The sequence below is a fragment of the Flavobacterium sp. 1355 genome, assembly GCF_017833415.1.
GTDB lineage: Bacteria > Bacteroidota > Bacteroidia > Flavobacteriales > Flavobacteriaceae > Flavobacterium.
Map to the genome: position 1 here is coordinate 57,672 of NZ_JAFICC010000011.1, position 57,671 is coordinate 115,342.

Consider the following 57,671-nt stretch of genomic DNA (forward strand, 5'->3'; position numbering starts at 1 on the left):
TTAAAATAATATGGCGCATAAATAAGGTTTGGAAATAAAACAAACTTACAAATAAAAATGGTTGTTAATATGAATTTATGCTACTTATGAGGTTTAAAAACAATCAAAAGTTAAATTAAGAGAATCTTAATTGGTAGTCTTTTAAATTATCTTTAAATAAAGTAAGTTTGCGCTCAAATAAAAATTACAAATGAAAAACTTTAAAATGAAACCAGGACTAATTGCATTTATTGCACTAGGAATTGGATTTTTGACATTATCCTGGGGAATCGTTGGCCACGAACGAATTAACAAAGCTGCAGTTATGGCTTTGCCAAAACCTCTTCAGGTTTTCTTTTACAATCACATTGATTTTATTACTCAGGAAGCTTCTGTTCCAGATATTCGTAAATATGCTTTAAATTATAAAGACGAAAATCCAAGACATTATTTTGACATGGAAAACTTTGGGCCTGTTGACAGTTTACCACAGACAATGGAGGCAGCAAAGAAAAAATATGATGCTAAATTCCTGAATGATAACGGGATATTGCCTTGGTATATAGAAGACTTAATGGTTAAATTAACCAAAGCATTTAAGGATAAAAACAGAGCAGAAATTTTGTTTCTTGCTGCAGATTTAGGTCATTATATCGGTGATGCACACATGCCGTTGCATACTTCTGCAAATCATGACGGACAATTGAGTGATCAAAAAGGGATTCATTCTCTTTGGGAAAGCAGATTACCGGAGTTATTTGTTAAAAATTATAAATTAAATGTTCCGGAAGCGCAATATTACCAAGACGTTCATAAAGCAACCTGGGATATGATTCATGATACACACAGCTTAGCACAGCCCTTATTAGATATCGACAAAAAGCTAAGAACTTCAACTCCGGAAGGTGAAATATTTAAAAAAGATGCAGATGGAAAAATATTAAAAAGCAAATACAATACTTCTGTTTTTGCTGACCAATATGCTGAAAAATTGCACAAAGAACTAAACGGAATGGTAGAAAATCAAATGAGAAAAGCCATTACCGCAACTGCCAGTTTTTGGTATACAGCCTGGGTAAATGCCGGAAAACCAGACTTAAGCGATTTAGATTCATCGGCAGTGACACAAAGAAATTATCAGGCTTTGCAGGATGATCTAAAGCTATTTCAGCGAGGAGATTTGTTTGGAATGAAAAATCAAAACGATTAATTTTTGTTTCAGGTTTTAATGTTTCAGATTCATTCTAAAACTAACTAAAAAAGCCTCAAATTCGTTATGGATTTGAGGCTTTTTTTAGTTTATAATTTAATGAACTTTAGCGTACAATTTTTCTTTTTTTGTGTTTAAATCTTTAAACTGATATTCCTTCTCCTTCAATAAATACGATGCCGATTGATAAAAAGCAATAGTTTGATTGATCAAATCTGTTCTTTGGGATTTTAGCGGTTTCTCATCATAATAAATTTGGTAGGCGTGAGCACTATTTTCTTTTTTATTGAGGCTCAAATCAAATTGTTTCACCTGTTGTTTCGGCGATAAAATAGTTAAGACATTATCCTTTATTAATCCCAGATCCTGATACGTAGCAATAAAAGCGCGGGGTTTATAATCTGGTTTAAAAACATCCTCTCCAAAGAACTTACTTTGATAATCAAAATGAAGTAAACCAAAAAGCGTTGGCATAAGATCAATCTGTGACATTAATTTATTACATGTTTCTGGTTTCATTTCCGGACTGTAAATAAAAGCCGGAATTCGGTATTTGTCCAGAGGAAGTTCTGTTTTTCCTGCACTTGAGGCGCAATGATCTGCTACGATTACAAAAACAGTATTATGAAACCAGGGTTGTTTACTGGCCATTGCAAAGAATTTTCTTAGCGCATAATCAGTATATTTTACACCTCCGTCACGGGATTTGATGTCTCCGGGAATATCAATTTTATTGTTTGGATAAGTAAATGGCCTGTGGTTACTCACTGTCATAATATGATTAAAGAACGGCTTATTTTCTTTGGCTTCCTTGTTCATAATCTTAATTGCCTTATTATACATATCTTCATCACATACACCCCAAACATTAGAAAACGTAATTTCGTTTGGAGAAAAACTTGATTTATCAATAATTTCATAACCATTGCCAGAATAAAAATCCTGCATATTATCAAAAAAAGCATCACCGCCATACATGAATTTTACGTTGTACCCTTTTTGCTTAAAAACAGCCCCTGTAGAAAATTTATTTTTGTTGTCTTCACGTTTTACAACACTTTCGCCCGCTGTTGGAGGCAGACATAAAGTAACCGCTTCGAGACCGCGCACAGTGCGGTTTCCGGCTGCATATAAGTTAGTAAACTGTAAGCTTTTTTGAGAAAGGCTGTCAAGAAACGGTGTAATATTTTCTTGGTTTCCATACATTTTCATGAATTCTGCACTATAACTTTCAATCGTAATAAGCACTACATTTTTATGATTTTCTACTGAATCGCTTTGTATGTCTCGTGAAATGTTATCAGTCGAAATTGCCGGAAACTGTTGTTTTAAAATTGCAAAAGCTTTGTTATTCGGAAGTGTTTTGTAAAATTTAAAGTAATCTAATTTGTTGTTCTCAAAAGCCAGATAAAATCTGTATAAGCCATTAGACTGCAATTCATTAACAAAAATGTTTTTAGAATTTTCTGTTTTGGACAAGGCAGGAATTGCAAAAAAAGAAACCAATAATAATCCGATGTATAGTACTGATATTTTAACCTTTTCATTTAATGTCGGAATCTCATCAATATATGTTCTGGATTTTCTGACAATAAAATAAGTGACAACTCCGGTAATGGCAAACAGTGCCGAAAACAAGGGAATTACCGGGTAAGACTGCATAATGTTTCCGATGACTTCATTGGTGTAAATCAGATAGTTTACTGCAATAAAATTGTATTTTACTCCAAATTCATTCCAAAAGAAATATTCGCTCAAACCGTTTTGGAGAATCAATAAAACATAAAGGAAAATAACAAATGCAAATAACCAAAATCTGATTTTGTCCCTGTATTTTGGAAAGAAAAGCAGTGCAGAAAAAAGAATAGCCTTTATCCCGATAAAAATTAAAACGATTCGTGGCAAAGCGCCACCATATTCGTCAAAGATACTTTTACCTGAAACAACATATAAAAAGGCAGCTATCAAAACGCCTAAAATAATATATCCCGAAGGTTTATTGTATTTTGAGTTTGAAATAAATATTAAGTACAACCACAAAAATACGCTGGCAGCCACAAAGACAAAAAAGTCTGAAATGAGTCCTAAACTAAAGATTTTCAGGCTTTCGAGCACAGTAAATGAGCTTTGGGTTATAGGATGAAAAAGCAAGACAATTCTAAGCAGAAAGCTAACAATAAAGTAAAATACTCCAAGGTTGTAAAAAGGTGAAAATTTCTTGTAAAAAGTCATGGCATTATTTTTTTACAAAATTAATTTCAGCTCATTAAGTAAAGATGAAGTTTAGCTTTTGCCTTAATTAGAGTTAACTTAATGTTTGCTTAAGATTATGTAGCCTGTACGATTCAGATGACTTTTAAATATTTTTCCAATCTTAAAATTTTTATCTTTGAATAAAATATAATCTTAACTAACTGTAAATGCATATTTTAATAGTTGAAGACGAATTAGGGATCATTCAGTTTTTGCAGCAGGGGCTGAAGGAAGAAGGATATTTGGTAACTACAGCAAATGATGGTTCTAAAGGATTTGAACTAGTGCAAAACCAACAGTTTGATTTGATTTTACTCGATTGGATGCTGCCAAAAATTAATGGTTTGGATTTGTGTAAAGCTATTAGAGTAAAAGACAAAACAACTCCCATTATTTTTTTGACTGCAAGAGATACTATTCAGGAAACAATCGAAGGCTTAAAAGCAGGTGCCAATGATTATATCAAAAAACCATTTAGTTTTGAAGAATTAGTTGAGCGTATAAAGGTTCATTTTAGAAATCTAAAAGTACCTGAAACCCTTTCTCTTGGCACAATTACAATTGATTCGTCCAAACATATTGTCTTAAAAAACGAAGAAGAAGTTGCCCTGACACAAAGAGAATTTGAATTATTAAAATATTTAATTCAAAACAAAGGAAAAGTCTGTACCAGAAATCAGATATTAAGAGATGTCTGGGGAATTAATTTTGAATATGATACCGGTGTTATTGATGTTTTTATGAATGCTATAAGGAAAAAACTTAATCTGAAAATAGAAGAAGATTATATAAAAACAATTCGTGGAATAGGTTATATCGCTAATGATTTATAAATGATGCAGTTATCCTTAAAAAACAGAATTGCTTTAAACTACATTATCAACACAGGTTTATTGATTTTAGTGGTTTTTTCAGCTATCTATTTCTCCGTAAAATTTACTGTTTATAAGCATGTTGACGAAAATTTAATGATCGAAATTCAGGATCATTTAAAAGAAATCAGGGTCGAAAATAAAAAAGTAATTTTTATGGATGCCGAAGAATGGGAAGAACGAGAACATAATTCGGTTGATGTAAATCCCGTATTTGTTCAGTTTTTTGACCTGAATAAAAAAATAATTGAAAAATCACCAAATTTAAAAAACGAAACGCTTGTATTTCATAATGGTGTAGAACATTTTCAGCTATTTGATACAAAATTATTAGGCAATACAATCAGGCAGATTCAAGTTCCTCTTTATATAAAATCAAAGAAAGTAGGTTATTTAATTATTGCGATGTCACTTTCAGATTCTGCCAAAGTGCTAAAGAATCTTTTTGATACCTTATTAATAGCTTTTCCTATTATATTATTAATGCTGTTTTTTATTGCAAGATTTTTTGCAGGACGAAGTATAAGACCCATAAATGAAATAATTAACACCTCCAGGATTATCACAAAAGATAACCTGAAAACAAGAATCCTGCTCCCTAAAACACGTGATGAATTGTATGTGCTTTCATCCACCATAAACAATTTATTAGATCGTATTGAAGATGCTGTGGAACGGGAAAAACAGTTTACTTCTGATGCATCACATGAACTGCGGACACCGCTTACAGTTATTAAAGGAACACTTGAGGTTTTGATAAGAAAACCCCGTGATAATAAAGAGTATGAAGATAAAATAACGTATTGCATAAACGAAGTTGACCACTTAAATGTTTTGGTAGACCAGCTTCTTTTGATGGCCCGTTTTGAAAATCAAAAACTAAATATAAATAAAGAAAATGTTTATTTAAACGCAGTAATTTTAGACGTTCTAACTCTTAATTCAGAGAAAATAAATGCAGCAAAAATTGATGTCATTTTAGAAGCCAAAGAAGATTTTTATATTTATTCTGATAATTACCTGCTGGTCACCATTATTCGTAATATTGTATCAAATGCCATCAAATATTCAAATGAGAAAGGGAGAATCTTAATTCAGTTAAAAAAAGAAAAAGACATTATAAGCTGTACAATCTCAGATCAGGGAATCGGAATTGCAAAAGAAAATCTGGAATCAATTCTAAAACCATTTTTCAGGTCCGATTCTTCTCTTCATTCACAAATCAAAGGAACAGGTCTTGGACTGTCAATTGTAAAAAGAATGACAGAACTTCTTCATATTAAATTTAAAATTGATAGTGAAATAGGTGTAGGAACAACAGTTACTTTGACTTTTGATGAAAAATCTCAAACGTTTGAGTAAATTTAGAAAAACCAATAAAAACAGCACTGAATATTTTTTTTAACAATAAACTAGTGTTAAGTTAAAATAAAAATTGCTTTTCTGTTAATTTATCTATTATATTTGCAACCGAAACAAAGAATAAAAAATAACACAAATCATGATTTCTATTCAATTACACCATCATCATTTTCATTATTGCTCTCAGGCGATGTGTTAATGGTATGTTTGTAAATCATCATATTTTAAAACCCGTTTGAGTACATCAAGCGGGTTTTTTAATTCCAATTCTTTGTACTCAGACTATTAATCCAAAAAACTAAAAAAATGAGTACTTTAAAAATTGCAATTCAAAAATCAGGTCGTTTAAACGAAGAAAGCATTCAGATCCTTAAAGATTGCGGCATTTCTATCAACAACGGAATCGACCAGTTAAAAGCCGAAGCCTCAAACTTTCCCCTTGAAGTTTTATATTTAAGAAATTCAGATATCCCGCAATACTTAATTGACGGCGTTGTAGATTTAGCTATTGTAGGCGATAATTTGCTGGTAGAGAAAGGAAAAGAAATACAAGTAGTTCAGAAATTAGGATTCTCAAAATGCAAAGTTTCTGTAGCTGTTCCTAAAACTATGGAATACAATTCTATTCAGGATTTGGCAGGATTACGAATTGCAACCTCTTACCCAAATACTGTAAATGAATATTTTAATTCTTTTGGATTAACAGTTGATATTCACCAAATTTCAGGGTCTGTAGAAATCGCACCCAATATTGGTCTTGCAGATGCTATAGTCGACATTGTTTCCAGCGGCAGCACTTTATTCAAAAATAACCTGAAAGAAGTTGAAGTAATTTTAAAAAGTGAAGCAGTTTTGGCGGTTTCACCAAAAGTTTCCCCGGAAATTCAGAAACATATCGATACCTTAAAATTTAGAATTCAGGCTGTATTAAGAGCCAGAAATTCAAAATATATACTGATGAATGTTCCAAATGACAAGATCGATGCAGTTGGAAAAATCCTGCCTGTTTTAAGAAGCTTAACCGTTTTACCATTAGCTCAGGAAGGATGGAGCAGTGTTCATTCAGTAATAGACAAAGACACTTTCTGGGATGTTATAGACCAGCTGAAAGAAGTTGGGGCAGAAGGAATTTTAGTTTGTCCAATTGAGAAAATGGTACTGTAAGGGGAAATTTAATTTTTAAATTCCAAATTCCAATTCAAAAAAAGCTTCGACTTCGCTTAGCTTGACATTAAGATGATAACAGCTCAGCGTTTTTAAAGAATAATAAAAAACCTTGCGGTTTTGCGGTAGAAAAAAACACAAAGTTTGCGTTAAAAAAAATAAAGGCATGAATAAAATAGACAATCCAAAACAAGATACCTGGTCAGAAATATTAAAAAGACCAACCAAAACAATAGACGATATCGAAGTTACGGTTAAGGAAATCTTCAAAGAAGTACAGAAAAAAGGAGATGAAGCTGTTGCAAAATACACTTCAATCTTTGATGGAATTGCATTGGATAATTACGAAGTTTCTAATGAAGAAATTCAGGAAGCTATTGGTTTAATATCAAATGAATTGAAAGAAGCTATCAAGTTAGCAAAAAACAATATATACAAATTTCACACTGCCCAGAAAACAGAGCGCATTTCGATTGAAACTACCGAAGGCGTAAATTGCTGGCAGGAAAAAAGACCAATCCAAAAAATCGGATTGTATATTCCGGGCGGGACAGCACCATTATTTTCGACGGTTTTGATGCTGGCTGTTCCTGCGGAAATTGCAGGCTGCAAAGAAATTGTTTTATGCTCGCCACCAGATAAAAAAGGAAAAATTAATCCTGCTATTTTATATGCTGCCAATTTGTGCGGTGTGACTAAAATTTTAAAAGTAGGCGGAATTCAGGCAATTGCAGGAATGACTTTCGGGACACAATCAATTCCAAAAGTCTATAAGATTTTCGGACCGGGAAATCAATTTGTGACCGTAGCAAAACAATTGGCAACGCAACATGGCGTGGCAATAGATATGCCTGCAGGGCCTTCAGAATTATTAATTGTAGCCGATGATACTGCCGTTCCGGCTTTTGTAGCTTCAGATTTATTATCTCAGGCAGAACACGGAACAGACAGTCAGGTAATTTTGGTTTCGACTTCAAAAAAACTAATTGATGCTGTAGAAAAAGAGGTTCAGGAGCAAATCGAAGAGTTGCCGAGAAAAGAAATTGCTAAAAAAGCAATTGAAAATTCAAAACTTATCCTGGTCGAAAATGATCAGGTTGCTTTAGATTTAATTAATGATTATGGCCCGGAACACTTTATTATTTGTTCGGAATATGATGATTTTTATTGTAACGGAATCGTAAATGCCGGATCGGTTTTTATTGGGAATTATACACCGGAAAGCGCAGGAGATTATGCTTCTGGAACAAACCATACATTGCCAACAAACGGATATGCAAAGAATTACAGTGGCGTAAATCTGGATAGTTTTATGAAATCGATGACATTTCAAAAAATTTCTAAAACCGGAATTTTAAACATTGGAAAAGCGATTGAAGTTATGGCTGACGCCGAAGGTTTACAAGCACATAAAAATGCTGTTACTTTGAGATTACAATCATTGAAGTAATTCGGTTTTCCTGCAAGGTTTTCAAAACCTTGTAGGTATAGAATGTCAGACTTATAAAAAAAAAACATACCTACAAGGTTTTGGAGACCTTGCAGGAGTAAAACTAAAAACATGAGCACTTTTAATATAAACACGATAACACGTGAAAACGTAAAAACATTAAAACCATATTCGTCTGCCAGAGATGAGTTTGAAGATTTTGATACTGCCGAAATGATTTTTCTGGATGCCAATGAAAATCCTTTTCAAAACGGAGTAAATCGTTATCCGGATCCACAACAAAGTTCGGTTAAAGCAATTTTGGCAAAAAACAACAATGTAAAACCAAGTCAGATTTTATTGGGGAACGGAAGCGATGAAGTTCTGGATCTGCTTTTTAGAGCTTTTTGTGAGCCAAAAACAGATAATATTATTTCGCTGCCCCCAACATATGGAATGTACAGTGTTTTGGCAAATATAAATGCCGTAGAGAACAGAGAAATTTTACTTTCGACAGATTTTCAGCCACAGGTTGAGAAAATTTTAGACGCTGTTGATGACAATACAAAAATTATCTTTTTGTGTTCACCAAATAATCCGACAGGAAATTCTTTCTCGGATGAAAGTGTGGTGAAACTGCTTCAGAATTTTAATGGTCTGGTGGTGATAGACGAAGCCTATATTGACTTTTCGGACAAAGAAAGCTGGCTGGTGGAAATTGATACATATCCAAATTTGGTGATTACACAAACCCTTTCTAAAGCCTATGGCCTGGCCGGAATTCGTTTAGGAATTTGCTATGGTTCAGAAGCTGTAATTTCGGTTTTAAATAAAATTAAACCACCTTACAATGTAAATGAATTAACACAGCAAAGAGCAATTGAACGTTTAAGAGATTCGGATAAAATAAAAAAAGAAATTGCTTCAATTATTGAGCAAAGAGAAGAGTTACTTAAAGTATTACTTGAGATTAGTTTTGTAGAAAAAATTTATCCGACAGAAGCTAATTTTGTATTGGTAAAAGTAGACGATGCCAATAAAAGATACGATCAGTTAATTGAAAAAGGAATTGTAATTCGAAACAGAACAACACAGCCTTTATGCGAAAATTGCCTGCGTTTTACGATTGGAATTCCGGAGGAAAATGCAGTTTTGATTAAAGAATTGAAATTATTGAGCTAAGAATGATAAGCCACAGATTTCACAGATTAATATGATTTTTTTTTGTTTGTGTTTAATTTTTTTCACCACGAATTTCACGAATTTTCACTAATTTAATTTGTGATAATTAGTGAAATTCGTGGCAGAAAAATCTTTTAAATCTTTATAATCTGTGGCAAAACAAAAAATATATGAAAAAAGTACTTTTTATCGATCGTGACGGAACGATTGTTTTAGAACCGGAAAATTATCAATTAGACAGCTTAGATAAACTGGAGTTTTATCCGAAAGCATTTCAATATCTGGCTAAAATTGCCAATGAATTAGACTACGAACTGGCAATGGTAACCAACCAGGACGGATTAGGAACGGATAGTTTTCCTGAAGATACGTTTTGGCCGACACAAAATTTTATCCTGAAAGCATTTGAAAATGAAGGTGTTGTTTTTGATGAAATCTTTGTTGACAGAACGTTTCCCGAAGAAAATGCGTTAACCCGCAAACCCAGAACCGGAATGCTGACAAAATACCTGAACAACCCAGAGTATGATTTGGCAAATTCTTTTGTTTTGGGAGATCGTCTTACTGATGTGGAACTGGCTAAAAACCTTGGTGCAAAAGCCATTTTTATGAATGTAACCGATGGTATCGGAAGTAACGAGATTTCATCAAAGCGTGAAGAATTAGACGAAACAATTGTTTTGCAGTCAATGGATTGGAAAACAATTTATGAGTTTTTAAAATTAGAAGCGCGTTCTGCTTCGATTACACGCAAAACGAATGAAACTGATATTTATATCCATTTGAATTTAGACGGAACAGGAAAAAGCAAAATCGATACTGGAATCGCATTTTTTGACCATATGTTAGATCAAATCTCGCGTCATGGCCAAATGGATCTTGAAATCCTTGTAAAAGGTGATTTAGAAGTCGATGAACACCACACAATCGAAGATACTGCAATTGCTTTGGGAGAAGTTTTCGCGAAAGCCTTGGGAAATAAACTTGGAATCGAACGTTATGGGTTTTGTTTGCCTATGGATGATTGTCTGGCGCAGGCTGCAATTGATTTTGGAGGAAGAAACTGGCTGATCTGGGAAACAGAATTTAAACGCGAAATGGTTGGAAAAATGCCAACAGAAATGTTCTATCATTTCTTTAAATCCTTCACAGACGGTGCAAAAGCCAACTTAAATATCAAAGCAGAAGGAATCAACGAACATCATAAAATCGAAGCAATTTTTAAAGCTTTCGCGAAAGCGATAAAAGTAGCAGTAAAAAGAGACACAGAAAAAATGATTTTGCCTTCAACAAAAGGAATGCTATAAAAAGAGTTAGGAGTTATAAGTTAGGAGTTATAAGTTATTTTGATTTTCTGTTGAGCAACCTGAAACATGAAACATGAAACCTGAAACAAAAAAACAAGAATTATGGAACCTGAAAAATTTGCAAAAGCCTGGATAACATCCTGGAATTCTCATGATTTAGATGATATCATGAAGCATTATTCTGAAGATATTGAAATTACAACACCAATGATAAAGTTGGCGGCAGGAATTGAGAGTGGTTCACTTCAGGGAAAAGAACAGGTTAGGGCGTATTGGGAAAAAGCTTTACAGAAAATTCCGGATCTGCATTTTGAGTTAAAAGAAGTAACTTCAGGAGTTAATTCGGTTGCACTTTATTATAAATCAGTGATGAATAAAATGGCAATAGAAGTGATGTTTTTTAATGAAAATGGATTGGTAAACAAAATGATAGCTCATTATACAGATTTATAGAAATTGTTTCAGGTTTCATGTTTCAAGTTTCTGTAGAGCAACCTGAAACGTGAAACCTGAATCAAAACAAACAATATAAGAAATGAAAATAGTAATCATAAATTACGGAGCAGGAAATATTCAGAGCATTATGTTTGCTATTGAAAGATTGGGTTTTAAAGCTGTTTTGAGCGACAACCCGAACGAAATTAAATCGGCAGACAAAGTAATTTTTCCTGGTGTAGGCGAGGCGAGTTCTGCGATGGCAAAACTTCGTGAAAGCGGATTGGATTGGTTGATTCCTGAATTGAAACAGCCTGTTTTGGGAATTTGTCTGGGAATGCAGTTAATGTGCAATAAAACAGAAGAAGGAAATACAGAAGGTTTAGGAATTTTTGATGTTGATGTTGTGAAGTTTTCAAACCATGTAAAAGTGCCTCAAATGGGCTGGAATCAGATTTATGATTTAAAATCAGATTTGTTTAAAGGAATTTCAGAAAATGAATTCATGTATTTGGTTCATAGTTTTTACGCGCCAAATTGTTCTGAGGCCATAGCAACAACAAATTATGATGTTGAATATGCATCTGCCCTTCAAAAAAATAATTTTTACGGAACACAGTTTCACCCGGAAAAAAGCGGTGATATTGGGGAGAAAATTTTGGGAAATTTTTTGAAATTAAACTCTGAAGGATAAACTTCAAGAATAAATTCCAATTTTTAATCCCTAAGCTTCGGGACCAAATTCCAAATTTAAAGTCAAAAATAAATTTCAGTTTTCAGGATCTAAAACCTAAAATCTGAACTCTAAAATAATAAAACATGAGAATAATACCAGCCATAGATATCATTGATGGAAAATGCGTTCGTTTGTCCAAAGGTGATTATGATACCAAGATAATTTACAATGAAAATCCGCTCGAAGTGGCGAAATCTTTTGAAGCGCACGGAATCGAATATCTACATTTGGTAGATTTAGACGGTGCAAAATCGAGCAAAATTGTTAATTATAAAATATTAGAAAAAATTGCCACACAAACCAGCTTAAAAATTGATTTTGGAGGCGGATTAAAATCAGATGATGATTTGAAAATTGCTTTTGAAAGCGGTGCAAACCAAATTACAGGTGGAAGTATTGCGGTAAAGAACAGAGCTATTTTTGAAAAATGGATTTCTGAATATGGTTCTGAAAAAATTATTTTGGGCGCAGATGCAAAAGACGAAAAAATAGCGGTTTCTGGTTGGCTGGAAGAATCCAATGAAGATTTGATACCGTTTATTCAGGATTATCAAACTAAAGGAATCCAGTATGTTATCTGTACCGATATTGCCAAAGACGGGATGCTGGAAGGACCAAGTTTCGATTTGTACGGGAAAATTTTGGAAGAAGCAAATGGCGTAAAATTAATAGCCTCTGGCGGAATTTCAACTTTCGATGAATTACCCAAATTAGCTGAATTAGGCTGCGAAGGAACCATAATAGGAAAAGCGATTTATGAGGGCAGAATTACGCTAAAACAGTTAGAGAACTACATAATTAGTAAATGAGAATTAATTAGAAAATGTGCCAATTAGAAAATTAGATAATTATTTCAATACGCTTAAAATTATCTAATTGACTAATTATCTTATTCTCACATTAAAAAATTGGCACATTAAAAAATTGGCATATTAAAAGATTCTCACATTAAAAAATATATTATGATAACTTGTCATTTAAAATACGTTATAGATCCTTATCAGCTAGAAGCTTTTGAAGATTACGGAAAAAGATGGATTAAGATTGTAAATCGATTAGGAGGGCATCATCATGGTTATTTTATGCCATCTGAAGGAGCAAATAATATTGCTTATGCGTTGTTTTCTTTTCCGAGTTTAACAGCTTATGAAAATTACCGAAAGCAAATGTTTTCAAAAGATGATAAAGAGTGTGTAGAAGCTTTTAAACTTGCAGAAGACACAAGATGTATCATTAGTTACGAAAGAACTTTCCTGAGTCCTGTATTTGAGTAAAGTAAATTAGATAATGAGAAAAATTAGATAATCAGATAATTTATGCGTTGCGTAAAAATTATTTAATTATCTAATTCTCAAATTAACACATTAGATTAATGTTAGCAAAAAGAATCATTCCTTGTTTGGATATAAAAAACGGAAGAACCGTAAAAGGCGTTAACTTTGTTGACTTGCGTGATGCCGGAGATCCTGTAGAACTCGCTGAAATATATTCGGCTGAAGGAGCAGATGAATTGGTTTTTCTTGATATTTCGGCTACAGAAGAAAGACGTAAAACCTTAGTTAATATGGTGCGGAGTGTAGCGGAGAAAATTAATATTCCGTTTACGGTTGGCGGCGGAATTTCATCAATTGAAGATGTTGATATCCTGTTGAATAACGGAGCTGATAAAGTTTCGATCAATTCATCGGCAGTAAAAAATCCTCAGCTGATCAATGATCTGGCCCAGAAATTTGGAAGTCAGTGTGTAGTTGTAGCAATCGACGCCAAACAAATTGACGGACAATGGATTGTGCATTTGGTTGGCGGAAAAGTACCAACTGAACTGAATTTATTTGATTGGGCTGTAGAAGTTGCGGAACGCGGTGCGGGAGAAATCTTATTTACATCGATGGATAATGACGGAACAAAAAATGGCTTTGCAAATGAAGCTTTGGCAAAATTATCAACTTTAATCAATATTCCGATTATCGCTTCTGGCGGCGCGGGAAATATGCAACATTTTGTAGATTCGTTTAAAGAAGGAAAAGCAGATGCGGCTCTGGCTGCGAGTGTTTTTCATTTTAAAGAGATAGAAATCAAAGCTTTGAAAGAGGAATTGAGAAGAAATGATATTGAGGTGAGGATCTAAATTTCAATTTTTATCCCGAAGCTTCGGGATAAAAATCCAAAAAAATAAAATAAAATAAACATAGAGTATAGAATCTAAAATCTAAATTCTAAAAGCTGAATAAAATAAACACAGAGTATAGAATCTGAATTCTAAATCTAAATAAAATAAACATAAAGTATAGAATCTAAAATCTGAACTCTAAAATCTAAAATAATAGAAAAATCTAAAATAAAAATGAATATAGATATCAAAAGCTCACATGGCTTGATTCCGGCAATTATTCAGGATTCGGAAACTAAAAACGTTTTGATGTTGGGTTATATGAACGAAGAATCCATTCAAAAAACAATAGAAACCCAAAAAGTTACCTTTTTCAGCCGTTCAAAACAAAGACTTTGGACAAAAGGTGAGGAGAGTGGCAACTTTTTGAATCTGGTAAGTATTAAAAACGACTGCGATGGCGACACACTTTTAATTCAGGCAAAACCTGTCGGGCCTACGTGCCACACGGGCGCAGATACTTGCTGGCAGGAAGAAAATACAGACAATTATGGTTTTATTTCCCAATTAGAAAATACCATCAAAACCAGAAGAGAAAATGCTGATTCTGAGAAAAGTTATGTAGCGTCTTTATTTGAAAAAGGAATTAATAAAATTGCTCAAAAAGTAGGCGAAGAGGCAGTAGAAGTTGTTATTGAAGCAAAAGACGATAACGACGATTTGTTTCTTAGTGAAAGCGCTGATTTACTTTTTCACTATTTGATTTTATTACAGGCAAAAGGCTTTGAGTTAAATGATGTTGTGGAAGTATTAAAAAAGCGTCAGAAGTAGTTAAAAGAAACAAGAAACACAATTTATGTCAGACTGAGCGAAGTCGAAGTCCTGTCTGCTGAATCACTTTTTGGGACTTCGACTTCGCTCAGTCTGACAAATGAGTACGATTAAATATTTGGAAAAATAAAATCTGCCCAAATCTACATCTCATCTGCGTTCTATTATTACTCCACAAACTCAAAAACCGCAAATTCATCGGGATGGTGAAACCCGAATTTTAAACTTTTATAATCCTGTAAGGCAAGATATTCGGTTGTATTACCGTAATCAATTCTAAAAGTGTTTGCTTTCCATTTCGTGCCGGTTTTTGGTTTTACAAAATTGCCGTTTTCAACTTTTGCAAGACTTGAGAACGGTATTTTAATTTCGGTACAAAAGCCTTCCGGCGTAATTTTGCTTATAGCTTCTAGTCCGGCAATAGTAAAATTCATTGCAGTATTCCAGCCTCCACAGCCGGGAGAAATGCATTTCAAAAGCATATCATAGTTTGTTGAAAAAGCATTCACGCCAATTTCGACATAGTTTTTTCCGTCACCGTCCGGATCTATAAATATTTCGACCAAATCATCCGTTTCATAGATTTTAGAATCTTTCGGCTGCGATTTTCCAATTATCTTAGAATCCTCAGAACGATAAGCGATATAAAGGTTTTCATCATTCCACGAAAGTGAAACAAAGGTTCTTTGTGTTGCTTTATCTCCGGAATTATGAATAACAAACGGACCTGAAAATGGTGTTTTCCAGTCGCTTAAATCTCCATCAATTATTATTTTATCATTTATTTTATGAACAGGAAATGTCTGGGAATAACTATTTATTTCAGACAGGAATATCAAAATATATAAAAACGAGCTAAATTTCATAAACTGGAAAATTTTAGCTAAAATAAAAAACAATAGTGTATGTAAATACAAATTTTGTAACATAAATTAAAAATGTATACTAATATTATAACTAATTCAAAACTTAACTTATAACTAATGAAAAAATACTTTGGAAGTGTAATAATAGCTTTTTTAATTGGTTTTACTGCCAATTCTCAAGGACTTATGAATAAGTCCGAAACGGTTTTCACACATCAGGATACCTTACGCGGAAGCATTACAAAAGAAAGAGCCTGGTGGGATTTGAAATATTATCATCTTGATATTAAAGTAAATCCGGCAGATAGAACAATCAAAGGAACAAATACTGTTCGGTATACCGTTTTGACAGAAAGTAACAGCATGCAGATTGATTTGCAGGAGCCGATGAATATTTCTAAAGTAACCCAAAACGGTAAGGAACTAAAGTTTGAAAGAGATGGGAATGCTTTCTTTATTACTTTGACTGAAAATCAAAAAATTGGCGATACAAAAGAAATTGTAATTTCATTTGGCGGTGTTCCCAAGGAAGCCGTTCGCCCACCATGGGACGGAGGAATTACGTGGCAAAAAGACAAAAACGGTAAAGATTTTATCGCTTCATCCTGTCAGGGACTTGGAGCCAGCGTTTGGTGGCCGTGCAAAGATCATATGTATGATGAAGTAGAAAATATGTTAATCAGCGTAAACGTTCCCGGACATTTGACAGATGTTTCAAACGGAAGACTTCAAAGTGTCAAAAAAGAAAAAGACGGAACTAAAACCTTTAATTGGTATGTTTCAAACCCTATAAATAACTATGGGGTTAATATCAATATTGGAGACTACGTTAATTTCTCTGAAAAGTTTAAAGGAGAAAAAGGTGATTTGGACTGTAATTACTATGTTTTGCGAGATAATCTGGCTGTGGCAAAAGAACATTTTAAAGATGCACCAAAAATGCTAAAAGCGTTTGAAAGCTGGTTTGGACCTTATCCGTTTTACGAAGACAGTTACAAATTGGTTGAAGCTCCTTATTTGGGTATGGAACACCAAAGCAGCGTTACGTACGGAAATAACTTTAAAAAGGGATATGGAGGTAACGATATGAGCGGAACAGGTTGGGGCTTAAAATACGACTATATTATTATTCACGAGTCCGGTCATGAATGGTTTGCCAATAATATTACGTACAAAGACATTGCAGATATGTGGATTCACGAAAGTTTCACGACATATTCTGAGGCGCTTTTTGTGGAATATTATTATGGTAAGGAAGCTGCGAATGAATACATTAGAGGAATCAGAAAAGTGATTTCCAACAAAAAACCGATTATTGGGCATTATGATGTAAATAGTGAAGGATCTGGAGATATGTATCCAAAAGGGGCAAATATTATTCATACTATTCGTCAGGTTATAAATGATGATGCTAAATGGAAATCGATTTTGAGGGGCTTAAACAGTGCTTTTTACCACCAAACTGTTACAACAAAACAGATTGAAGATTATCTTAGTGAAAAATCAGGTATAGATTTGAGGCCTGTTTTTGATCAATATTTAAGAACTGCCCAGATTCCAACTTTTGAATATTATTTTAAAGATCAAAAATTAGTTTACCATTGGATAAATTGCGTTGAGAAATTTAATTTACCATTAAAAGTAAATTTAAATGGTGTTGAAACCTGGCTAAAACCTACAACAGACTGGCAGGCTGAGAATATAAATGCCGATAAACCAAATTTGACAGTAGACAAAAACTTTTATGTAACAGCATACAACATTACAGATTAATTGTAATGGTTTAAAAATCAAACCCGGTGACTTATTATTGAGTTTACCGGGTTTTGTTTTTTTTATATAGAAATCACAAAATTCTCAAAAAATTGACAGGATTGTTTACATTTGTTGCTAATCAAGTTTGTTTAAAGCACTATTTGTTTCTAATTTCTTAATAATGAAAAAAATACTAGGTGGCACTTTAATTGCCTTTTTAGTTGGTTTTACAGCCAATGCGCAGGGACTTCTTAATAAGTCTGAAACTATTTTTACACATCAGGATACTTTACGCGGAAGCATCACAAAAGAAAGAGCCTGGTGGGATTTGAAATATTATCATTTAGATATTAAAGTGAATCCGTCAGAAAAAACAATAACAGGTTCAAATACCGTACGTTATACTGTTTTGAAAGAGTATAACAAAATGCAGATCGATCTACAGGAACCTATGCAGATTACTAAGGTGACTCAGGATGGTAAAGAGCAGCAATTTGTTAGAAACGGCAATGCTTTTTTTATTGAATTAACCGCTGCACAAAAGGTTGGAGAAACAAAAGAAATCGTAATTTCTTTTGGAGGAAAACCAAAAGAAGCAGTAAGAGCCCCATGGGATGGTGGATTGAGCTGGAAAAAAGACAAAAACGGAAAAGATTTTGTGGCTTCGTCCTGTCAGGGACTGGGAGCAAGCGTTTGGTGGCCGTGCAAGGATCATATGTATGATGAAGTGGAGAATATGCTGATCAGCGTAAATGTTCCGGGAGACTTGACTGATGTTTCTAATGGAAGACTACAAAGTGTTAAAAAACAAAAAGACGGAACAAAGACCTTTAACTGGTATGTTTCTAATCCGATAAATAATTATGGTGTAAATATCAATATTGGCGATTACGTTAATTTTTCAGAGAAATTCAAAGGAGAAAAAGGTGACTTAGATTGTAATTATTATGTTTTAAGAGATAATCTTGCTTTGGCAAAAGAGCAGTTCAAAGACGCTCCAAAAATGCTGAAAGCTTTTGAAAATTGGTTTGGGCCATATCCTTTTTATGAAGACAGCTATAAACTGGTAGAAGTTCCTTATTTAGGGATGGAACACCAAAGTTCTGTAACGTACGGGAACCAATATAAAAATGGCTACTTAGGCCGTGATTTAAGCGGAACAGGCTGGGGATTAAAATTTGATTTTATTATTATTCATGAATCCGGGCACGAATGGTTTGCAAACAATATCACTTATAAAGATATTGCAGACATGTGGATTCATGAGAGTTTTACCAACTATTCTGAAAGTCTTTTTGTAGAATACTATTACGGTAAAGATGCCGGTGCAGAATATGTAAGAGGCTGTAGAAAAAACATTCATAATGATGCTACAATTATCGGAAATTATGATGTAAACAACGAAGGTTCTGGTGATATGTATCCAAAAGGAGCCAATATGCTTCATACAATTCGTCAGATTTTAAATGACGATGCAAAATGGAAATCTATTTTGAGAGGTTTAAACAGTACTTTTTACCACCAAACGGTTACAACAAAACAAATTGAGGATTATATGAGTGCTCAGGTTGGATTGAATTTGAGCAAAGTTTTTGATCAGTATTTGAGAACAACAAAAACCCCAACATTAGAATATTTCTTTAAAGACGGGCATTTGGGATATCGCTGGTCAAATTGTGTAGACAAATTTGATATGCCTGTAAAAGTCAAATTAAACGGTACTGATGTGGTCTTAAAACCAACACAAGACTGGAAAACAGAGAAAATAGCTACTGATAAACCAACTCTGGAAGTAAATAAAGATTTTTATGTCGCTTCTTTTAATATAACTGAATAAAGAATTTAAATTCTAAAAAATATAAATCCCAAATTCCAATTCCGAAGTTTCGGGTGGAGTTTGGGATTTTTTTTATCTAATAAACTCAAAGTCTGTCATCCTGACGAAGGAAGGATCACACAAGAAGCTCGACAAAGATTGAGAAATTACTTTTCGGAATTACTTGTGTGATCCTTCCTTCGTCAGGATGACAACAATTAACGATTATTCAGTTTTGCTTTCTCCTTCATGATATCAGCAATTTTTCTATTTTCAATTTTACTTTCCAGCCATGAAATAATATCCAGATAAAGAAAAGCTCTTTTTTCGTAGGTGTTATTCTCCAATTCTATAAAACGTTCCCGCATTTTGATGAATTCCTTTTTGATGTCTGTCGGATAAAAATTATTCAGGTTTCGTAAGAACTTAATAATTTCTTTTTGAACTTCATGCAGGTTGTTCATCTTAAGCAGGAACTTGTAGGTGTTTTTAAGATGATTTTCAAGATAATAATCTTTACCAAGCTCATAATGTGCAATTAAGGATAAAAGCCTTGCAAAACACATCAAATCCTCACGCATCGTTAAGTTCTTGTTATTGATTATTTTATCCAGGTATAGAATGCACTCATTGTATTTTTCGTTTCCAAAATAAATAGAAGCGATTTTATAATAAAACACCATTTCGTGATGTTCATCAAGATGCTCGTTGTGCAATTTTATTTTATCCAAAACCTCAGGAATCAAATATTCACTTTCGGCAAAAGTTCCTTCAAGAATATGAAGATTCAGTTTATTATTATAAACGTACAGAAATGATAGTGATGCAATGTTATCATTTACAGGAAACTTAGGATTTTCTATTGTTTCTTCTAAAAGCGTCAGGTATTTTTTGAAATTTGATTTATATTTCAGCATATAAAGCGATTCCAAAAAGTAATGATTTCCTTTTAAGAAAAACACAGGATTCAGGTAAATCATATTTGGATTGTCATAAAAAAGGGTAACCCATTTATACGCAAATTTGTAACTGGCCAGAAAATCCTGAACCAAAAAGCTACGCCAAAGGCTGGCATTGTAAAACCAGTATTTCTCACGAAAACCGAATTTGCTTTCATCTAACTTTGCAACGTGTCGGTTAAAGTAATCATCAATATATTTATATTCTTCATCACTTTTCACATAACCGGTTTTTAGCATTATTCCGTATAACTGTAACGACAGATTCGATAATTTGCTTGAAATAGTATTGCGGTAATTTAACTCTTTGGCCTGAACAACCAGTTCATCAGCACGGCCCTGAATACTTCGTGTTATATATTGTGATTCGATCAGTTTTTCGAATTCTACAATCTCATACGCCATGTATTTTTCATCATTCTCAAGTGCCTGCTGTTTGGTTTTGTCGAGAATCTTTAAACTCTGTTTATAGAGGCCTTTATTATAAAGTATAACTGCAAAATCTATTTGTTCTCGTAATTGATAACGAATATTCTGGCTTGGAATATTCAGTCGGATACTAACTAATATTTGCTTATACAAGTATGATTTTAAGTTAGATAGCTGTACTTTTTGTATTACGCCGCTTTTAAGAATCAGTTTTTCATCATAGTTTTCAGATTTATCGAGAATATTAAACAATTCAATAAACTTTGTGTTTGAACTCGTTTCCAAACGACTTGCAAAAATTTTAAACTGCCTTTTTTCAGATTTTGTAAGCGATTTTATCAGAACAAATAAGAAATCTTTTTGATGGTTAGCCATTGTAAAATATAATAATGTAACTTATTGGTTTTTAGTTATTTAATAGCGTATAAATTGTTTTATGAACAGTATAATTTCATTAAAATGAATTTCGTACTGCGTTTCTACAATATATATTTGTTATCAAGATGTGAAATTACATTAAATAAATGAATATGAATAGAGAGAAAGTTCAAATTTTTGACACCACTTTGCGCGATGGTGAACAAGTTCCAGGATGTAAGTTAGATACTAAACAAAAATTAGTTATCGCAGAACGACTAGACAAAATGGGAGTTGACATTATTGAAGCAGGTTTTCCTGTGTCAAGTCCGGGCGATTTTTTATCGGTCTCTGAGATTTGTAAAATTGTAGAAAATGCCACCGTCTGCGGACTAACAAGAGCCGTAAAAAATGACATTGATGTTGCAGCAGCTGCTTTAAAGCATGCTAAAAGACCTAGAATCCATACCGGAATCGGAACTTCAGAATCTCATATACTCCATAAATTAAATACCACACCAGAAGATATTATCGCCAGAGCAAAATTTGCTGTAGCACATGCAAAAACGTATGTAGAAGATGTTGAATTCTATGCCGAAGATGCGGGTAGAACAGATAATGCATTCCTGGCAAAAGTTTGTGAAGAAGTTATTAAATCCGGAGCAACTGTATTAAATATTCCTGATACAACAGGATATTGCCTTCCTGAAGAATATGGAGCAAAAATTAAATATTTAAAAGAAAACGTAAAAGGTATAGAAAACGTAATACTTTCCTGCCACTGTCATAATGATTTAGGAATGGCAACTGCAAACTCAATTTCGGGTGCTATAAACGGAGCGAGACAAATAGAATGTACTATAAATGGTATTGGTGAAAGAGCCGGAAATACAGCCCTTGAAGAAGTGGTAATGATCTTTAAACAACATCCTTACCTTAACTTAGATACCAACATCAATACAAGGGAATTAAACGAAATGAGCCGTTTGGTTTCTGAAAGTATGGGAATGATTGTGCAGCCAAATAAAGCTATTGTTGGAGCAAATGCATTTGCACACAGTTCCGGAATTCATCAGGATGGAGTAATTAAAAACAGAGCAACTTACGAAATCATGGATCCGCTTGATGTGGGTGTAAATGAATCGTCAATCATATTAACAGCAAGAAGCGGAAGAGCTGCATTGGCTTACCGTGCCAAAAAAGTGGGTTATGAACTTACAAAAGTGCAATTAGACATTGTATACATTGAGTTCCTGAAATTTGCCGATATTAAGAAAGAAGTTTTAGATGCTGATATTCACCAGATTATAGAGGCTGCAAAAATTCAGGACGAATTAGTAAGAAGCTAGTTGAAGTAAGAATCGAATAAAGACGAAAGATCAAGACAAAAAATAAAAGATTTAAATACATAAAGAACGAGACGTTATGAATTTGAAAATAGCAGTTTTACCTGGAGACGGAATTGGACCGGAAGTAATTTTACAAGCCAAAAAAGCATTATACGCTATTGGCGAAGTGTACAATCATGAATTTGTTTTTGAAGAAGCGCTCATGGGAGCGATTGCAATCGATAAAACAGGAACTCCGCTGCCGGAACAAACGCTGAATCTTTGTTTGAATACAGATGCAGTTTTATTTGGCGCTATTGGAGATCCAAAATATGATAATAACCCAAGTGCCAAAGTGCGCCCGGAACAAGGATTACTAAAATTGCGTAAAGAGTTAGGTTTGTTTGCGAACATTCGTCCGATCAAACCTTATAAATCCTTAATTGATGCATCTCCGCTAAAAAGAGAGATTATTGAAGGTGCAGATTTTACTATTTTCAGAGAATTAACAGGTGGTGCCTATTTTGGAGCAAAAACATTAAATGAAGAGGGAACACATGCTTCTGATTTATGTGAATATTCAGAAGAAGAAATTACCAGAATTGCACACTTAGCTTTTAAATCGGCACAAAACCGACGCAAAAAACTAACAATGGTAGACAAAGCCAATGTTTTGGAGACCTCAAGATTGTGGAGAAAAGTAGTTCAGAAAGTTGGCGAAGGTTATCCGGACGTTCTTCTTGACTTTTTATTTGTTGATAATGCTGCTATGCAATTGATTTTAAATCCAAAACAATTTGATGTGATTTTGACAGAAAATTTATTTGGTGATATTTTATCAGACGAAGCAAGTGTTATTACAGGATCAATTGGTTTATTAGCATCGGCTTCTCTGGGAGAAAAAAATGCTTTGTTTGAACCAATTCACGGATCGTATCCGCAGGCAAAAGGAAAAAATATTGCCAATCCGATTGCTTCAATTTTATCTGCAGCCATGCTGTTGGAGCATTTTGGATTATTTACAGAAGCCAATGTAATTTATAAGGCGATAGAAAAAGCAATTGAATATAAAGTTGTTACAGTAGATCTTAGATCAGATTCTAAATTTGGTACAAATGAAGTAGGGGAGTTTGTTTCTAATTTCATTTTTAGCAAAGATGACCTGCTCTATTTTAATAATGACAACGTTAGTATTGGTCAATCGACAATTGTTTAAGTTTTTTATTAAAATAATGAAATAAATAACAAGAAGTATTGTAAATGTTGAGATTTTATTTTTTTAGTTCTTAAAGTTTTCATACTTTTGTAACACTAAAAAAATAAATGATGCAAATCTCAATTATTATTACTTCTGTCGTTGTTGTCAATGTGTTTAGCACATCTGCATCGGGAATGGTATAAATATAATTGAAAAACTATATTACAAACCTTCCAAATACTGGAAGGTTTTTTTTTTGAATAAAAATAAAATTAAATATTACATAATGGAATTAAATAAGTACAGCAAAACCATCACTCAGGATCAGACACAACCAGCAGCACAAGCTATGTTGTACGGGATTGGTTTAACTGAAGAAGATTTGAAAAAAGCACAAGTTGGTATCGTGAGCATGGGTTACGATGGAAATACGTGTAACATGCACTTAAATGATTTGGCAAAAGACGTCAAAAAAGGTGTTTGGGATGCAAATCTGGTCGGACTTATTTTTAATACTATTGGTGTAAGTGACGGAATTTCTAACGGTACCGAAGGAATGCGTTATTCATTGGTTTCTCGTGATGTAATTGCAGATTCTATTGAAACTGTTGTGGGAGCGCAATGGTATGATGGTGTAATTGCCATTCCGGGCTGTGATAAAAATATGCCGGGAGCATTGATCGCAATGGGAAGATTAAACCGCCCGGCGATGATGGTTTACGGAGGGTCAATTCACTCTGGAAAATGGAAAGGGGAATCCTTGAATATTGTTTCTGCTTTTGAGGCATTAGGAAAGAGAGTAAAAAACGAAATTACTCCAGAAGATTTTAAAGGAGTTATTCAAAATGCATGTCCGGGCGCTGGTGCTTGCGGCGGAATGTATACTGCAAATACAATGTCTTCTGCAATTGAAGCATTAGGAATGAGCTTGCCATACAGTTCTTCAAACCCTGCATTGAGTCAGGAAAAAAGAGACGAATGCCTGGCTGCAGGAGAAGCGATCAAAATTTTATTAGAAAAAGATATTAAGCCAAGAGATATCATGACTCGCAAGGCTTTTGAAAATGCTATTACAATTGTAGCAGTTTTAGGAGGTTCTACAAATGCAGTTATGCACTTAATTGCAATGGCTCACGCTGTAGATGTCAAAATTACTTTGGATGATTTTCAGGCAATTAACGACAGAACGCCGGTTTTGGCTGATATGAAACCAAGTGGTAAGTACATGATGGAAGATATTCATGCTGTTGGAGGTATTCCTGCAGTTATGAAATATTTATTAAAAGTAGGATTGATTCACGGAGATTGTTTAACCGTAACAGGAAAGACAGTAGCCGAAAATTTAGCTTCTACGCCAGACTTACAAGACGGACAAGAAGTAATTCATGAAATTCAAAAGGCATTAAAACCAACAGGAAATATTCAGGTTTTATACGGTAATCTTGCTTCTGAAGGTGCTGTTGCAAAAATCAGTGGAAAAGAAGGCGAATATTTTGAAGGACCAGCTGTGGTTTTTGAAGGTGAATTTGAAGTAATTCCAGGTCTTCAGGCCGGAAAGATAAAACCGGGTAGTGTAGTCGTCATCAGGTATTGTGGACCAAAAGGTGGTCCGGGGATGCCTGAAATGCTAAAACCTACATCTGCAATTATTGGAGCCGGATTAGGAAGCAGCTGTGCTCTTATTACAGACGGCAGGTTCTCTGGAGGTTCGCATGGATTCGTGGTAGGACACGTTACACCAGAAGCATATGATGGTGGTGGTATTGCACTAGTAAAAGATGGCGATTTGATCGCAATCGATGCTGTTAAAAATACAATCGACCTGAAAATATCTGACGAAGAATTTGCAGCGAGAAAAGCGGCTTGGGTACAGCCACCGTTGAAAGTTACAAAGGGAGTTTTGCTTAAATATGCCAGATCGGTTTCAAGCGCTTCAACAGGTTGCGTTACCGATAATTAATTAAATAACAATATCAAAAATCAATGACAATGACAATATCAAAAAACAAATAGCAATAAATAAAAGATCAATTTAAAAAATTCAAATTGAAATTGATTCTTGCCATTGCCATTGAATTTTGAAATTGATTTTTGACATTGATAAAACAAAATATACTATGAAAATATCAGGGGCAGAAGCCGTTATAAGATGTTTATTAGAAGAAGGAGTAGACTTGGTTTATGGATATCCGGGAGGAGCAATCATGCCGGTTTACGACGAATTATATAAATTTCAGGATCAATTACACCACGTTCTGGTACGTCATGAGCAAGGAGCAACGCATGCCGCTCAGGGATATGCCAGAGCTACAGGAAAAGTTGGGGTAGCCATTGCAACTTCGGGTCCGGGAGCAACAAATTTGGTAACCGGAATTGCAGATGCGCAAATCGATTCTACACCAATGGTTTGTATCACAGGTCAGGTGGGGAAACATTTATTGGGTTCTGATGCTTTTCAGGAAACGGATATTATCGGAATTTCAACTCCGGTAACAAAATGGAATTACCAGATTACTGAAGCCTCAGAAATTCCTGAAATTATTGCGAAAGCATTTTATATCGCGCGTTCAGGACGTCCTGGGCCAGTTTTGATTGATATAACTAAAAATGCTCAGTTTGATGAGTTTGAATTTAGTTACGAAAAATGTACTTCAATCAGAAGTTATGTACCAGTTCCGAAATTAAAACTGGATAAAGTTGCCGAAGCTGCTGCTTTAATCAATAGTGCCAAAAAACCTTTTATTGTTTTTGGTCAGGGAATTATTCTCGGTCAGGCCGAAGAACAACTAAAAGCTTTTATAGAAAAATCTGGAATTCCGGCAGGATGGACAATTTTAGGTCTTTCGGCTTTGCCAACAGATCATCCGTTAAACGTTGGGATGTTGGGAATGCACGGAAATTATGGACCAAATATGCTGACCAACGAATGTGATGTTTTAATTGCATTGGGAATGCGTTTTGATGACCGTGTTACCGGAAAGTTAGCTACTTACGCCAAACAGGCAAAAGTAATTCACTTTGAAATTGATCCGGCTGAAGTTGATAAAAACGTAAAAACAGAAGTTGCAGTTTTAGGAGATGTAAAAGAAGCCTTAAATGCATTATTGCCTTTAATTGAAAAAAAATCTCACGATTCCTGGCATAATGAATTCAAAGAATACGCAGCAATTGAATTTGCTTCTGTTATAAAAGAAGAATTAAACCCAACAAATGGCAAAGGTATTTCAATGGGAGAAACCATGGAAATGATCAACAAACATTCAAAAGGCGATGCAATTATCGTTTCAGATGTGGGTCAGCACCAAATGTTTGCTTGCCGTTATGCTAAATTTAATTCGACTAAAAGCAACATTACTTCCGGAGGTTTAGGAACCATGGGATTTGCTTTGCCAGCTGCTATTGGAGCTAAAATGGGAAGGCCTGACCGCGAAGTGGTTGCGATTATTGGAGATGGTGGATTTCAGATGACAATTCAGGAATTAGGAACTATTTTCCAAACAAAAGTACCTGTAAAGATTGTCATTTTAAACAATGAATTTTTAGGAATGGTACGCCAATGGCAGGAATTGTTCTTTGATAACCGATATGCTTCAACACATATGATCAATCCGAATTTTGTTGCAATCGCAGAAGGTTATTATATAAAATCTAAAAAAGTAACACAAAGAGAAGACTTAGATGCAGCTGTTGCAGAAATGCTGGCATCTAAAGATTCTTATTTCTTAGAGGTCATGGTAGAAAAAGAAAACAATGTTTTCCCAATGATTCCAACAGGAGCATGTGTTTCAGAAATTAGATTAAGCTAAAAGAAAAAAGTTTCAAGTTTTAAGTTTCAGGTTTTACGTTCTCAGCAGAACTTGAAACTTGAAACCTGAAACAAAATAAACTAAAAAACAAAATGGAAGATAAAACATTTACCATATCGGTATATTCAGAAAATAATGTGGGGTTGTTGAATAGAATATCAGGAATATTCTTAAAGCGTCACATTAATATATTAAGTCTAAACGTTTCAGAATCAGAAATAGAGAATGTTTCCAGATTTATTATAGTTGTTAATACAACAGAGAAATGGGTTCAGAATATAGTAGGGCAAATTGAAAAACAAATTGAAGTTATAAAAGCATTTTATCATACAGACGAAGAGACAATTTATCTTGAAAATGCTTTGTTTAAAATTGCGTCAAGTTTGTTGTTTGATGAAAAACAAATTCAAAATATTATTAAAGAAAGTCAGTCGACAATTGTAACAGTTTCCCGCGATTTCTTTGTGATTTCAAAATCAGGAAGACGCTCTGAAATAGAAGAATTGTATGCAAAATTTAAACCGTACGGCATTATGCAGTTTGTACGTTCGGGAAGAATATCAGTTTCTAAAGAGAAAATGGAAATCTCGTCAATGTTAGAAGCATTTAAATAGAACCAAATTTATTAAATACACATCATTAAATATTATTAAAAAAAATGGCAAATTATTTCAACACACTACCACTTAGATTACAATTAGAACAATTAGGCGTTTGCGAATTTATGGAGCAATCAGAATTTGCAGACGGAATTGCTGCATTGGCCGGAAAAAAAGTTGTTATTGTAGGTTGTGGTGCACAAGGTTTGAATCAAGGTTTAAACATGAGAGATTCCGGATTAGATATTTCATACGCTTTGCGTGCAGATGCAATTGCTGAAAAAAGAGCATCTTACAAAAATGCTACAGAAAACGGATTTAAAGTGGGTACTTATGAAGAATTAATTCCAACTGCTGACTTAGTTTGTAACTTAACTCCTGATAAACAACATACTGCAGTAGTTACTGCAATTATGCCATTAATGAAAAACGGTTCTACATTGGCTTATTCTCACGGTTTTAATATTGTTGAAGAAGGAATGCAGATTCGTAAAGATATTACCGTAATTATGTGTGCTCCTAAATGTCCTGGTTCTGAGGTACGTGAGGAATATAAAAGAGGTTTTGGTGTACCAACTCTTATCGCAGTACACCCCGAAAATGACCCGAATGGTGCTGGTTTAGATCAGGCAAAAGCATATGCTGTTGCAACCGGAGGTCATAAAGCAGGAGTTTTAAAATCATCATTTGTAGCTGAAGTAAAATCAGATTTAATGGGTGAGCAAACTATCCTTTGCGGATTGTTGCAAACGGGATCTATTTTATGTTTTGATAAAATGGTTGAAAAAGGTATTGATAAAGCATATGCTTCAAAATTAATTCAATACGGATGGGAAACTATCACAGAAGCTTTGAAACACGGAGGTATCACAAATATGATGGACCGATTGAACAATCCTTCAAAAATTGAAGCTTACGAACTGGCAGACGAATTAAAAGACATTATGCGTCCGTTATTCCAAAAGCATCAGGATGACATTATTTCTGGAGAATTCTCGAGAACTATGATGATTGACTGGGCTAATGATGATGTGAATTTATTGAAATGGAGAGCTGCAACAGGAGAAACTAATTTTGAAAAAACAGCTCCGCAAGAAGCTCCAATTCCTGAACAGGAATATTTTGATAATGGAGTATTAATGATTGCAATGGTAAAAGCAGGAGTAGAATTAGCATTCGAAACTATGACAGAAGCAGGAATTATTGAAGAGTCTGCTTATTATGAATCATTACACGAATTGCCTTTGATTGCAAATACAATTGCAAGAAAGAAATTGTTTGAAATGAACCGTGTAATTTCTGATACTGCAGAATATGGCTGTTATTTATTTGACCACGCATGTAAGCCGTTGTTGACTGAATTCATGAAGAAAGTAGACACAAACATTATAGGAAAACCATTCTCAACTTCTAACGGAGTAGATAATGCTGTTTTAATCGCAGTAAACAAAGAAATCCGTCAGCATCCTATTGAAGAAGTAGGAGCATGGTTGAGAGAGTCTATGACTGCAATGAAAAAAATTGGATAATAAATTGGGAATTACCGCACAATCGACTGTGCTGGGATTTGCACTGTATCTTTCTTTTATATAATATTTTGAATTAGTAAGCACTTATTAAGATAATATGGATATAGATGCATATTACATTTCACTTAACTTCTGTGAGTCTGTAAGTTAAGTGAAGGTAATCCCGACGAATGAAGTATGTTTAGTATTGAATATACTTATTTAGAATGCTATATTAATTAGTAAAATGCTGCTATTTTCAAAATAGGGCAGAACAAGAATTACAAAAATTAATTGTTATTAAAATTGTTAAAATCAAAAAGGCATAATATTTTTATTGTGCCTTTTTTGCGATAAGCAATTTAGAGGTAAAAGTTATATTTTTATATTAAATTCATAAAAAATCAATATTTTTTTTAATATGTGTTTTTTTATGTCAAAATTTATGAATTAAATAATTTTAAGAATACGGACAGATTTAATACATTTATAAAAAAATTCCATTAAGTATGAGTTATTATAAAATTGAAAATTTAGAACAATATTTTAAACATTACAATAAGTCAATAAGAGAGCCAAGAAAATTCTGGGGAAAAATAGCTGAAGAAAATTTCACTTGGTATCAACAATGGGATAAGGTGGTTGATTTTAATATGGCAGATGCTGAAGTAAAATGGTTTACAGAAGCTAAAGTGAATATTACAAAAAACTGTATCGATAGACATCTAAGTAAAAGAGGAGAAAAAACGGCCATTATTTTTGAACCGAATGATCCTTCAGAAACTGCTTTACATATAACGTATAACGAATTATACGAGCGAGTATCAAGAATGTCAAATGTTTTGCGTGAACAAGGCGTTCGCAAAGGTGACAGAGTTTGTATTTATTTACCAATGATTCCGGAATTGGCAGTTGCTGTATTGGCCTGCGCAAGAATAGGAGCAATACATTCTGTAGTTTTTGCAGGATTCTCAGATTCAGCTGTAGCGGCAAGAATTAATGATTGCGAATGTAAAATGGTAATTACATCAGATGGTGGTTATAGAGGAAATAAAACAATCGATCTAAAAACGATTGTTGACGAAGCATTAAATACCTGTCCGTCTGTGACTAAAGTTTTGGTTGTTAAAAGAACTAATACAGAAGTTAAAATGAAAGAAGGTCGTGACATTTGGTTACAGCCTTTATTGGATGCCGCTATAGATAATAGTGTAGCAGAAATCATGGATGCAGAAGATCCTTTGTTTATTTTATATACTTCGGGATCTACAGGAAAACCAAAAGGAATGGTTCATACCACTGCCGGTTATATGGTTTACACCGCTTACACATTCAAAAATGTTTTTAGTCACGAGGAAAATGATATTTTCTGGTGTACGGCAGATATCGGGTGGATTACAGGACACTCTTATATATTATATGGGCCTTTGTTAAATGGAGGAACTACCGTAATTTTTGAAGGAGTTCCTTCTTATCCTGATTTTAGCCGTTTTTGGGATATTATAGAAAAACATAAAATCACACAATTTTATACAGCACCAACTGCAATCCGTTCTCTTGCAAAAGAAAGTTTAGATTATATTCAAAAATATCCTCTAAAATCGCTAAAAGTTATCGGTTCTGTTGGAGAACCAATTAATGAAGAAGCATGGCACTGGTTTAATGACCACGTTGGAGACAAAAGATGTCCGGTGGTAGATACCTGGTGGCAAACTGAAACGGGAGGAATTATGATTTCGCCGATTGCATTTGTTACTCCAACTAAGCCAACGTACGCAACTTTGCCATTACCGGGAATTCAACCTGTTTTGATGGATGAAAAACGTAATGAAATAGAAGGAAATCAAGTTGTGGGAAGTTTGTGTATTAAATTTCCGTGGCCGGGAATCGCCAGAACAATCTGGGGAGATCACGAACGTTACAAAGAAACTTATTTCTCTGCATTTCCAGGTAAATATTTCACCGGAGACGGCGCATTAAGAGATGAAGTTGGTTATTACAGAATTACAGGTAGAGTAGATGATGTAGTAATTGTTTCCGGTCATAATTTGGGAACTGCACCTATTGAAGATGCAATTAATGAACACCCAGCCGTTGCAGAATCTGCAATCGTAGGATTCCCACATGAAATTAAAGGAAACGCTTTGTACGGTTATGTAATTCTTAAAGAGACTGGAGAAGTTAGAAATAAAGAAAACCTGACTAAAGAGATTAATCAATATATTGCCGATCACATTGGACCAATTGCTAAACTGGACAAAATACAATTTGTGTCTGGTTTGCCAAAAACGCGTTCAGGAAAAATTATGCGTAGAATTTTACGTAAAATAGCTGAAGGGGATTTTTCTAATTTTGGAGATACTTCAACATTATTAAATCCTGAAGTTGTAGAAGAAATTATGAAAGACAGAATTTCTTAAAAAATAGTTTCAAGTTTTTTATGTTTCAGGTTTCAAGTTTTTTGCTTGTGTCAGATACATGAAAAATGGAATTTAAAATAAACAAAAATGCCTCTTAAATTTAAGAGGCATTTTTTTATAACCTTACTAAGTCTTTCATCTTTGACAAAAATTTAGTCACAAGTAAAACTCTATGCATTTGTCAGACTGAGCGAAGTCGAAGTCCTGTTATGCTAAATAACTTTGTAGGAAGTTCGACTTGGCTCAGTCTGACAATGTATTATCTTTAAAAATTTAGGAACAGATTCCAATGAAACTACTTAATTCCCAATCTCGATTTTAATTTTAAGAATAAAAGTGCAATTCGGTATGCATCTTCAGAAGAGGTGTTTCTGTCGCTTTTCGGTATTTTGTAAATATCACATAAATCATCAAGCGAAAATTGTTTGTCGTTAATGTCAGTAAGTTTTCTGTACATCATGTCAACATCCAGGGCCTCATTTTTTATTCTTCCACAGTCAAGGCGTTCTAGTGCGCTGTTAAGCATTTCTATATCAAAATTAATATGATGCCCAACCAAAACAGCATTGCCTATGAAATTAATAAAACCTTCAATAGCGTCAGGTTCCTGCATTTTTATCAACTTGCTCTCGATGATAAATTCATTTGAAAGTCCATTATCCTGTAAAAATTTGTACTGAAGCAAAACAGATTCAAAACTATCCTTAATTACAATTCCGTTATCTACAACTGCAAAAGCGCCTAATGATAAAATAACATCTTTATCCGGATTAAGACCAGAAGTTTCTGTTGACATTACAACAAATCTATTGGGTTTAGTCTCGAATTTCATCAGATAATCCTTCCAGAAATCAGGATAGTCTTTGTTGATATTTTTAAGCCAGTCTAGCATATGTTAGGAGAATTGCGTAAGTTGAAATTTATTCTTAATTAATTCTTCAAGATCTTTCATGGGTGACAAAGCATTTTTTAATTTTTCTTTATCACTTTTAGACATTTCCTTTAAATTGATGTATTGTCCCGAATCATCATTTTTCAAGCCTTCAACAGTTCTGAATTTTGACAATGTCAAAAATGCTTCAGCACAGCTTAGATATATTTCAGCATTTTTAGAATCAGTAATAGCTAATTGTTTGAATCTTAAATATGTATTTTGTATTCCTTTAATATTGGCATTTAGAATTAACAAACGTGCACCGTCAATTAATGGCATTAATGCACGTGTTTTAATATCAAATTTATCTTTATATGGGCCATCTTCTTCTAAAATGAATTTTTTGAAAAAACTCAGAGGAGAGTTTTTCTTTAAAGCATCATTTCCTAAAAAATCAAAGAATAAAGTATTATTAACGGCATTTTTGAAAATAACACTTTCTATTGCTTCTTCTATTTTTGGTTCACCAAAAACTATTTCATAATCAAAGAAAATGCTGCTCAAATCATTACTATTTTCACCTGGAGTATTCATCCAGCTGTTGTATTGTTTTGTCCAGTCTGTCAATGACTTACACCAAAGCATGTTGCTTCCCATGTGTCCGTTCGGGCAAAGCTCGTAACCTACTTTTTCAAGTATAGCAGTAGTTCTTTTTGCTAACCTTAAAAAATAATCTTTTACATCTCTGTATTTTTCAGGAGTAACATCTTCAAATATTAAAATACTATCCTGATCTGTTAGTAAAAGCTGTTCTTTACGTCCTTGGCTGCCAATGCTTAACCATGCAAAACGAGCAGGAGGTGAGCCTAAGTCCAAAATTGATAATTCTACTGAACGTTTGATAATTGCCAGGTTTATTTCGCTCGCAATATTACTAACATGTGAAATCGGTATATTTTTCTGTATCGAATTCTGAATTAAATCTGATAAACGATCACGAATTTGTTTTAAATCTTTTGGAAGCTGAGAACGTTTTATTTCCTTGATCAACACACCAGGGTTGCTGGCTTGTGCCACAATCAGGTCATGTTCAGAAATAATTCCTTTTACAGCAGATTTGCTTGTTCCGTCTTTGGTTACACACAAGTGGGTAACATTGTGTTTAAGCATCAGTAATTGTGCTTCTGCCAATGATACATTTTCTAATACTGTAACAACCGGAGACGACATAATTTTGTCAATTGTTTCCGTAATAGGATAACGTCCGGTCGCAATTTTAGAAGATAAATCTGCATCAGTTACGATACCAATCGGATGGTTTTTTTCACAAACAACAATATTGTCAACCATAGCTTCTGTCATTAAAATAGCAACATCTTTTACAATATGATGCGCTTCCGTTTTTAATGGTGAGTTATTATAGTTAAGGGATTGTATATACTGCATTTCTGATTGCTGGTCTACATAAAAAGAAGTATCAGAAATCAATTTTCCATTAGAACTTACATTGTCTTTGGTATGTCTTGAATTTATTGCAAAACTTTCTAACAGAAAGTTCAAAACATCTGAATTATTAGCTACAAAGGGCCTAAATACAGCAATTGGAATAGCATAAATGATACTTTCTTCGCGTGCCTTGGCCGTCATCATATAATTATTTTTGGCAAAGAATGGTCTTAATCCAAAAATATCACCCTCATGACATTTGTTAATAATCGTTTCTTCAGCATCAGCAATTGTTGTCAGATTTATAACGCCGGAAGCCACCACATAAAAACTATCATGCAGCGGATCGTTATTTTGAAACAATATAGCGTGCTTTTCTAAATTGAGTACACGAATATTTGTTGCAATATCAGATAATTCCTGAAAAGATAAATTTTTAAATGGCGGATATTCTTTTAAAAAATCTGCTATATGCTCAGCAATTGTATTCATAAGTCTGATAATTTTTTTAAAGTATCGAGTGTAAAAATAATAAAATAAAGTCTTACAACGAAAGCATCTTAGTGATTTTAAATAAATGAGAAAATATATGTTTTAATAACTTTAAAATTATCTTTTTATTATTTTAAAGAGTTTTAGAATTGAGCATTTTGAAAGAATAAATAAATATCATCAGGAAGTACATAAAAGTAGCAAAGCAGAAGGTTTATTTAATATTCTATTTTACATAATATAAATTATAGTTCATTTGTGGTATAACTAATTAACAATTACCACATGGCCTTAAAACGATCTTCTTTAGAGAATTACACTCTCTTACTTGTAGAATTAAACAAGATGCGTCACACAGATTTCAATGCAAAAACATTTTTAAAAAAGATGCGCCCATTTTGCAAAACCTCACATTTAAAGTTCCAAACATTATTTCTAAGAATCCGTGGTTCAAAGATAGGAATTACAATTAAAGTTTGTACGGATTGCTTTATAGTAACTCAATCATTTTGTATTCACGAATTTACTTTTTACTGCAATTCTATGAAAACTCTCATTTCAAAACTTCTTAAACACAACCTTTTAATACCTTAATACATGTCTACAATTTTACTTTTAATCCAAAAACGAGAAAATTTGCTTTTGGAATTGGCTGGATTAAATCATGATTTAAACGAATATTCAAAAAATCCTGTAGAGACTGTCGATTTACTTGGTTTAAAACATCAGCATGATTTTACAATTAGAGAAATTAAAAAAATTGGTCAGCAGATAAATATTTTTTTCAATTCTCAGATTTCAAATTATAAACAAAAATTTTTTGAAGTTGAAAAGAAAATAACCGAAGCAATATCAAAGAAAGAATTTACAATACATGATTTGCCAAAAAATCATTATTCACTTTGGCAGGATTCGGAAAATTAATTTTTTACTACTCCCCTTTCGATTTTTTCAATTGTTGCCGTAGGGTATAACGGCAACTAACTCACTCAAAACCTACTAAAAACAATGATTTCATATAAAGAAAGGCATCAGGCCCAAACTAAATTCAAAAACAATAATTTAAAACCTACTCTTATAAATATAGATTACTTAATTATCAATTTAGAGGGTCAACCGTTTGGAGAATTTCCCGAACATTCTAAGTTTCGTTTAAAACCTTATGAATATGGAACTAAGATTTTTGAGCTAAGAGCAGACTTATATTATGAAGATTTAAAAATCGGTATTTACACAGCAAAACCACGCTCAGCAATTATGAGTGAACAATTTGCACAGCTTCAATTTGAAAACAATCTATTTTATACATTATCTAACGACGCTTTAAAAGGTGTCATAAATGCTTTTTGCGATGAAACGAACTACTTATTTAAGTCTGTTAATAGACTGGATATATGCCTTGATAAGTCTGATATCAACAATTCTTACCGTAATTTATATAGTAATGTGGTTGCAGGTAACTACCTTATTTCAGGTCGTCCAAAAAATTTACAAAGCTATTTTGAAACGTACAAAGGAAAATCAATACTTAACGGTTTCCAAATAGGAAAAAGAACATCAGACAAAATAATACGATGCTATAACAAAACGCTATCATTACAATTAACTGAAAAGCCGTACATAAACGAATATTATGCAAATAATGGTTTGAAAAATGATAATGTTTGGCGTTTTGAATATCAGTTAAACTCAGCATTTTTCAGAGGGCTAAATGAACATTCGAAAGGAAATGTAAATATCAGTCAGGCAATGACTTGGGGTATTTTTGATAAAGCAAATCTTTATGAGTTATTGAAGATTGCAAATAAAGGTTTTTTTGAACTTCGTGAGAATACTGGTAAAAGTCAAATCAATAAAGAAAAACTTATTACTCTTTTTGATTTTGATTTTTTACAGTCCCAAATTACCAAATTCAATCCTATAATCAAGCGTTTAAAAAAGGTTGTTCTTTCTTCGACAACAATTAAAAAACGTCTTGCAAAATCTCTATTTAGAGAATATTACGCAAACAATCAAGATATATCTTATATAGTTGCTCTAAATCTTTTACTTCAAGATATGGACATGACTACTGAAAACCAACTTTTAGTATGGTTTCAAAACAAGTTACATTTCTATCTGCATGAATTTAGAACAAAGGAAAAATTAGTAAATGATTTTGATTCTGAATTATTCCACGAACATCAACTTTTATTTTTATAAGCCATGAAAACACAGAATACAAGCCAAAAAGTTACTAAAACCCAGTTAATGCATATTCTTGAATTAAGCTATAAAACTGCATGTAAAGAATATCAAACAATTATTGATTCTCTCGCTTTAAAAAGGAACTATTTAACGGTTCAAGACTTAATAAACTATGGCATATTATAGGGAAAATTAGGGAAAATTAGGGAATTATAGGGAATTTTAGGGAATGCCAAATAATAGTTGCAATAACCTTTGTAAAAGAAATTTAACAAATAAAATTTATAACAAATGAAAATTGCAACTATTACAGGCGTTACAAAATCGCCAGAACTTCAAGTAACAAAAGCAATCGGTGCTTTAATTCTTTCAAGTGATGTGCCGTTATCAGGTTTAACTACTGAAAAAATTAGTATTTACATTGAACGTGGAAACGGCTCGAATGTCATTTTAGCAAATAAAGTTTTGCTTAAAGATTTCATTTTAGCAAGTACCTACGGAACTGAAAACACACAGTCCGACGAAGATAATGCTTTGATTGCATTATGTGAATTAGCAGACGAAGGTTCAATTTATCTTGCAGATAAAGAGAGTATTAAAATTACTCTTGAAGATTTAATTGCAGGTAAACGCTACGATTTACACGGAATTGAGGAGCCACAGCAAACAAACAATTTATTCTTTTTTGAACAAAAATCTGTTGCTTCTGAGGAGTTCAACAAAAAAATTGATGTTCAGGGATTTGATTTGGCTGTCATGACTGTTGACGATTCAGTAAGTGATTTATCTTACCAGTATTCAAACGGTCAGGTAGTTAAATACCTTCCTTTTGAACTGCAAACATTAAGTCGTGATATTGACCCTATTCAAGCTGTTCTTGCAGATGGAAAAGTTTTACAAGGCTTAACCGATAGATTAACCTTGCCTTTAGTGGCTGTGGTTGGTATTGAAATCAATAAGTCGCAAGGCTCAATTATTAATTTCGTCGTAAGATGTTTAAAAACCGTGTAAGCTATGGGATTTTTCAAAAAAATTGGAACAGCGATTAAGAAAAACGTTTCGTTCAAAAATTTGGTAAAGGTCGCTACTCCTATCATGGGTGCTATTCCTTTCGTTGGTGGAACTGTTCAAAACATCTCGCAGAATTTGCAAGATGCTCACGAAGCAAAAAAAGCGAATAAACAGGCAGAGGAAGAATACAACAAACAGATGGCTTTAAGTACCGCAAGTCAAGCGGTTGGAGCTGTAGCAAATGCAGGTTCTCAGATTTTCGCAAAAGCCGTAACAACTGGGATTAATGACGGTTTAAGTACTGGTTTTGTTCAGGGTTCTGGTCAGGTTGGTGCTACTGTCGTAAGTTCAACTATTAAGGTTTGGTTTCAAAGAAACTGGAAAATTGTTTTAGGTGCTGTCGCTGGTCTTATTGCATTGATTTGGTTTTTAAGACGTGACCGCAATAATTCAGGAAGAAGAGTTGCTAGAAAAAGATAGCAAGCCGAAAAATTACTATCGAATCTATCTTATTGTATTTCTGATAGATTCGGCAGTAATCATAGTAAAAAAACTGGCTGAAATCATATTATTAATTAAACACATTATAAAGTAATGGCACAAAATAGAAAAAATTCTAATAATCAGAATTACAACAATAATAACAATAACCAACAAAAGGTAAAACATTCAGGTGCAAAGTACACTACTTACATGCCTGTTACTGGTCCGAATAAAGGTGTTGAACAGCATTTAACAACTGGTTGGAGATTGTCTAAAGGAGAATTGATTGCAATTAAATGTGTAACTACTAATAAATCAAATCTTTCTGAAAAAGGTTGGTTTGGTTCTGTAGCATGCACTTTTACAAATACTAAAACTGGTGTTCAATCATTTCACTGGGGTACAATGCAGAAAAATGGCGGTAAAGTCGTAATTGACAGTATGGCATTTGTAATTAACCCACGTGCGAAAAACGGAGGTTATGCAGGTACATTTATTCGTTCGAACTAATGTTTAGGTTCATATTAAAATTCCTCCCTCTTATACTTCATGAGGGGGTCGATTTACTCAAAGAGCATTTAGAAAAAAGAAAACAATTAAAACAAAATAAGTCATGAAAAATTTGAAAGGAATTGTTTCGATAATTGGTATTATCGTAAAATATGGTGCGGTTGTAACCGCTATTTTAAAAGGTATTCAGGTTGTATCGGATGAATTAAGCAAGCTAGATTTCGGAAAAGAAGAACCGCAAGCACCTGCCAAACCTTTAATTACAGAAGAAAATGAGTAGTTATTTAGGTAGAAAAGAATTAACCAGAGGTATTCGAAATAACAATCCGGGTAACTTGGTTTTGACAAATATTGCTTGGCAGGGAAAAATACCAAATGCTCAAAATACCGACAAACATTTTGAACAGTTTACAGAAGTAAAATACGGTATTCGTGCTATGTTGCGAGATTTGACAAATGATATTGATAAAGGTAAAAATACCGTAAGAAAGCTTATAACTGAATATGCTCCTCCGTTTGAAAATGATACGCAAAAGTATATTGAGGTGATCTCAAAAGCTGTCGGTTTAGATCCTGACCAAACAATTAAAATAGTAGATGCAAAATTTTACTTAGTCATTGCTCGTGCAATTATTAAACATGAATGCGCACCCGATCACAATTTAATTTACGATTCAGACATTCAGGATGCTATTGACATTATGGGAGATTACAATCTTGCAAGTGTTACTGTAACGGCTAAAAAGAAATTCAAATTCAATTATCTTATTATTCCCGTACTGCTTTTTTTTTATACTGTTTACAGCGTTACAGTCTAAACAAACGCCCAAAACGATAAAAATTATTAATTCAAAATTTAAACAAGATGTTAGATAAAATCAAACTTTTTTACGCAAACAATAAAACTATTGCAAATGTTGTATTAGTTGCTTTAGCAGGACTTTTAGCTTATAAATTATTTAAGAAAAAGTAATTATGGCTCAAAGAGAGATAGTTAATAGAACAAAGAGCCAAGCCAATACTGTTTGGCTCTTTGATTTTCTGCAAAAATACTGGCTTGTAGTCGTTGGTATTATTGTGTGTTATCCATTATTAAAAAAATGGTATTCAAAATTCACACAAGATGCTGAGGAAAAAGCTTTGGAAGATGCAGAAAAAGATTTAAAAATTGCGGTTTCTAATCCAATGACAAAAGAGATTGAATTGAATAAAATTACACCTCGTAAAGAAGTTCATGACATAGCAGAATCTTTGGCAGTTTGGTTAGGAACAAATAAGCAAACAAAAGACGCTCCTTGGTATACTTGGATAACTGAGCCAATGTCTAATTTCGAAAATGAAAAGGAGACAATTAACGAGTTATTGAGAGTAAAGCAAACTACAACTGTTCCTTTGGTAATCGGCTGTTATTATGTTATTACACGCCGTGACTTAAAGGCTGATTTGAAAAAATATTTATCAACTTCGGACTTGAAAAAAGTTCCGTTATTTAATTAAACTATATGAACTTTATTCAATATATAGATGAAACTTACGCAGTCAAAGTAAAAGAGATTGAATCCTCTGAGGGCTATCTAATAAGAGGTATTCAAACACCATTTTTTATATTATCAGTATTTATTGATAACAAGCGTGTTAATGGCGTAGAATTTAATAATTACGATAGTTTGCCTATGCTATCAGTTATTAATGACTTGGGGAATGTTGATTTAAATGTGATTCCAGAAAATTATTTTGCTACTGCGTTTACTCAAATTTATTTAAGTATTCCTTATAGTAATGGTGGTTCAAGTGTAGAGATTTTAAATTTTAGTGATTTTCAGAAAAAGCCGTTACGATACCTTAAAGAATATAAGTTACCACAATTCCGCATAGATGGTAGATTTTCTCAGGGTTCAGGTTATACATTTGATCGTAGGGTCTATTCAATGCTTAACATTGGAACAATTCAGGGAGACAACAAATTTTACATTGGGAGTTACGATACTTATCCAAATTCTACACACGTAGATACAGTTGAATTTCAGGGAGAAACTCCAAATTATATTCGAAATGGTTATGATTTGGTTACCTCGTTCCCTGTTCAGAATAACGGTGGAATCGTTCAATTTGGAGATTTTTATGTGAAAATGACAACAGGTAAAACTTCATATCCTTACGGTTTAAGAGTTTATATTTTCACAGATATTAGAACAAATGAATTTTGGATTTTGACAAATTACATTGAACAAGGTACAAGTATAATAAAAAAAGGAGAATTTGACATTGAAACATTAGTTTGTGTCAATGGTGGGTTCAAAATCAAAAATATCTTGCAAGATGTAGAAATACAAATTTCAAATATTTATGGCTAATACTACTCCAACGCCTTACAGCTGTACAATCTTTAATAAAGATAAATCTATAAGACCTATTAAAATTGAGTTTTGTAAATCGATCTTTTACCTACATAACTGGTGTAAAAATGTTGGATTTGATTATCACTACATTAATATTTACAACCGTAAAACTGGTAATTATATTTCTAGGCAATACTTTAATGATTATATAATAGATAAGCCTTTGTATTAACTTACAAAGGCTTACTTTTATTTTTTACTTAAGTCAACAGAATCAATGCACTTTAAATTATTAAACAATTTGTTTTGACCTTTTTCTGTAATTATAAAGTCGTCGTTTACTTCAATATTAATCCTTATTTTATCTATTGGTTCTTTTTCTAATATATCCATATAATCGCTAATACTAATAGTTAAGTATGATACACCACATTGGGTGTTACCGTCGTATGCACCTATTTTTAATTTTTCTCCATTTTTAAACTGGATATGTACATATGAATCTTTAGATTTACAGCCTGTTGCATTTGCGAAAAAGGTTATTAAAATTAATTTTTTATCTGTTTTTTCTTCGTGATATTTGGTTATGACATATGTTAGTCCATCTTTAGAAAGCATGGTTTCATAAAAACCTACACTATAAGTCCATATGTTTTCAAAGTCATCGTACTCATATTTTGTATAGCATTTGTGGTCTATCTTACAAACACCTTTTTCTAATTTTTTTAATTCTGATTGTGAATAACTGTTTAAGACTAATGTTAGTAATAATATTATTGTTAGTAATTCTTTTTTCATAATTCTTAATTTTGACGAATGTAATATTTTTTTTAATATAATTATTTATTCTTTTATAGCAATTGACAAAGAGAAATTAAAATTATTGGCATTATATTTGGAAATCTTTAGTAATTATAAACTCACAAACTAAACTACATGAAAAAAATTACTTTATTGCTATTTGTATTAATCTCAATCCCTGCTTTTTCTCAGGATTCAGACATGAAAATATTTTTAGAGAAAAGAGAACCTATAAATATTGATCAATATGATTTGATTAAACAAGTAAATATATTTTATCCTGACATTTTGATTTCAAAAGAAGTCAAAGCAAATTATAAGAATAATTTAAAAGTTAATGAATTTTTATCTGCTGAATTAATTTATGCAAATAGTAGTAAGTTTAAACTTTATAATGTTACAATCATGGATAAAAGACATTTAACTTATACATTTTTATCAAATGATGATATTTTGACTTATGGTGATGTGCGAATATTTGATGGTAAGACTGTTAGAACATTATATCGTTTGTTAGGTGCAAATTCTTTGATGCAATACTTTGTTGATGGCAAGTTGATAAATGAAATAAAAGGATAATTTTACATATTAAAACCAATAAATAAACCCCAATAAAACGGGGTTTTTTTATGTCCATATTTTTTTTATACCTTTAGATTTCTACAAAATAGGGATTCCAAGTGCTGTTAATAAAGTTGTTAACATCTTCTTGGACATACTGCGATTCATACTATAAATTATAGTTCAAAAGTATATAGCCAATAATTCATAATATTTTGGTTTTCAGCACTTTTTTTAGCTCTACAATCTGACAATTATTCCTTTCAATATTATCTGAAGCCGCTTAATTAAATTAGAAATCATTTTTTATTAAACTTAATACCTTAAAATTTTCAATTTAATGCTCGCTGCTACAGCAATTCTTAAGCAGAAAATTAATAATAATATAATGTAAAAAATTGACAATTTTTTCTTACATTAGATATAGTATTAACTTAAAATCAAAAAATTATGGCTTTTATTGAAGTTACTTTGTATGACAACGACCAACCGTGTTATATCCTTAAAGAGAATGTTGATGTTGTGTACACAATTCCGGGACAAACAGACACTGAATTTTGCATCATTAAAACTATTGGAGGCCACGAAATTGGAACGAAAGAAAGTTTAGCACAATTAAAAACAATTATTGGAATTCCTTAATTTGTTTTATTTGCTAAATGCAATAAACCTTTGTATATCATCTATACAAAGGTTTATTTTTTTTTTAGAGCAATATTTATTCGTATAATTTGGTTAAAATAAGTTCTCCCGGAACCACATCATCACCACCTCTTTTATCAAACTGGATTTTTCCTTCTTTTTCAAAAAGTACTGCACTCACAGAAGTTCCGTCTTTTCCTTTTAATTTAATCTGGGCTCTTTCACCCAATGGACTTACGTTTCCTGTTATGTCTAAAATTCCTGAATTCAGTTCTTTTTTATTACTAGTAACTTCTGCTGTTCCATAAATTAAATAATTTGACTGAACCAAAGTTATTTTAAAGATATACTCTTTATTGCAGTCTTTGCAATCTTCATTGCTCCAGGTTCCTGTAAATCGATTGTTTTGCGAATGTGCTTGCACAGAAATAAAAAGCAGCAAAGAAATTATTATTTTCATTTAAAAATATTTTACAAATTGGACTCAAATATAAAATAAAAAAGCATCACGATTGTGATGCTCTTAGCTTTGTACCTGCGTTAAAAAAAAATTAATTTTTTGTATAAACTGATTTTCCGTTTAGTGAAACTTCAATCTGACCCGTTTTTTCGGTAAATGTTGTTCTCAAAACGTTTCCTTTAAAAAGCGAAACATCTCCGTAGACTTTTCCGGTTTCATCTGTAACATATTCGAATAATAGTTTTTTGTTATCTGGCTCAATTCCTAGTTTATAACTGGAAAATTTTGTTCCTTTTAAATCAAACTGTTGTTGCGAATCGATAATTTTACCATCGGCATAAAAATTTGTGATGGTTTTATTCAGCGTAATATCCGGATAAAATTCGTTTACTTTTTGAAGCAAAGCGTATTGAGCTACGTTTGCATCTTCTTGTTTAGATGTAATTGTTTGAGCAAATGAAAATGTTGTGGTGATAAAGGCTAATAGTAAAATGTACTTCTTCATAATTTTTAATTTTAGATTAATCGTTTTCAAAACACTTTTGAAAGCCGAATAGGTAGAAATAACTAATCTCTTTTTGAGATATAAAAAGTTTCTCTACTTAACAAGGTAGTAAATATTTACCTTTGCCGGAAATTAAAAGCAATCTTTTAAGAAAATGACAACAAAAAAATATATACAGCTTATCCTTATTTTAGGTTCTCTAACTGCACTTGGCCCTTTTTCAATCGATATGTACCTGCCTGGTTTCTCAGGAATTGCAAAAGATCTGCATACATCAGTTGCTCGTGTCTCAATGAGTTTGTCGAGTTATTTTATCGGAATTTCTGCCGGACAATTGCTTTACGGCCCCTTATTAGACCGTTTCGGAAGAAAAAAGCCATTGTTTATTGGTTTGTCAGTTTACATTTTAGCTTCTTTAGGTTGTGTTTATGTTACTGATATTGATTTATTTATCTTCTTGCGTTTTATTCAGGCTATCGGAAGTTGTGCTGCAACTGTTGCTTCTGTAGCAATGGTTCGTGATTTATTTCCTGTAAAGGATATTCCAAAAGTTTTTTCATTATTAATGCTGGTTCTTGGTTTATCGCCAATGCTTGCGCCAACAATTGGAGGTTATATTACAGAAGATTATGGGTGGCATACCATATTTCTAATTTTAATGTTTATGGGAATAGCAATTCTGACTGCTGCTCAAATTGGGCTGCCAAACAGCTATAAACCCGATACTTCTATTTCATTAAAACCAAAACCCATAATTACAAATTTTTTACTCGTATTAAAAGAGCCTCAGTTTTATACTTATGCTTTTACCGGTGCAATCGCCTTTTCGGGCTTATTTACTTATGTAGCGGCCTCTCCTATTGTTTTTATGGATATTTATCATGTAGATGCTAAAACGTATGGATGGATTTTTGCTTTTATGTCAGTAAGTTTTATTGGTTCCAGTCAGTTAAATTCACTTTTATTGAAGAAATTTTCAAGTGAACAAATGATTTTCAGTTCATTGATTTTGCAATCAGTTATAAGTGTAGTTTTTCTGGTTTTGTCATTAAATAATCTTCTTGGTTTGTATGAAACAATTGCAATGCTGTTTCTTTTTCTGGGCTGTTTAGGGATTTCAAACCCAAATACTGCAGGACTTACGATGGCTCCGTTTGCAAAAAATGCAGGAAGCGCTTCTGCCTTAATGGGAGCAATTCAGCTCGGACTTGGTGCACTGGCATCGTTTGCCGTTGGAATTTTTGTAAAAAATTCTGTTACTCCAATGGTTGTGATTATGACAGCAAGTACAATTACGGCATTTGTTGTTTTGAATATTGGTAAAAGGTTTATCAAAAATAAAGTTGAACTAGCCGAAGGCGCTGATGTAATGATTGAACATTAAACAAATTTCAGAAATCGAAATTATAAAATGGAAATAAAAACAAAGCCAGAACTTACACATGTTCTGGCTTTGTTTTTTTTATTGTCTTTTATCAGGTCTGATAATCATTCTCAGAGATTGGTCTCTGGCAAAATAAGCTACCATCCAGTTGTAAAAAGTATTTAGTCTGTTTCTGTATGTTATCAAAGAGATCAGGTGAATAAATAACCAGATGATCCAGGCAAAGAATCCTTTGAAATGCCATTTCGGACTTGGTAAATCTACGACAGCTTTATTTTTCCCTATAATTGCCATAGATCCTTTGTCATTGTATACAAATGGTTTAAGAGGTTTATTTTTAACCATTGCTTTAAAATTTTTGGCTAAATTTAATCCTTGCTGAATTGCAACCTGCGCTACTTGCGGGTGACCATCAGGAAAATTCTTGTCTCCGGCTGTGATTGCAGTATCCCCAATGGCATAGATATTTTCGAGGCCATTTACTTTATTATACTGATCGGTTGCCATGCGTCGGCCCCTGCCATAACTTTCTTTCGGGATTCCATCAAAAAGCTTTGCAGATACACCGGCAGCCCAAATTAAGTTTTTAGTCTTAATAGTATCTCCATTTTCAAAATAAACAGTATCGTCGACATAATCTGTTACTCTTGTATGAAGTTTTACAACTACACCAAGTTTTGTAAGGGCTTCTAGAGTATCTTTTTGAGATTCTTTGCTCATTGGTGCAAGCAAGGCATCTCCGCCATCAACTAAATACACATTGCTGGCAGAGGTTTCTAATTCAGGATATTCCTTTAGCAAAATATTTTTACGCATTTCGGCAAACATACCAGAAACTTCAACTCCTGTAGGTCCGCCGCCGGCCACTACAATTGTTAATAATTTACGTCGTTTGCGAATGTCTTTGGTAATCGCGGCTTTTTCCAGATTTTTAAGCAATGTATTTCGCATTTCGATGGCATCATTTAAGGTTTTCATCGGAATAGCGTTTTTCATTACGTTTTCCATACCAAAATAACTGGTTTCTGCACCCGTGGCAAAAACAAGATAATCGTATGATAATTCGCCATTGTTAAGGATTATTTTATTTTCGGCAGGAACTACGGAAAGCAATTCTCCTAAACGGAATTGAAGATTTTTTTTACCTGCAAAAAACTTTCTGAAAGGATAACTAATACTTGATGGTTCTAAAAAAGCGGTGGCTACCTGATATATTAGCGGAGGAAAAAAATTATAATTGTTTTTGTCAACAAGTGTTACTTGTATTTCCGGTTGGTTAACAAGCTCTTTTGCGAGATTTATTCCTGCAAAACCGCCTCCTATTATGACTATATTCATATATATTGTTTATTAAGTAGGATTTATGAGTAAAACTATTTCTGCTTATAGCAGTTCTATAAATTTAACATTATAATTTCAAATACAAAAACCAATTTGGAGTTTTATGTTAAAAAATTATGAAATTAATTGGTCAATTTTAGTTTCATCATGTAGTCAGTTTGCTCATCATCTCCAAGCTTAAAAATATGCTTGTCAAACTCAATAAAGCCATTTTTTTTATAAAAACTTAATGCTCTGAGATTTTTTTCCCAAACACCCAGCCAGACATATTCAGCATTTTTTTCTTTTGCTATTTCAATAGCCTTGTCATAAAGTAATTGCCCGACTTTTTTTCCGTGAAATTCCTTAGAAACATAAATCCTTTCAATTTCAAGTGCTTTATCGTCCTTTAATTCGGTTTGAGATTGTCCGAAATTAATTTTTAAATACCCAATTACTTCATCTTTAAGGGTTGCGAAGTAAAATTCTGAGTTTTCATCAGCAAGTTCCGCGGTTAGTTTTTGGTAGGAGAATTGTTTTTCCAGATAAGCTTTCATGTTTTCTTCAGAATTAAACTCTGAAAATGTTTCATAGAAAGTTTCCTGGCCAATTTCTTTTAACTGGTCAATTTCACCGAGAGATATTTTTCTTATTATGATATTTTCTGCCATTTCAGTATGTATTTTTATAATTCAAATTGTCATTTGCTTATAAAAATACAATATAAATTGGCTAAATCAGTGGTCCTAAATGTTACTTTTTGAATTTTTTAACAGGCTTTTCAGTTACTTCAACCTTGTTTTGTAAAACATAGTTTGCCATCAGTTTTTCAACTAATTCATCTTTAGTAAGATGGTGAAAAACCGTTTTTACATTTGTTTTCAAATCTGCTGAAAGGTCATGATTTGGCTTTGTTTTGAAGATCTGTTTTGCCCATAAAAGCATATTATTTTCCTCTAAACTTACCGCAGAAGGTTTCTGAAATTTAGTAAATTTAATTCCTAATTCTTTTTCAAATTCAGGAATCTCAATGGTTTCTTCTTCTTGTAAAACTGTTAGAGAAAGCCCCTTTGCTCCTGCTCTGGCTGTTCTTCCGCTTCTGTGAACGTAGTTTTCATAAGTGTCCGGCAAGTGGTAATTGACAACATACGAAATTTCTTTGACATCAATTCCTCTCGCTGCTAAATCTGTGGCAACCAGAATATTAATATGTCCTTCACGAAATTGCTCCATAATTCTGTCACGAATTCCCTGAGATAAACTTCCATGTAAAGCACCAGAAGAAAAACGGTTTATTGCCAGATTTTTGGCTAATTTATTGACAGCAGCTTTTGTTTTACAGAAAATGATTCCGCGTTCACCATCTCTTGAATTCAGAAAATGCATTAAAACATCCAGTTTTTCAATAGGATCAACTACAATATATTCATGATCAATTCCTTGGTTACCAACAGTTTCCATATTGGCACTTACCTGAACCACATTTTTGTTTAAATAATTCTGAATCAATTGTTTAATTGTTCCCGGCAAAGTAGCAGAAAACAATAGAGTGCGGTGTTTTTTTGGTAACTCAGTAATGATTTCATCTAAACTTTCCTTAAGAATAGAAACCATTTCATCGGCTTCGTCCAGAACTAAATATTCTGCTTGTTTTAAGTCAACTGCTTTGCGCTGAATCAAATCGATTAAACGGCCAGGAGTTGCTACAACAATATGTGTAGGTTGTGTAAGACGCTCAATTTGAGGCTTTATTGGGATACCTCCACAAGTAGAAGCTATAGAGATATTCGGAATATGTTTTCCAAAACTTTCTAAGTTTTTAAATATCTGCTGGCCAAGTTCTCTGGTTGGCACCAAAATTACTGCCTGAACAATTGGTGATTCGGTATTAATTAATTGCAATAAAGGCAATCCGAAAGCAGCAGTTTTTCCTGTTCCAGTTTTGGCTAAACCTACAACATCATGACTTTCAGATAAAAGTAACGGAATTGTTTTTTGTTGAATTTCTGTTGGCTCAACAATATTTAATTCGCTTAACGCTTTTAAAATTGGTGTTGAAACTCCTAATGCTGAGAATTGTTTAGACATTTTTTAGTTTTGTTTTTATTGTTTTTTGTTTTAGGTTTCAAGTTGTTTGAATGTGTATTTAACCGCAAAGTTCGCAAGGATTTACGCAAAGAAACGCAAAGCTTAGCGTTTAAACTTTCAAAACTTTGCGTAAATCCTTGCGAACTTTGCGGCTAAAAATTATGTTCAAAGTAAACAACCTGAAACTTGAAACCTGAAACATTTTTTAACTTTTTCAGATCAATCCGGTTCGTTCATGATTTTCTCACGATATTTTTTACCTATTAATAAGGTCATATTTTTCTTGTAATCATCAACAAGCCATTCACGGTAGTTTTTGCTGCATTGGCTTAGACATTTTGCATATCGTTTAATACGGCATTCTATATCATCATCAAGTTCTTTGGCCAATGATTTGGCTTCCTGAAGTGTTTCGGTATTATCAACACACATAGAAGCGTGTTGTTCCAGTGATTTATCTAATACAATTTTTGAACGCAGATTTTGTTTGATTGCCAATTTATGTTCTTCATCAACATCAAAAGTCACATCGGCAGTTTTACTAAATTTAGTACGTAATTCCGGTGGCATGCTGTATTTAAAAAACATTTCAATCTCAGTATCATCACGAAGATTTTCAAGATAAAATTCAGGAGATTTAAAAATGTGCTGCCAGTTTACCGGCTCGCTCCATAAACCGAAACGTGCTGCGTTATTACCCAGGTCAATAACCGTAAATTCATCTTTACCGGGCAATTTACGAGAACCACGACCAATCATCTGGTAATATAAAGTTAATGATTTTGTTGCTCGGTTTAAGATAATAGTCTCTACCGTAGGCTCGTCAAACCCTGTAGTAAGAATTCCGACAGAAGTCAGGATTGCATCGGGAGTTTTCTTAAACCACTGCAAAATATCCTTACGCTCTTCGGTGCTGCTGGTATTATCAAGATGCCTGATATCGTAACCGGCTTCTCTAAAAGTTTCATACACATATAAAGAGGTATGAATACCATTATTAAAAATTAGTGTCTTTTTTCCTAATGAACGCTCTGTATAGGCATGCAGCAATTTTTCCTGCATAACTGTGTTGGTATACAAATCATCTGAAGATTTTACAGTATAATCTCCATTGATACCCACTTTTAAGGATGTTAAACCAACATCATAACTATAAGTTGTAGCGCGCGCCAAAAATCCTTTGTCAATTAATGAACTAATTGTGTCTCCCACAATAAGCTCATCATAACTTTGGTGCATAGGTAATTTTATATTCGAACTCAAAGGTGTTGCTGTTACTCCAAGGATAAAAGCATTTTTGAATGAATTTAATAATTTACGGAATGAATTGTAATGGGCCTCATCAATAATTACCAAACCAATGTTATCAAGATGTAATTTTTCATCATTGATACGGTTTTTTAAAGTTTCAACCATTGCCACAAAACAAGAATAATCATTCTGATCCGGCAATTCTTTTACTTTACTATTTATTATTTTATTAGTCACACCAAAACCTTTCAGCATTTTTGAAGTTTGCTTACAAAGTTCTATACGATGTGTTAACACCACTACTTTTTTATCATTGTTAGATAAATAGCGACGAACGATTTCAGAAAAAATTACTGTTTTTCCACCGCCGGTAGGCAGTTGATATAATAAATGATGTTGAGGAGGAGCATTATCCAAACGGTCAAAAATGGCATCAATATCGCCCTTTTGATATGCATAAAGTTCTTTTTTGTCTTCTCTTTCTATTTCTAAAGTGTTTTGAGGCATTGTAATTTTTGGATTTTTGCAAAAGTACACCTAAAAAACAGTTATTCATTGCGTTTTAACGTAAAATAAATTATTGTTTTTAATAAGATTTTTTATGGGAAGTGTTTTTATAAGCCGATTTTATCTAAAATTGTATCAAAATCGTATTTATTTTTCCATTTTTGTTGAATAGTTTCTTGTTGAATTGCAATAATTCTTGCTTTAAATTCATTCAAAATCCCATTTGAAATAATAAAATTAACAGCTTGTTCAAAAGAATTAAATATACTTTTGTAAAACAAATCCTGCTTTATAAGGTTTTTAGACGAATAAGCTTGTGCAATTTCAATATTATAAAGCATCAAATCTGCGATTACAAAGGCGTCAACTCCGAGAGAAATAAAATGTTTGATGATTTTTTGCGCAACCGAACGACGCATTTTTGCCCTTGGACGCCATTTTGAAGTTGGTTTTTTTATCGGAAAATATTCATGTGAGATTTTGGACTTACTTTCCTGCAGAAGTTTGTCTTCTTTGGGATTAAAAGCAAAGTCATAAAAAACTTTAACGGGAGCAAATTTCTCATATAACTCAATGATTTGTTCCTCAAGCTGTTCTTTATTTAATTCTGCCAAATATTTTTTTAAATCGCGTTTACTCATAAATATTAAGTCATTTTTCAATTTTAAAATTCCAAATTCCAATTGGATTGCTCCATATAATTATTGAAATGTATCTCTTACTAAGTTAAGAAACACTGCCAAACTTAGCAATGTTAAAAACAATTTATTTTTCAGTTTCAGGTATCGAATGACAACCATAATGCCTAATTTTGCTGGCATAAACTCAAAAAAACAATTACATGCTTAAGATTTTTAAAGTTACAGCAATTTTAGAAGGAATTTCATATTTAGTTTTATTTGCTAACATGCTTATAATCAAAACAAATAATCCAGAACTTTATCATACGTTATTACGTCCGTTAGGAATGACTCACGGAATTTTATTTATTGGATACATTATTTTGGCTTTTTTACTTCAAAAATCTCAAAATTGGGATCTAAAAACTTTCGGAATTATTTTAATCGCTTCTCTTATTCCTTTTGGGACTTTCTATGTTGAAAAAAAATACTTAGAAAAGAATGCATAAGTTTTTGGATAAAGTATTCAATTTTTTATATCCGGTTTTCAGAGATTGGGGAATGAGCCGCAATTTTGCGTCTTACATCAGCCTGGTTTTTAATATCATCATTCTTATCGCGTTGGCGTATGTCATATACTATGCCGCAAAATTTATTTTAGTAACCCTGACGGCCATTTTTGCCCAAAGAACCAAAACAAAATTTGACGATTATTTAATTCAGAACAAAACAACACGGTATACAGCCTACCTGATTCCGTTTTTCTTTATATACAAAGCCGTTCCTGTAATTCTGGACCGTTATGAATATTGGGAACTGGTTTTTGGAAAAATAGTTGGAGTCTACATTGTTTTGCTGGGATTATGGATCGTTCGTACCATTTTTAATTCGCTTCGTGACTACTTAAAACAAAAGCCTGAATATAGTGATAAACCTATCGACAGTTTCGTTCAGGTTATTATGATTGTACTTTGGATTTTTGGGGTTGCTCTTATTATTTCAACTTTATTCGGAATCAAAAAAGGGGAACTTTTAACTATTTTAGGAACACTTTCGGCAATTATTATTTTAATTTTCAGAGATACAATTTTAGGTTTTGTTTCCAGCGTACAGGTAGCCATAAATGACATGGTTCGAATTGGTGACTGGATTACAATGGATAAATTCGGAGCAGACGGAGATGTGATTGAGATAAACCTGACAACAGTAAAAGTCCGGAATTTTGATAATACAATCACCACAATTCCAACTTATGCGCTGAGTTCGGATTCTTTTCAGAACTGGCGCGGAATGCAGAATTCTGAAGGAAGACGCATTAAAAGACACATTTTAATAAAAAGCAGCAGTATTCGTTTTCTTCATAATGAAGATTTGAATCAGATGAAAAAAGTACAGCTCATTTCATCTTATATAGAAACCAGACAGGCTGAAATTGAGAAATACAATGCTTTGCATGGTGTTGATAAAAGTCTTGCGCTTAACGGTAGAAACATGACTAATTTAGGTTTGTTCCGAAAATACATCATGCAGTATCTGGTGACACATCCGGGCTTGAACAAAGACATGCATATTATGTGTCGTCAATTACAATCGAGTGAGCATGGAGTTCCGTTAGAGATTTATGCTTTTTCGAGCGACAAACGCTGGGCAAATTACGAATATATTATGTCTGATATTTTTGATCATGTAATGGCTTCTGTGATATATTTTGATTTGGAAATGTTCGAATTGCCATCGCAAATTGGGCGTTAGATCAATAATAACAGGTTATTTTAGGTTTTATTTTTTTAGGTTTCAAGTTGTAGTATGTTGTCTGCACAGGTGCGTCGCTCTCTGGATGTGATTTCTCCTCTGTCGAAATGACAAATACTAAGACAACCTGAAACCTGAAACTTTAAAAAAACTACTTTTTCACTTCCTCAAAAACAAATTTCGGATCGTTAAAACTCAGCGTTCCCTGAATAAAGCAAGGAAGATTCATAAAAGTGCCAATTACACCATTTCCAAGTAGCAATTTGTTTTCTTTTTTAAGCAAAGCCAACGGAATCCTTTTCCAGCTTCCACCATTTGAAATATAATGTATATCGCCTGTCAAAGTATCTCCTTTGATATCACCACGGACATCCCCGGAATCTTTTCCAATTTTATAATAAGAGCGTTCATAACGTCCATAAAAACGTTTATCACTAATTTTTAATGCAAAAACAGCAGTGTCTTTTCCGTTTACAGCTCTGTATTGTACATCTTTATATTTGCTTTCTTTTGAATTGCAGGAGATTACCAATGTCAAAATAGAAACAAGGAAAATAAAGGATAGTTTGTTCATTTGAAATATTTGAGTTGCCTTATATATTTAGTTAAGAGTAAAACTAATTTTTATATTTAAGTTATTAGTTATAAAAAATAGTTTTTTTCTGTTTGAATTTTTCTTAAATTTAAAGAAAAAACATGACAGACAGGGACACTTTTTTAAAAGAATTCAGAGGCGAAACTTTAGGAACTGTAAGTGCTCAGTCTTCAGCGGATGAGTTATTCCAAAATCAGACCATCAGACCAGTTTTAAAACTTCAAAACGATCTTTTTATCGCAGCTTTCGCAAATTATGTAAATAAAAACAAAGCAGATTTCTATTCTTATAGCGTGGAAAAGAAATTACAAACTATTGAAAATTCCATTCAAAAGGACATTAAATTCAGAAATTCCCTAAAAGGAATGGTGATGGCACTTTTTACTGTCGAAGAATACAATACTTATATTCAAAATTCATCAAGTCTAAACAAGAGAATGATGAATTTATTAATTGAGAGATTAAAAAGCCAGGTACAGTTGTTTGAAGCAGAAATGAATTAGAAGTTAAGGATTATTTATGTTTTGGTAATTCAAACAGGTTATAATTCTAATTAAAAATAAAAAAGCGCTTAAAATTAATTTTAAGCGCTTTTTATTAAGTTAGTATTTTAATAGCTCTAATAAAGTTTCTTCAAATCGATTTTTAGCTAAAAACTGATCTTCAAGCGCTTTTGTAAACGGAATTGGAGAATCAAGGCTTGCAACTCTTTTTACCGGAGCATCCAGATATTCAAAACATTGTTCCATTATTAATGCTGAAATATCGCTGGCAATTCCACCAAACAAAGTATCTTCCTGATAAATGATTGCTTTTCCTGTCTTTTTTACGGATGCAAAAATAGTTTCTGTATCTAATGGCTGCAATGTTCGCAAATCAATTAAATCAGCTTTTATTTCAGGATTTTTTGCCAAAGTTTCTAATGCCCAGTGTACAGGAGCCCCAAAAGAAATAATAGTGACATCGTTTCCTTCTTTTAATAAGGCTGCTTTTCCTAACGGAATGGTGTAATAATCAGTAGGTACATCCTGATATACGCTTCTGTACAATTGTTTATGTTCGAAAAACAAAACAGGATTAGGATCATTTATCGAAGTATTTAAAAGACCTTTTGCATCATAAGGAAAGGCAGGATAAACTACTTTTAAACCTGGTGTTTTGGTAAACCATGCCTCATTTGTCTGTGAGTGAAACGGACCGGCCTGTGTTCCTCCGCCACAAGGCATACGAACAACAACATCGGCTTTTTCGCCCCAGCGGTAATGAGTTTTTGCCAGTAAATTTACAATAGGATTAAATCCAGTCGAAACAAAATCAGCAAACTGCATTTCTACAATTGCTTTGTATCCATTAATAGATAATCCCATTGCGGCAGAAACGACAGCGCTTTCGCAAATTGGAGTATTACGAACGCGTTCTTTTCCAAATAAATCGACAAAACCATCTGTGATTTTAAAAGCTCCGCCATATTCAGCAATATCCTGTCCCATAATAACCAGGTTATTGTGACGCTCCATCGATTGTTTTAAACCTTTGCTGATGGCATCAATAAAACGAATATTTTCTGAAGATTCAGAAGCGTTAACTTCTTCATGTTCATAAGGTTTATAAACATCATCTAATTCTCCGCTATAAGTAGGTACTATTTCCGGTTCTAAATTTGCAAGCGCTAAATTTTGATCAATTTCGAGTTTTATTTCTTCGCGTAAAGCAATATCATACTCCTCAGTAAGAATTCCTTCTTCTAATAAAAACATTCTGTAATTATCAACAGGATCTCTTGTCACCCATTGCTTCATTAAGTCTTCCGGAACATATTTGGTTCCACTCGCCTCTTCGTGACCACGCATCCTGAAAGTTTTAAATTCTAATAAAACCGGATGTGGGTTCTCTTTCATTTCCTTCTTTAACTGTACTGTTTTATTATAAACTTCTAAAATATTGTTACCGTCAATAATATAGCTTTCAATACCATAACCAATTCCTTTATCTGCAAGATTTTCGCAATAGTATTGTTCATTAGTTGGTGTAGAAAGTCCGTAGCCATTATTTTCTATAATAAACATTACAGGCAGTTGCCATACAGCAGCTATATTTAATGCTTCATGAAAATCGCCTTCACTTGTAGCGCCTTCACCAGTAAAAACGGCTGTAACTTTTTTATTGTTTTTAAGTTTATCTGCTAATGCAATTCCGTCTGCGATACCCAATTGTGGTCCCAGATGCGAAATCATTCCTATGATATTATATTTTTGAGTTCCAAAGTGAAAACTGCGATCCCTGCCTTTTGTAAATCCGCCTGCTTTTCCCTGCCATTGGGAAAAAAGTCTGTGCAAAGGAATGTTTCTGCTGGTAAATACACCCAAATTGCGGTGCATTGGCAAGATGTATTCAAAATCTTCCAGAGCTGCAGTAACCCCTACTGAGACTGCTTCCTGGCCTATGCCGGAAAACCATTTTGAAACTTTTCCCTGACGAATTAAGATTAGCATCTTTTCTTCTATCAATCGGGGCTTTAGTATTTTTTTGTATAAATCTAATAATTTGCTTTCGGGAAGGTCTTGTTTGTAAAAGATCATTGGTCGTTGTTTAATGTTTTCAAATATATAAAAATATAACAATTTTAACATTAATTGTTATAAAAATAAATTTCAGTCTTTTAATTTCCGTTACGGGAAATTATAGCAATTCAGCTCAAATACTATAAATATAATTTTCTGCGAATATATAGGAGATTTCTTATTTAAAGCTAATTATTTCATGTAAATATTTCTTAATTCTAAAAATTTAGAAAACAAAATATTTGAAAGTAAATATAATCAAAAATAGATGCTGGAAATTATTACTGAATGATATAAAATCAATTTTCTATTAAAAATTAAAATTCAAATATAAAATATTCTCTACCTTTGTTATTGAAAGGCTTTCTCTGCCTTTTATCTTTTAATAAAAAATGTAAAGTATGCAAAACATTCCTAGTGTAGACTTACGTGATTTCCTTTCGGGCGACCCGGAACGTAAACAAAAATTTGTAAATGAAATCGGCAGTGCATTTGAGAACATTGGCTTCGTAGCCCTAAAAGGTCATTTTTTGGATGATCAGTTGGTAGACGAACTTTATGGCGAGATAAGAAAATTTTTCGCTTTGCCAGTAGAAACCAAGCATAATTATGAAATTCCCGGTATTGGCGGACAAAGAGGTTATGTTTCTTTTGGAAAAGAACATGCTAAAGGACGCAAAGAGGGAGATTTAAAAGAATTTTGGCATTTTGGTCAATATGTTGACAAAGATTCCAAATACGCATCAGAATATCCTGATAACGTAGAAGTTAAAGAATTACCACATTTTAACGCTGTAGGTAAAGAGGCTTACCAAATGCTTGAAAAAACAGGTGTATATGTACTAAGAGCTTTGGCTTTGCATTTGGGTCTGGATGAGTTTTATTTTGATGAATATGTAAAAGAGGGAAACTCTATCCTGAGACCAATTCACTACCCGCCAATTACTTCTGAGCCGGAAAACGCTATTCGCGCTGCTGCTCACGGAGATATTAACCTTATCACACTTTTGATGGGGGCTCAGGGAAAAGGTTTACAAGTGCAGAATCATGACGGAGAATGGATTGATGCTATTGCTGCAGATGATGAATTGGTAATTAATGTTGGGGATATGTTGTCGAGACATACTAACAACAAACTAAAATCAACTATACATCAAGTAGTTAATCCACCGAGAGAATTATGGGGTACTTCCCGCTATTCTATTCCGTTTTTTATGCACCCGGTAAGCGATATGCGCCTGGATTGTCTGGAAAACTGTATTGATGCCGAGAATCCTAAGAAATTTGAAGACATCACGGCGGGCGATTACTTATACGAACGTTTGGTAGATTTAGGTTTAATAAAAAAATAAACACTTTAAATCTCTCCCG

General features: G+C 33.1%; 54 protein-coding genes (1 of these 54 only partly in view). 38 read left to right on the plus strand and 16 right to left on the minus strand.

All coding sequences use genetic code 11. From position 1 onward, the window contains the following. Positions 1–19, minus strand: partial view of a hypothetical protein gene (locus JOD96_RS14920; protein ID WP_209565032.1) — the beginning only. 932 nt of this gene lie to the left of the window's left edge; 19 of the gene's 951 nt are visible here — the first part of the coding sequence; its start codon is at positions 17–19; its stop codon lies beyond the left edge, outside the window. A 171-nt stretch (positions 20–190) separates the two neighbouring features. Here JOD96_RS14920 and JOD96_RS14925 point away from each other — a divergent pair, with 171 nt between their 5' ends. Next, on the plus strand, positions 191–1,189 hold the full coding sequence (locus tag JOD96_RS14925; RefSeq protein WP_209565033.1) for a zinc dependent phospholipase C family protein: 999 nt from the start codon (positions 191–193) through the stop codon (positions 1,187–1,189). A gap of 96 nt (positions 1,190–1,285) precedes the next feature. Here the strand turns inward: JOD96_RS14925 and JOD96_RS14930 are convergent, their stop codons facing one another. Further along, on the minus strand, positions 1,286–3,421 hold the full coding sequence (locus JOD96_RS14930) for an alkaline phosphatase family protein (RefSeq protein WP_209565034.1): 2,136 nt from the start codon (positions 3,419–3,421) through the stop codon (positions 1,286–1,288). Positions 3,422–3,609: 188 nt separating this feature from the next. On the opposite strand from JOD96_RS14930, the gene JOD96_RS14935 reads away from it, so the two are divergent. From JOD96_RS14935 to hisIE, 12 genes are all read left to right on the plus strand, one after another. After that, positions 3,610–4,275 carry a response regulator transcription factor gene (locus JOD96_RS14935; protein ID WP_209565035.1) on the plus strand — a complete coding sequence of 222 codons (666 nt, stop codon included), beginning with the start codon at positions 3,610–3,612 and terminating at the stop codon, positions 4,273–4,275. Next, positions 4,276–5,676, plus strand: coding sequence for a sensor histidine kinase (locus tag JOD96_RS14940; RefSeq protein ID WP_209565036.1), 1,401 nt, complete (start codon positions 4,276–4,278; stop codon positions 5,674–5,676). It abuts the gene before it with no gap. 306 nt (positions 5,677–5,982) lie between these two features. Then, positions 5,983–6,840 (plus strand): ATP phosphoribosyltransferase, encoded by an 858-nt coding sequence (gene hisG, locus JOD96_RS14945; RefSeq protein ID WP_209565037.1) that lies wholly within the window; start codon positions 5,983–5,985, stop codon positions 6,838–6,840. 166 nt (positions 6,841–7,006) lie between these two features. After that, positions 7,007–8,290: a histidinol dehydrogenase gene (gene hisD / locus JOD96_RS14950; RefSeq protein ID WP_209565038.1), complete on the plus strand. Its 1,284-nt coding sequence runs from the start codon at positions 7,007–7,009 to the stop codon at positions 8,288–8,290. A gap of 111 nt (positions 8,291–8,401) precedes the next feature. Further along, complete coding sequence (gene hisC / locus JOD96_RS14955; RefSeq protein WP_209565039.1) at positions 8,402–9,451, plus strand: histidinol-phosphate transaminase; 1,050 nt, start codon at positions 8,402–8,404, stop codon at positions 9,449–9,451. A gap of 170 nt (positions 9,452–9,621) precedes the next feature. Next, positions 9,622–10,758 (plus strand): bifunctional histidinol-phosphatase/imidazoleglycerol-phosphate dehydratase HisB, encoded by a 1,137-nt coding sequence (gene hisB, locus JOD96_RS14960; protein ID WP_209565040.1) that lies wholly within the window; start codon positions 9,622–9,624, stop codon positions 10,756–10,758. A 102-nt stretch (positions 10,759–10,860) separates the two neighbouring features. Further along, on the plus strand, positions 10,861–11,211 hold the full coding sequence (locus JOD96_RS14965; RefSeq protein WP_209565041.1) for a nuclear transport factor 2 family protein: 351 nt from the start codon (positions 10,861–10,863) through the stop codon (positions 11,209–11,211). 82 nt (positions 11,212–11,293) lie between these two features. Then, positions 11,294–11,887 carry an imidazole glycerol phosphate synthase subunit HisH gene (gene hisH / locus JOD96_RS14970; protein WP_209565042.1) on the plus strand — a complete coding sequence of 198 codons (594 nt, stop codon included), beginning with the start codon at positions 11,294–11,296 and terminating at the stop codon, positions 11,885–11,887. Positions 11,888–12,012: 125 nt separating this feature from the next. Then, a complete protein-coding gene (gene hisA, locus JOD96_RS14975) occupies positions 12,013–12,738 on the plus strand; it encodes a 1-(5-phosphoribosyl)-5-[(5-phosphoribosylamino)methylideneamino]imidazole-4-carboxamide isomerase (protein ID WP_209565043.1) in 726 nt (241 codons plus the stop codon). A 153-nt stretch (positions 12,739–12,891) separates the two neighbouring features. Continuing rightward, complete coding sequence (locus JOD96_RS14980; protein ID WP_209565044.1) at positions 12,892–13,203, plus strand: NIPSNAP family protein; 312 nt, start codon at positions 12,892–12,894, stop codon at positions 13,201–13,203. 98 nt (positions 13,204–13,301) lie between these two features. Continuing rightward, positions 13,302–14,057, plus strand: coding sequence for an imidazole glycerol phosphate synthase subunit HisF (gene hisF / locus JOD96_RS14985; protein ID WP_209565045.1), 756 nt, complete (start codon positions 13,302–13,304; stop codon positions 14,055–14,057). 210 nt (positions 14,058–14,267) lie between these two features. Beyond that, the gene (gene hisIE, locus JOD96_RS14990) at positions 14,268–14,870 is read left to right on the plus strand and encodes a bifunctional phosphoribosyl-AMP cyclohydrolase/phosphoribosyl-ATP diphosphatase HisIE (protein WP_317195300.1); all 603 of its coding nucleotides are present in this window, start codon (positions 14,268–14,270) and stop codon (positions 14,868–14,870) included. Between the two features lie 167 nt (positions 14,871–15,037). Here hisIE and JOD96_RS14995 read toward each other — a convergent pair whose 3' ends face one another. Next, a complete protein-coding gene (locus JOD96_RS14995; RefSeq protein ID WP_209565047.1) occupies positions 15,038–15,736 on the minus strand; it encodes a carbohydrate-binding family 9-like protein in 699 nt (232 codons plus the stop codon). 117 nt (positions 15,737–15,853) lie between these two features. Between JOD96_RS14995 and JOD96_RS15000 the strand changes: the two genes are divergently transcribed. Both JOD96_RS15000 and JOD96_RS15005 read left to right on the plus strand, forming a co-directional pair. Beyond that, positions 15,854–17,509: a M1 family metallopeptidase gene (locus JOD96_RS15000; protein WP_209565048.1), complete on the plus strand. Its 1,656-nt coding sequence runs from the start codon at positions 15,854–15,856 to the stop codon at positions 17,507–17,509. A gap of 163 nt (positions 17,510–17,672) precedes the next feature. After that, entirely contained in the window at positions 17,673–19,328 is a 1,656-nt protein-coding gene (locus JOD96_RS15005) for a M1 family metallopeptidase (protein WP_209565049.1), read from the plus strand. Positions 19,329–19,525: 197 nt separating this feature from the next. On the opposite strand, the gene JOD96_RS15010 is transcribed toward JOD96_RS15005, so the two are convergent. Continuing rightward, positions 19,526–21,070 (minus strand): hypothetical protein, encoded by a 1,545-nt coding sequence (locus JOD96_RS15010; RefSeq protein WP_209565050.1) that lies wholly within the window; start codon positions 21,068–21,070, stop codon positions 19,526–19,528. 155 nt (positions 21,071–21,225) lie between these two features. Here JOD96_RS15010 and JOD96_RS15015 point away from each other — a divergent pair, with 155 nt between their 5' ends. From JOD96_RS15015 to acs, 7 genes are all read left to right on the plus strand, one after another. Beyond that, positions 21,226–22,401: a 2-isopropylmalate synthase gene (locus JOD96_RS15015; RefSeq protein ID WP_209565051.1), complete on the plus strand. Its 1,176-nt coding sequence runs from the start codon at positions 21,226–21,228 to the stop codon at positions 22,399–22,401. 76 nt (positions 22,402–22,477) lie between these two features. Further along, positions 22,478–23,596: a 3-isopropylmalate dehydrogenase gene (gene leuB, locus JOD96_RS15020; protein WP_209565052.1), complete on the plus strand. Its 1,119-nt coding sequence runs from the start codon at positions 22,478–22,480 to the stop codon at positions 23,594–23,596. A 268-nt stretch (positions 23,597–23,864) separates the two neighbouring features. Next, positions 23,865–25,538, plus strand: a complete 1,674-nt coding sequence (gene ilvD, locus JOD96_RS15025) for a dihydroxy-acid dehydratase (RefSeq protein WP_209565053.1) — start codon at positions 23,865–23,867, stop codon at positions 25,536–25,538. Positions 25,539–25,695: 157 nt separating this feature from the next. Continuing rightward, positions 25,696–27,384: a biosynthetic-type acetolactate synthase large subunit gene (gene ilvB / locus JOD96_RS15030; RefSeq protein ID WP_209565054.1), complete on the plus strand. Its 1,689-nt coding sequence runs from the start codon at positions 25,696–25,698 to the stop codon at positions 27,382–27,384. A 92-nt stretch (positions 27,385–27,476) separates the two neighbouring features. After that, positions 27,477–27,998, plus strand: coding sequence for an acetolactate synthase small subunit (gene ilvN, locus JOD96_RS15035; RefSeq protein WP_209565055.1), 522 nt, complete (start codon positions 27,477–27,479; stop codon positions 27,996–27,998). Positions 27,999–28,042: 44 nt separating this feature from the next. Continuing rightward, positions 28,043–29,512, plus strand: a complete 1,470-nt coding sequence (gene ilvC / locus JOD96_RS15040) for a ketol-acid reductoisomerase (RefSeq protein WP_209565056.1) — start codon at positions 28,043–28,045, stop codon at positions 29,510–29,512. A gap of 488 nt (positions 29,513–30,000) precedes the next feature. After that, positions 30,001–31,911: an acetate--CoA ligase gene (gene acs / locus JOD96_RS15045; protein WP_209565057.1), complete on the plus strand. Its 1,911-nt coding sequence runs from the start codon at positions 30,001–30,003 to the stop codon at positions 31,909–31,911. 295 nt (positions 31,912–32,206) lie between these two features. Here acs and JOD96_RS15050 read toward each other — a convergent pair whose 3' ends face one another. Further along, positions 32,207–32,803: a PolC-type DNA polymerase III gene (locus JOD96_RS15050; RefSeq protein WP_209565058.1), complete on the minus strand. Its 597-nt coding sequence runs from the start codon at positions 32,801–32,803 to the stop codon at positions 32,207–32,209. A gap of 3 nt (positions 32,804–32,806) precedes the next feature. Beyond that, positions 32,807–34,723, minus strand: a complete 1,917-nt coding sequence (locus JOD96_RS15055; RefSeq protein WP_209565059.1) for a DUF294 nucleotidyltransferase-like domain-containing protein — start codon at positions 34,721–34,723, stop codon at positions 32,807–32,809. 597 nt (positions 34,724–35,320) lie between these two features. On the opposite strand from JOD96_RS15055, the gene JOD96_RS15060 reads away from it, so the two are divergent. The 9 genes from JOD96_RS15060 (at position 35,321) to JOD96_RS15100 (ending at position 41,268) form a co-directional block, all read left to right on the plus strand. After that, positions 35,321–35,647 (plus strand): hypothetical protein, encoded by a 327-nt coding sequence (locus JOD96_RS15060; protein ID WP_144212759.1) that lies wholly within the window; start codon positions 35,321–35,323, stop codon positions 35,645–35,647. Between the two features lie 84 nt (positions 35,648–35,731). Then, positions 35,732–36,925 carry a hypothetical protein gene (locus tag JOD96_RS15065; protein ID WP_209565060.1) on the plus strand — a complete coding sequence of 398 codons (1,194 nt, stop codon included), beginning with the start codon at positions 35,732–35,734 and terminating at the stop codon, positions 36,923–36,925. A gap of 276 nt (positions 36,926–37,201) precedes the next feature. Further along, positions 37,202–37,921 (plus strand): hypothetical protein, encoded by a 720-nt coding sequence (locus tag JOD96_RS15070; RefSeq protein ID WP_057117987.1) that lies wholly within the window; start codon positions 37,202–37,204, stop codon positions 37,919–37,921. 3 nt (positions 37,922–37,924) lie between these two features. Then, a complete protein-coding gene (locus JOD96_RS15075) occupies positions 37,925–38,401 on the plus strand; it encodes a hypothetical protein (RefSeq protein WP_209565061.1) in 477 nt (158 codons plus the stop codon). A 114-nt stretch (positions 38,402–38,515) separates the two neighbouring features. After that, positions 38,516–38,914 (plus strand): hypothetical protein, encoded by a 399-nt coding sequence (locus JOD96_RS15080; protein ID WP_057117985.1) that lies wholly within the window; start codon positions 38,516–38,518, stop codon positions 38,912–38,914. A 103-nt stretch (positions 38,915–39,017) separates the two neighbouring features. Next, on the plus strand, positions 39,018–39,194 hold the full coding sequence (locus tag JOD96_RS15085) for a hypothetical protein (protein ID WP_209565062.1): 177 nt from the start codon (positions 39,018–39,020) through the stop codon (positions 39,192–39,194). After that, the gene (locus JOD96_RS15090) at positions 39,187–39,732 is read left to right on the plus strand and encodes a hypothetical protein (RefSeq protein WP_057117984.1); all 546 of its coding nucleotides are present in this window, start codon (positions 39,187–39,189) and stop codon (positions 39,730–39,732) included. Before JOD96_RS15085 ends, JOD96_RS15090 begins: the two co-directional genes overlap by 8 nt. A gap of 157 nt (positions 39,733–39,889) precedes the next feature. Then, positions 39,890–40,411 (plus strand): hypothetical protein, encoded by a 522-nt coding sequence (locus JOD96_RS15095; RefSeq protein ID WP_209565063.1) that lies wholly within the window; start codon positions 39,890–39,892, stop codon positions 40,409–40,411. Between the two features lie 5 nt (positions 40,412–40,416). Then, the gene (locus JOD96_RS15100) at positions 40,417–41,268 is read left to right on the plus strand and encodes a hypothetical protein (RefSeq protein ID WP_209565064.1); all 852 of its coding nucleotides are present in this window, start codon (positions 40,417–40,419) and stop codon (positions 41,266–41,268) included. A gap of 234 nt (positions 41,269–41,502) precedes the next feature. On the opposite strand, the gene JOD96_RS15105 is transcribed toward JOD96_RS15100, so the two are convergent. Further along, positions 41,503–42,051, minus strand: a complete 549-nt coding sequence (locus JOD96_RS15105; protein WP_209565065.1) for a hypothetical protein — start codon at positions 42,049–42,051, stop codon at positions 41,503–41,505. A 138-nt stretch (positions 42,052–42,189) separates the two neighbouring features. Between JOD96_RS15105 and JOD96_RS15110 the strand changes: the two genes are divergently transcribed. Together JOD96_RS15110 and JOD96_RS15115 are read left to right on the plus strand one after the other, a co-directional pair. Then, on the plus strand, positions 42,190–42,633 hold the full coding sequence (locus JOD96_RS15110) for a hypothetical protein (protein WP_209565066.1): 444 nt from the start codon (positions 42,190–42,192) through the stop codon (positions 42,631–42,633). Between the two features lie 432 nt (positions 42,634–43,065). Further along, entirely contained in the window at positions 43,066–43,257 is a 192-nt protein-coding gene (locus JOD96_RS15115; RefSeq protein ID WP_209565067.1) for a hypothetical protein, read from the plus strand. Between the two features lie 76 nt (positions 43,258–43,333). Here JOD96_RS15115 and JOD96_RS15120 read toward each other — a convergent pair whose 3' ends face one another. Beyond that, positions 43,334–43,717 carry a hypothetical protein gene (locus JOD96_RS15120; RefSeq protein ID WP_209565068.1) on the minus strand — a complete coding sequence of 128 codons (384 nt, stop codon included), beginning with the start codon at positions 43,715–43,717 and terminating at the stop codon, positions 43,334–43,336. A gap of 91 nt (positions 43,718–43,808) precedes the next feature. Next, positions 43,809–44,222, minus strand: coding sequence for a hypothetical protein (locus tag JOD96_RS15125; protein ID WP_209565069.1), 414 nt, complete (start codon positions 44,220–44,222; stop codon positions 43,809–43,811). 154 nt (positions 44,223–44,376) lie between these two features. On the opposite strand from JOD96_RS15125, the gene JOD96_RS15130 reads away from it, so the two are divergent. After that, positions 44,377–45,606, plus strand: a complete 1,230-nt coding sequence (locus tag JOD96_RS15130) for a multidrug effflux MFS transporter (RefSeq protein WP_209565070.1) — start codon at positions 44,377–44,379, stop codon at positions 45,604–45,606. Between the two features lie 78 nt (positions 45,607–45,684). Here the strand turns inward: JOD96_RS15130 and JOD96_RS15135 are convergent, their stop codons facing one another. From JOD96_RS15135 to JOD96_RS15155, 5 genes are all read right to left on the minus strand, one after another. Then, positions 45,685–46,944, minus strand: a complete 1,260-nt coding sequence (locus JOD96_RS15135; RefSeq protein ID WP_209565071.1) for an NAD(P)/FAD-dependent oxidoreductase — start codon at positions 46,942–46,944, stop codon at positions 45,685–45,687. Positions 46,945–47,069: 125 nt separating this feature from the next. Further along, the gene (locus JOD96_RS15140) at positions 47,070–47,597 is read right to left on the minus strand and encodes a GNAT family N-acetyltransferase (RefSeq protein WP_209565072.1); all 528 of its coding nucleotides are present in this window, start codon (positions 47,595–47,597) and stop codon (positions 47,070–47,072) included. Between the two features lie 82 nt (positions 47,598–47,679). Then, the gene (locus JOD96_RS15145; RefSeq protein ID WP_209565073.1) at positions 47,680–49,014 is read right to left on the minus strand and encodes a DEAD/DEAH box helicase; all 1,335 of its coding nucleotides are present in this window, start codon (positions 49,012–49,014) and stop codon (positions 47,680–47,682) included. Between the two features lie 219 nt (positions 49,015–49,233). Beyond that, entirely contained in the window at positions 49,234–50,772 is a 1,539-nt protein-coding gene (locus JOD96_RS15150) for a DEAD/DEAH box helicase (RefSeq protein ID WP_209565074.1), read from the minus strand. A 107-nt stretch (positions 50,773–50,879) separates the two neighbouring features. Continuing rightward, the gene (locus JOD96_RS15155) at positions 50,880–51,413 is read right to left on the minus strand and encodes a DUF6155 family protein (protein WP_209565075.1); all 534 of its coding nucleotides are present in this window, start codon (positions 51,411–51,413) and stop codon (positions 50,880–50,882) included. Positions 51,414–51,613: 200 nt separating this feature from the next. Between JOD96_RS15155 and JOD96_RS15160 the strand changes: the two genes are divergently transcribed. Together JOD96_RS15160 and JOD96_RS15165 are read left to right on the plus strand one after the other, a co-directional pair. Beyond that, on the plus strand, positions 51,614–51,901 hold the full coding sequence (locus tag JOD96_RS15160) for a DUF3817 domain-containing protein (RefSeq protein WP_209565076.1): 288 nt from the start codon (positions 51,614–51,616) through the stop codon (positions 51,899–51,901). Further along, positions 51,894–53,144 carry a mechanosensitive ion channel family protein gene (locus tag JOD96_RS15165; protein WP_209565077.1) on the plus strand — a complete coding sequence of 417 codons (1,251 nt, stop codon included), beginning with the start codon at positions 51,894–51,896 and terminating at the stop codon, positions 53,142–53,144. Before JOD96_RS15160 ends, JOD96_RS15165 begins: the two co-directional genes overlap by 8 nt. 151 nt (positions 53,145–53,295) lie before the next feature. Here the strand turns inward: JOD96_RS15165 and JOD96_RS15170 are convergent, their stop codons facing one another. Further along, positions 53,296–53,718 (minus strand): hypothetical protein, encoded by a 423-nt coding sequence (locus tag JOD96_RS15170; protein ID WP_209565078.1) that lies wholly within the window; start codon positions 53,716–53,718, stop codon positions 53,296–53,298. 122 nt (positions 53,719–53,840) lie between these two features. On the opposite strand from JOD96_RS15170, the gene JOD96_RS15175 reads away from it, so the two are divergent. Then, entirely contained in the window at positions 53,841–54,242 is a 402-nt protein-coding gene (locus JOD96_RS15175; protein WP_209565079.1) for a glyoxalase, read from the plus strand. A gap of 99 nt (positions 54,243–54,341) precedes the next feature. On the opposite strand, the gene JOD96_RS15180 is transcribed toward JOD96_RS15175, so the two are convergent. Next, positions 54,342–56,318, minus strand: coding sequence for a thiamine pyrophosphate-dependent enzyme (locus JOD96_RS15180; RefSeq protein WP_209565080.1), 1,977 nt, complete (start codon positions 56,316–56,318; stop codon positions 54,342–54,344). Positions 56,319–56,701: 383 nt separating this feature from the next. On the opposite strand from JOD96_RS15180, the gene JOD96_RS15185 reads away from it, so the two are divergent. Further along, positions 56,702–57,652 (plus strand): isopenicillin N synthase family dioxygenase, encoded by a 951-nt coding sequence (locus tag JOD96_RS15185; protein WP_209565081.1) that lies wholly within the window; start codon positions 56,702–56,704, stop codon positions 57,650–57,652. Positions 57,653–57,671: the final 19 nt, after the last annotated feature.

Coding starts and splice junctions, on each gene's coding strand:
- JOD96_RS15085 (WP_209565062.1), top strand. CDS start 39,018: ATGAAAAATTTGAAAGGAATTGTTTCGATAATTGGTATTATCGTAAAA.
- ilvD (WP_209565053.1), top strand. CDS start 23,865: ATGGAATTAAATAAGTACAGCAAAACCATCACTCAGGATCAGACACAA.
- ilvN (WP_209565055.1), top strand. CDS start 27,477: ATGGAAGATAAAACATTTACCATATCGGTATATTCAGAAAATAATGTG.
- hisH (WP_209565042.1), top strand. CDS start 11,294: ATGAAAATAGTAATCATAAATTACGGAGCAGGAAATATTCAGAGCATT.
- JOD96_RS15165 (WP_209565077.1), top strand. CDS start 51,894: ATGCATAAGTTTTTGGATAAAGTATTCAATTTTTTATATCCGGTTTTC.
- JOD96_RS15170 (WP_209565078.1), bottom strand. CDS start 53,718: ATGAACAAACTATCCTTTATTTTCCTTGTTTCTATTTTGACATTGGTA.
- JOD96_RS15115 (WP_209565067.1), top strand. CDS start 43,066: ATGGCTTTTATTGAAGTTACTTTGTATGACAACGACCAACCGTGTTAT.
- JOD96_RS15065 (WP_209565060.1), top strand. CDS start 35,732: ATGATTTCATATAAAGAAAGGCATCAGGCCCAAACTAAATTCAAAAAC.
- leuB (WP_209565052.1), top strand. CDS start 22,478: ATGAATTTGAAAATAGCAGTTTTACCTGGAGACGGAATTGGACCGGAA.
- JOD96_RS15080 (WP_057117985.1), top strand. CDS start 38,516: ATGGCACAAAATAGAAAAAATTCTAATAATCAGAATTACAACAATAAT.
- JOD96_RS14980 (WP_209565044.1), top strand. CDS start 12,892: ATGATAACTTGTCATTTAAAATACGTTATAGATCCTTATCAGCTAGAA.
- JOD96_RS15120 (WP_209565068.1), bottom strand. CDS start 43,717: ATGAAAATAATAATTTCTTTGCTGCTTTTTATTTCTGTGCAAGCACAT.
- JOD96_RS15160 (WP_209565076.1), top strand. CDS start 51,614: ATGCTTAAGATTTTTAAAGTTACAGCAATTTTAGAAGGAATTTCATAT.
- JOD96_RS15110 (WP_209565066.1), top strand. CDS start 42,190: ATGAAAAAAATTACTTTATTGCTATTTGTATTAATCTCAATCCCTGCT.
- ilvC (WP_209565056.1), top strand. CDS start 28,043: ATGGCAAATTATTTCAACACACTACCACTTAGATTACAATTAGAACAA.
- hisB (WP_209565040.1), top strand. CDS start 9,622: ATGAAAAAAGTACTTTTTATCGATCGTGACGGAACGATTGTTTTAGAA.
- JOD96_RS15015 (WP_209565051.1), top strand. CDS start 21,226: ATGAATAGAGAGAAAGTTCAAATTTTTGACACCACTTTGCGCGATGGT.
- JOD96_RS15070 (WP_057117987.1), top strand. CDS start 37,202: ATGAAAATTGCAACTATTACAGGCGTTACAAAATCGCCAGAACTTCAA.
- JOD96_RS15090 (WP_057117984.1), top strand. CDS start 39,187: ATGAGTAGTTATTTAGGTAGAAAAGAATTAACCAGAGGTATTCGAAAT.
- JOD96_RS15130 (WP_209565070.1), top strand. CDS start 44,377: ATGACAACAAAAAAATATATACAGCTTATCCTTATTTTAGGTTCTCTA.
- JOD96_RS15060 (WP_144212759.1), top strand. CDS start 35,321: ATGTCTACAATTTTACTTTTAATCCAAAAACGAGAAAATTTGCTTTTG.
- JOD96_RS14930 (WP_209565034.1), bottom strand. CDS start 3,421: ATGACTTTTTACAAGAAATTTTCACCTTTTTACAACCTTGGAGTATTT.
- JOD96_RS15095 (WP_209565063.1), top strand. CDS start 39,890: ATGGCTCAAAGAGAGATAGTTAATAGAACAAAGAGCCAAGCCAATACT.
- acs (WP_209565057.1), top strand. CDS start 30,001: ATGAGTTATTATAAAATTGAAAATTTAGAACAATATTTTAAACATTAC.
- JOD96_RS15055 (WP_209565059.1), bottom strand. CDS start 34,723: ATGAATACAATTGCTGAGCATATAGCAGATTTTTTAAAAGAATATCCG.
- JOD96_RS15000 (WP_209565048.1), top strand. CDS start 15,854: ATGAAAAAATACTTTGGAAGTGTAATAATAGCTTTTTTAATTGGTTTT.
- JOD96_RS14935 (WP_209565035.1), top strand. CDS start 3,610: ATGCATATTTTAATAGTTGAAGACGAATTAGGGATCATTCAGTTTTTG.
- JOD96_RS15185 (WP_209565081.1), top strand. CDS start 56,702: ATGCAAAACATTCCTAGTGTAGACTTACGTGATTTCCTTTCGGGCGAC.
- JOD96_RS14965 (WP_209565041.1), top strand. CDS start 10,861: ATGGAACCTGAAAAATTTGCAAAAGCCTGGATAACATCCTGGAATTCT.
- JOD96_RS15005 (WP_209565049.1), top strand. CDS start 17,673: ATGAAAAAAATACTAGGTGGCACTTTAATTGCCTTTTTAGTTGGTTTT.
- JOD96_RS15010 (WP_209565050.1), bottom strand. CDS start 21,070: ATGGCTAACCATCAAAAAGATTTCTTATTTGTTCTGATAAAATCGCTT.
- JOD96_RS15180 (WP_209565080.1), bottom strand. CDS start 56,318: ATGATCTTTTACAAACAAGACCTTCCCGAAAGCAAATTATTAGATTTA.
- JOD96_RS15145 (WP_209565073.1), bottom strand. CDS start 49,014: ATGTCTAAACAATTCTCAGCATTAGGAGTTTCAACACCAATTTTAAAA.
- hisG (WP_209565037.1), top strand. CDS start 5,983: ATGAGTACTTTAAAAATTGCAATTCAAAAATCAGGTCGTTTAAACGAA.
- JOD96_RS15175 (WP_209565079.1), top strand. CDS start 53,841: ATGACAGACAGGGACACTTTTTTAAAAGAATTCAGAGGCGAAACTTTA.
- JOD96_RS15140 (WP_209565072.1), bottom strand. CDS start 47,597: ATGGCAGAAAATATCATAATAAGAAAAATATCTCTCGGTGAAATTGAC.
- JOD96_RS15050 (WP_209565058.1), bottom strand. CDS start 32,803: ATGCTAGACTGGCTTAAAAATATCAACAAAGACTATCCTGATTTCTGG.
- JOD96_RS14925 (WP_209565033.1), top strand. CDS start 191: ATGAAAAACTTTAAAATGAAACCAGGACTAATTGCATTTATTGCACTA.
- JOD96_RS15155 (WP_209565075.1), bottom strand. CDS start 51,413: ATGAGTAAACGCGATTTAAAAAAATATTTGGCAGAATTAAATAAAGAA.
- hisC (WP_209565039.1), top strand. CDS start 8,402: ATGAGCACTTTTAATATAAACACGATAACACGTGAAAACGTAAAAACA.
- JOD96_RS14995 (WP_209565047.1), bottom strand. CDS start 15,736: ATGAAATTTAGCTCGTTTTTATATATTTTGATATTCCTGTCTGAAATA.
- JOD96_RS15150 (WP_209565074.1), bottom strand. CDS start 50,772: ATGCCTCAAAACACTTTAGAAATAGAAAGAGAAGACAAAAAAGAACTT.
- hisF (WP_209565045.1), top strand. CDS start 13,302: ATGTTAGCAAAAAGAATCATTCCTTGTTTGGATATAAAAAACGGAAGA.
- hisA (WP_209565043.1), top strand. CDS start 12,013: ATGAGAATAATACCAGCCATAGATATCATTGATGGAAAATGCGTTCGT.
- JOD96_RS15100 (WP_209565064.1), top strand. CDS start 40,417: ATGAACTTTATTCAATATATAGATGAAACTTACGCAGTCAAAGTAAAA.
- hisD (WP_209565038.1), top strand. CDS start 7,007: ATGAATAAAATAGACAATCCAAAACAAGATACCTGGTCAGAAATATTA.
- JOD96_RS15105 (WP_209565065.1), bottom strand. CDS start 42,051: ATGAAAAAAGAATTACTAACAATAATATTATTACTAACATTAGTCTTA.
- ilvB (WP_209565054.1), top strand. CDS start 25,696: ATGAAAATATCAGGGGCAGAAGCCGTTATAAGATGTTTATTAGAAGAA.
- JOD96_RS15125 (WP_209565069.1), bottom strand. CDS start 44,222: ATGAAGAAGTACATTTTACTATTAGCCTTTATCACCACAACATTTTCA.
- JOD96_RS14940 (WP_209565036.1), top strand. CDS start 4,276: ATGATGCAGTTATCCTTAAAAAACAGAATTGCTTTAAACTACATTATC.
- JOD96_RS15135 (WP_209565071.1), bottom strand. CDS start 46,944: ATGAATATAGTCATAATAGGAGGCGGTTTTGCAGGAATAAATCTCGCA.
- JOD96_RS15075 (WP_209565061.1), top strand. CDS start 37,925: ATGGGATTTTTCAAAAAAATTGGAACAGCGATTAAGAAAAACGTTTCG.